This window comes from Streptomyces sp. NPDC026206 (assembly GCF_040638465.1).
Classification (GTDB): Bacteria; Actinomycetota; Actinomycetes; order Streptomycetales; family Streptomycetaceae; genus Streptomyces.
In genome coordinates, this window is record NZ_JBEZYL010000026.1 from 1 (window position 1) to 54,359 (window position 54,359).

A 54,359-nucleotide genomic window follows, 5' to 3' on the forward strand; every position below is an offset into this window, starting at 1 on the left:
ACGCCGGACGGGCTGGAAATCCAGCCCGTCCGGGGGCACCTCCCAGCGGTAGCTGGGGGAGCTTGAGGACCGGGGTCCGGGGCGGAGCCCCGGTTCGGGGGCGGGTGGGGAAAGCCGATCAGCTGACCCTGTCCGCCAGAGCCTCCAGCAGCCCCACCGTGCCGGCGGGCCCGTCCACGACGAGGTCCGCCCGCTCGGCAAGCACCGCGACCTCGGCGCTGCCGCTGCACACGAGCGTGCCGGGCACCCCCTCGGCGCGCAGCTTCTCGACCGCCGCGAAGGCTGCGAGGTCACCGAGGTCGTCACCGGCGTAGAGGACGCAGGACGCGCCGGCCTCGCGTACGTACTCGGCGAGGGCGACGCCTTTGTCCATGCCGGGCGGGCGCAGCTCCAGCACCAGCCGGCCCGGTTCGACGATCAGGCCGTGGCGCTCGGCGAGCTCGGTGAGCGGGACGCGCAGGGCGTCGAAGGCGGCCTGCGGGTCGGCGGCGCGCCGGGTGTGGACGGCGATGGCACGGCCCTTGTCCTCGACCCAGGTGCCCCGCCAGGCGCCCGACTTGTCCAGTACGCCCGGAAGTTCCGCCTGGACGGCGGTCACGCCGGGATGCGGCGCGGGAGTGTGCACGGTGCCGGTCACGGCGTCCCAGCGCTCGGCGCCGTAGTGGCCGAGCACCACGAGATGTTCCAGGCCCAGGACCCCGGCGAAGCCGCCGTAGCGCACCGCCACGCCGGCCGCCCGGCCGGTGATCACCGCGATGGAGCCCAGGCGCGGGGCGAGCCGGGCGAGGGCGGGCACGGCACCGGGGTGGGCGCGGGCCTGCTCGGGGTCCGGCACGATCTCGGCGAGAGTGCCGTCGAAGTCGAGGGCGACAACCGCGCGTTCGGGCCGCGCGAGGAGTGCGGCCAGGCCGTCGCGGCCGGCGGCGGTCACAGGTTCCGGGAGGGAGTGGCTGCCCATGCCGGCGACCCTACCCGGGCGGCAACCGGTGAAGCGGCCACTTGCACGGAGACGGCGGGAACGCCGGACGGACGCCGGGCGGACGCCGGATGTACGCCGCACGCCCCGGGGTCAGCGGCGCTCGCGCCGCGCGTCGCGCAGCCGCCGCAGCCGGTTGACCGTGACGGGGTCGTGGGCGAGGGCCCGCGGGTCGTCGAGGAGGGCGTTGAGCAGCTGGTAGTAACGGGCCGGGGTGATGCCGAGCCGCTCGCGCACGGCCCGCTCCTTGGCGCCGGGCCCGGGCCAGGACTGCCGTTCCAGGGCGAGCACGGCCACATCGCGCTCCGACAGCTCGCCCCGGTCCTCGCCCACGTCACTCAACCTAGCGGTCCGCGAGCTCCGTGGCCTCCGCCTCGCGCTGGATCTCGCCGAGGACGGCGGACGGGTCGCCGCCCTTCTGCACGGCCGAGCCGATCTTCTCCTTGATCGCCACGCTGACCTTCGCCCAGGACGTCTTGTCGGCGGGGTAGAACTCGGCGTTCTCCAGCTGCTCCAGGAAGGGCCACAGGTCGCTGTGCGCCCGGCTCTCGCGCATCGCGGTGGAGGCGGTGGTGGTCACGGGCAGCAGCCTGTACTCGGTCGTGAAGGACATGACGTTGTCCTTGTTGTAGACGAAGTCGAGGAACGTGCCGATCTGCTCGCTGTGACCGTTCTTCTTGAAGGCCATCATCCAGTCGGCGACGCCCATGGTGGACTTGGCCCTGCCCTTGATGCCGGGCAGCGGCGCCATCTCGAATTCGACCTTCTCCGCCTTGGCCTGCTGCATCAGCGTCGGGTGGCCGTGGAGCATGCCGACCTCGCCCTTGGTGAACGCGTCGAAGACGTCCTGGCGGTTGGTGCGGGCCGGGTTCCCGGAGCCGGTGAGGCCCTTGCCGACGAGCTCGTCGCGCAGCCAGGTGAAGGTCTTGACGTTCTCGGGCGAGCCGATGGTGTACGCACCGGTGTTGTCGGTGTAGCCACCGCCGCCGCCGAGCAGCCACAGCATGGTCTCGGCCGGTGCCTCCTCGGGACCGAGCGGCAGGCCGAAGGGTATCGGCACCCGGGCTGCCTGGAGCTTCGCGGCGGCGGCCTGGAGCTCGTCCCAGCTCTCGGGGGCCTTGGCGATGCCGGCCTTCCTGAAGAGCGCCTTGTTGAAGAAGAGCAGGCGGGTGCTGCCGACGAAGGGCAGGCCGTACTGCACGCGGTGCACCTCGCCCGCCTTGGCGATCGAGGAGATGAACTCCGCCTGGGTGGGTATGGAGATCATCTGTTCGGCGCTGTAGAGCTTGCCGGCCGCGGCGAAGTCGGCGTACGCGCCGATCTGCGCGAGGTCGGGGGCCTTGCCCGCGGCGACCATGTCGGCGACCTTCTTGTCGACCTCGGTCCAGCTGTAGACCTCGACGTCGACCTTGATGCCGCCGTGCTGCTTCTCGAACTGCCGGACCAGCGCGTCCCAGTACTTCTTGGAGGAGTTGCCCGGTTTGTCGCCGTAGTCGGCCGCGACGAGCTTCAACTTCTTGTCGCCGCCGGGGCCCTCGCTCCCGCACGCCGTCAGCGCGGGCGCCAACGCCGCCGCTGCGGCACCCGCCGCCGTCATGCCCAAGAACCGCCGCCGCTGCACTACTGCTACCCACCTTGTGGTTCGTGTTCGCTCAATGGAGACCGTGAATCTCCCCCCTGGAGATCGTGAGTCCCGTGGAGACCGTGAGTTTCTCCCGCGCGCCACCTTACGGTCTACGCCCCGGGGGTTGCGCTTCGGTATCGCCGTAGCGCTCTTCCCCCAGGTCACACGGGACTGCTATCCACGGGATGACCGCTTACCGCACCCCGCAAGGAGCAGCAGCGCATGAAGCCGTCCCCTTCCCTCAGCTCCCTCACCGGTCGTGAACTCGCCACCCAGCCCGACTGCTGGCGGCGCGCCGCCGAGGCCGCGGCGAGCGCGGCGGCCCTGCCGCGGCCCGGCGAGCGGGTGGCGGTGACCGGCTGCGGCACTTCGTGGTTCATGGCCCAGTCGTACGCGGCCCTGCGCGAGGCCTCCGGGCAGGGCGAGACGGACGCCTTCGCCGCGTCGGAGTTCCCCCTCGCGCGACCGTACGACCGTGTCGTGGCGATAACCCGGTCCGGTACGACGACGGAGGTGCTGCGGCTGCTGGAGGCGTTGCGGGTGCCCACGCTGGCGATCACCGCCGACCCGCGGACGCCGGTGCGGGACGCGGCGGACGAGGTGGCGGTGCTGGACTGGGCGGACGAGGAGTCGGTGGTCCAGACCCGCTTCGCGACGACGGCCCTTGCGTACTTGAGGGCGGGGCTGCAGGGCACAGCGGCGGTCACCGGCGCCGCGGAGGACGCGGAGCGGGCGCTCGCCGACCCGCTGCCGCCGGAGGCGCTGGGCGCGGAGCAGTGGACGTTTCTCGGCCGCGGCTGGACGTACGGCCTGGCGCAGGAGGCGGCCCTGAAGATGCGCGAGGCGGCGGGCGCGTGGACGGAGTCGTACCCGGCCATGGAGTACCGGCACGGCCCGGTCTCGGTCACGGCCCCGGGCCGGGTGGCGTGGGTGTTCGGCCCCGTCCCGGAGGGCCTGGCGGCGGACGTGACCCGCACGGGCGGCACGCTCGTCCTCGCGGACGGCGACCGCGATCCGATGGCGGAACTCGTCCGCGCCCAGCGCCTGGCGGTGGCGGTGGCCCAATCGCGGGGCCTCGACCCGGACGCCCCGCGCAACCTGACGCGGAGCGTGATCCTGGGCGGATAACGATTCCGGGGGGCGTGCGGGCGTGCGGCTGAACGGTTCTCGCCCCCGCCCCGCCCTTTCACCGTTTCTTGTCCTCAATCGCCGGACGGGCTGGCAAATCCAGCCCGTCCGGGGGCACCTCCCAGCGGTAGCTGGGGGAGATTGAGCCCCGGTCCGGGCAACAAATCAGCCCGTCTGGGGGCACCTCCCAGCGGTAGCTGGGGGAGTTTGAGGACCGGGGGCCGGGGCGGAGCCCCGAAGTCCCGCCGGAGGCGGGAAACGGTGCCGCACCGCCCCACCCCCGGCGAGTGGACTAGACCTTTCGCACCCGGACGCGCAAAACTACATGCGTGAAACACGTCATCGCCCTAGACGTAGGCGGCACCGCCATCAAGGCCGCGCTGGTCAGCGCGGACCACACGCTGCTCTACGAGACCAGGCGCCCCACCGGCCGCGACAAGGGCCCCGAAGCCGTCGTCGCCGGCATCCTCGGCCTCGCCGCCGAGCTGCGCGAGCACGGCGTCCGTACGTACGGCGAACCGGCAGCCGCGGCAGGCGTGGCCGTCCCCGGCATCGTGGACACCGCACAGGGCGTCGCGGTGTACGCCGCCAACCTCGGCTGGCGGGACGTCCCCCTCCGGGACCTGCTGAGCCGCCGCCTCAGCGGCGAGCGCGGCGAGCGCGGCGAGCGCGCCGGTACCCCCGTCGCCGTCGGCCACGACGTCCGCACCGGCGGCCTCGCCGAGGGCCGCATCGGCGCCGGCCGGGGCGCCGACCGCTTCCTCTTCGTCCCCCTCGGCACCGGCATAGCCGGCGCCATCGGCATCGACGGCCGCATCGAGGAGGGCGCCCACGGCTGCGCGGGCGAGATCGGCCACATCGCCGTACGCCCCGGCCCCGACGGCGCGGAGTGCGGCTGCGGCGGCCGCGGCTGCCTGGAGACGGTCGCCTCCGCCTCCGCGGTCGGCCGCGCCTGGGCCGCCGCGAGCGGCGAGGCGGCTGCCGACGCAGCCGACTGCGCCCGGGCCGTCGCGGCGGGCGACCCGCGCGCCCGCGCCGTGTGGCAGCACGCCGTCGACGCCCTCGCCGACGGCCTGGTCATGGGCCTCACCCTGCTCGACCCCCGCACGCTGATCATCGGCGGCGGGCTGGCGGAGGCGGGCGACACCCTCTTCACGCCGCTCCGCGCGGCGGTCGCGCAACGCATCACGTTCCAGAAACTCCCCCTCATCGTCCCCGCGGCCCTCGGGGACACCGCCGGCTGCCTGGGCGCGGGTCTGCTCGCCTGGGACCTGCTCGCCGAGCACGCCACGCAACCCACGGAGGTATCCGCCTGATGGTCGATCGAACGGTTCTTGCCGGTGCCCACGTGGTGCTGCCGACCGGGGTGGCGGAGGGGGGCCGCGTCACGGTCGAGGGCGGACGCATCGCACACAACGCGCCGCAGGAGGAGATCACCTTCGATCTCACCGGGCACTGGATCGTCCCCGGCTTCGTGGACCTGCACGTCCACGGCGGCGGCGGCGCGTCCTTCTCCGCCGGCACGGCCGAGGAGGCGCTCACCGCGATCCGCACGCACCGCGCGCACGGCACCACGACGATGGTCGCCTCCACGGTCACCGGCGACCTGGACGACCTCGCCCGGCAGGCCGCGGTCCTCTCCGAGCTCACCGAGCAGGGCGACCTGGCGGGCATCCACTTCGAGGGCCCCTTCATCTCCCCGCACCGCTGCGGCGCCCACCAGCCGGAGCTGCTGCGCGACCCGCACCCGGCGGACGTCCGCAAGCTCGTCGACGCCGCGCGCGGGGCGGCCCGCATGATGACGCTGGCGCCGGAGCTCGACGGTGGCCTGGAGTCCGTACGCCTGCTCGCCGACAGCGGCGTCATCGCAGCCGTAGGCCACACGGACTCGACGTACGAGTCCACCCTCGAAGCCATCGACGCGGGCGCGACCGTCGCCACCCACCTCTTCAACGCGATGCCGTCGCTGCTGCACCGCGCACCCGGCCCGATCGCGGCGCTGCTGGAGGACGAACGCGTCACCGTCGAGCTGATCAACGACGGCACGCACCTGCACCCGGCCGTCCTGGAGCTGGCGTTCGCCCGGGCCGGCGCGGACCGCGTCGCGTTCATCACCGACGCGATGGGCGCGGCCGGCATGAACGACGGCATGTACCCGCTCGGCCCGATGCGCGTCGAGGTCAAGGACGGTGTGGCCCGTATCGCCGACGGCCCGACGGCGGGCTCGATCGCGGGCTCGACGCTGACGCTCGACACCGCCTTCAAGCGCGCGGTGACGGTCGACGGGCTGCCCGTCGAGGACGCCGTACGGGCCCTCTCCGCGAACCCGGCGCGCCTGCTGGGCGTTGCCGGCCGGGTCGGCTCCCTGGAGCCGGGCAAGGACGCGGACCTGGTCGTGCTCGACGGTTCGTACGACCTGGCCGGCGTCATGCGCAAGGGCGAATGGCTGGTCCGTCCCGAAGTGGGCTGATTCTCCCGGCATTTGAACAGCGGCGGCAGGTCCGAGGTCTGGGCCTGCCGCCGCTGTTTTGGCATGATCGCTCGCGCATCCGTCATGGGAGTCACGCAGTCGCGAGAGAGAGGCGCCGATGATCCTCACGGTCACGCTCAACGCCGCGCTCGACCTGACCTACCGTGTTCCGCGCCTGCTCCCGCACGCCTCGCACCGCGTCGCCCGGGCCGCCGAACGCCCCGGCGGCAAGGGCCTCAACGTCGCGCGGGTCCTGGCCGCGCTGGGCCACGAGACGGTGGTCACGGGCTTCGTGGGCGGCCCGACGGGCGACACCCTGCGCCGGCTCCTCGCGGAGTGCCCCGGTCCGCTCACCGACGCGCTCGCGCCCATCACCGGCGACACCCGCCGCACGGTCGGCGTCACCGACGACTTCACCGGCGACACCACCCAGCTCAACGAGGCCGGCCCGCACGTCACCCCCGACGAGTGGGCCGCCTTCGACGACCGCTACGTACGCCTCCTGCGCGACGCCCGGGCGGTGGCCCTGTGCGGCAGCCTGCCGCCCGGCGTGCCGGTCGGCGCGTACGCGCACCTCGTGCGCGAGGCCCGCACCCGGCACGTGCCGGTGCTGCTCGACACCAGCGGCGAGCCGCTGCGCCGGGGCGTCGCCGCCCGCCCTGACGTCGTCAAGCCGAACGCCGCCGAACTCGCCGCCCTGACCGGCTCCACCGAACCGCTGCGCGCCGCCCTCGCCACCCGCCGCCGCGGCGCCCACGCCGTCGCCGCCTCGCTGGGCCCCGACGGCATCCTCGCCGTCACCCCCGACGGCACCTGGCACGCCACCCCGCCCAAGTCCCTGCCGGGCAACCCCACCGGCGCCGGCGACTCCGCCGTGGCCGGCCTCCTCTCCGCCTGGTCCGAAGGCCTCCCCTGGCCCGACCGCCTGACCCGCGCTGTGGCCCTGTCCGCCGCGACGGTCCGCGCCCCGGCGGCGGGCGAGTTCGACCGCGCGGTGTACGAGGAGACGCTGGGGCACGTACGGGTGAGGGAACTGTGAGGGCAGGCGACCCGGGGTCCGGGGCGAAGCCCCGGTTACGGGAAGGGGCGGGACCGGGGAAGAACTCCCCGCCGCGACGGCGCGCGACCACGACGCACACGCCCGGCGGTGCCGAGCGCACCGCAGCAACCGTCACCGGCAGGAGGCCCCATGCCCCTCGTCAGCACGAGCGAACTGATCATCACGGCGCGAGCCCGGAACACGGCCGTCATGGCGTTCAACGTCATCACCGTCGAGCACGCCGAAGCCATCGCCGCCGGCGCCGAGGCCGCAGGCACCCCGGCCGTCCTGCAGATCTCCGAGAACGCCGTGAAGTTCCACGGTGGCCGCCTGGCCCCCATCGCCGCCGCCACGGCGTCGGTGGCCCGTGCCTCCCCCGCCCGCCTCGCGCTCCACCTCGACCACGTGGAGAGCGTGGACCTCCTGCACGCCGCGTCCGCGCATGACTTCACGTCAGTGATGTTCGACGCCTCGAAGCTCCCCTACGGAGACAACGTCAAGGCCACGGCGAAGGCTGCGCATTGGGCTCACGAGCGCGGCCTGTGGCTGGAGGCGGAACTGGGCCGCGTCGGCGGAAAGGCGGGCGACGCCCACACACCGGGCGTACGGACGGACCCCGCCGAGGCGGCGGCCTACGTCGCCGGCACCGGCGTGGACGCCCTGGCCGTGGCCGTAGGCAGCACCCACGCGATGACCGAACGCACGGCCACCTTGGACCACGCCCTCATCGCCGCGCTCCGCGCCGCAGTCCCGGTCCCGCTCGTCCTGCACGGCTCCTCGGGCGTCCCGGACGCCGAACTCCGTGGCGCGGTGGCAGCCGGCATGACCAAAATCAACGTCGGCACGGCCCTGAACACGGCCTTCACCGGCGCGGTACGAGCCTTCCTGGAGGCCCACCCATCGACGGTGGACCCGCGCAAGTACCTCGTCCCTGCGCGGGAGGCGATGGCGGGGACGGTGGCGAGGTTTCTGCAGAACGTCAGGACCCGCTGAGCCAGGTCTGATCGAGATGCGAGTCGCACTTGTTGCCGGCCTCGCAGGAGAGCTTGATGACGTTCGTCCCCTTGTTGAGGCTGATCTCGGACCAGGTGCTCATCCAGTTGCTCGACCACTCGCCCGGCTTGGTGTGGATGTGGTCCCTCATGTCGATCGCCCTGCTCTCACGCTTGCCGTTGGCGGTGATGGTGAGATTCGCGTCCTGACCGGGGACACCGTAGGAGAGGTTCAGCCGGTAACGGCCGGCACTCTCGACCTCCACCGTCCACTCGATGCCGGCGCCCTGCTGGTTCATGCCGGTGACGTAAGCGCCGTCGTTCGCCTTCGCGCCCGAGACCGACTTCTCAGTCGTGGCGCCACCGACAAGCCGCAGGCTCGCCGCATCGCGCTTCTGCTGACCGTTGGCCGAGGGGTTCTTGGGCCCCTCGTCCTTCTTGTCCTTCTCCTTCTTCTTCGAAGAAGAGTCGGAATCACCCGATCCGCCGCCCGAGCTATCCTCACCGCTCGCGCTGTTCTGCTTGTCGCCCTTGCCGGACGAGTCGTTGTTCATGATCGCCACGCCGATGCCGCCCGCGACCACCAGGACCACCGCTATGGCAGCTATGAGCAGCCCGCGCCGGTTCGGCCGGGCGCTGCCGCCCTGGGCCGCGTGGCCGGACTGCTGCGGGCCGCCGCCCTGGGCAGTGGGCGGCATGCCGCCCGGCAGGGTCTCGGGGGCGGCGTAGTGCGGGTTCGGTGCGGGGCGCTGGGCGGCGGCGCCCTGCTGGCCGCCGTAGGTGCGCGAGCCGACCGGGCGTACCTGGTGGTGCGACGTTCGGGGGACGCCCGGCTGATGGGTGGCGGAACCGCCACCCTCGGTGGACCCCTCGCCGCCTCGGTACAGATATCCGAACGGGTCGTCGTTCTCCGGCGTACCGGTGCCGTTGTTACCGGCCGTCATCCCCTGTCACTCCCCACATGGTGTGCCCATCGGCGCCCACGCCCGTACGCGCCAGAACCGCGGCTGTCGAGGCCGGGGCGGCCACCACGGTCGGCGGCGGTGCCGCATCGGCGCAGCCTACCCCGACAGGGCGGTTTCACGCCGCGCACCGCACCCCCGGAGGGGGGCGGAAAGGGGCTCAGCCGGCTCGTCGGCCGGCCTTGGCGCGGGAGCGTTTTTCGATGTACATGCGCTGGTCAGCGGAGTGCAGCACCTCGTCCGCGGACATCCCGCAGCCCGCCCAGCCGATTCCGAAACTCGCCCCTACCCGCACCGCCCGCCCATCCACCTTTATGGGCGGAATGATGGCATTGCGCAGGCGTATCGCAAGGTCTTCGGCGTCGGCCGGGCCCAGCCCGTCGGCGAGGACGACGAACTCGTCGCCGCCCAGCCGGGCGACCGTGTCGCCGTCGCGGACGCCGTTGCTGAGCCGCCGGGCGACCTCGATGAGGACGGCGTCGCCGGTGTGGTGACCGAAGCGGTCGTTGATCGACTTGAAGCCGTCGAGGTCGCAGAAGAGGACGGCCAGGCCCTTGGTGCCGTCGTCGACACTCTCGTCGGGGGCTATGGCGTGCTCGTGGTGGTGTTCGTGGTGGCCGTACGGGCTCTCGGGCACGCCGCCGAAGTCGTCGGGCGTGAAGTCCGGCGCGTAGTCGGGCGCGGCGTCGGAGCCGAAGCCGTGCGCGGCGCTCACCACTCCTGCCGCGCCTCCGGCGCCCGGACCGGCAAGGGTGCTCACCGTGCCGCACGCCGCCCCCACCGCCGCACTCGCGGTGCTCTCGACCTCCGCGAAGCCCTCCAGGGAGCCGTACGGCCCCACGGCCGCCGCCGCGTGCGACTCGCTGCCGGGCGGGCGGCCGCAGAGCCGGCTGCTGAGGCGGGCGCGCAGCTCGGCGCTGTTGGGCAGGCCGGTCAGCGAGTCGTGGCTGGCGCGGTGGGCGAGCTGGAGCTCGTGGCGCTTGCGCTCCTCGATGTCCTCGACGTGGGTGAGCAGGAAGCGCGGCCCGTCGGCGGCGTCGGCCACGACGGAGTTGCGCAGCGACACCCAGATGAACGTGCCGTCGCGCCGGGCCAGGCGCAGCTCGGCGCGGCCGCCCTCGGCGGAGGTGCGCAGGAGGGTACCGATGTCGTCGGGATGGACGAGGTCGGAGAAGGAGTAGCGGCGCATCTGGGACGCGGAGCGGCCCAGCAGCCGGCACAGGGCGTCGTTGGTGCGGTGCAGCCGGCCGTGCTGGTCGCCGCCCATCTCGGCGATGGCCATGCCGCTGGGGGCGTACTCGAAGGCCTGGCGGAAGCTTTCCTCACTGGCGCGCAGGGCTTGCTGCTCGCGTTCGAGCCGGACCAGGGCACGCTGCATATTTGCGCGTAGACGAGCGTTACTGATCGCAATCGCGGCCTGTGACGCGTACATGTGGAGCGCCTCACGGCCCCAGGGCCCCGGTCGCCGCCCGTTGCGCGGTTTGTCCACGGAGATGACGCCGAGCAGTTCCCCGCCGGAGGGCCCGGCGGTGTACATGGGGGCGAAGAGCCGGTCCATCGGGTGCCACTCGTCGGCGAAGCGCGGCGCCGGTCCGCCGGTGTGCCACTGCGGGACGTCGTCCTCGTCGAGCACCCAGCCCTCGGTGTACGGAATGAAGCGCAGCCCGCCCCAGTGGTCGCCCATCGACAGCCGCCGCTCCCACGACACGCGGGAGCCGACGCGGCCCGCCATGAGCGCCTCGGCGCTGGCGCTCCCGGCCACCGCGGCCACGACGAGATCCCCGTCCGGGCGTACGAGATTGACGGCCGAGAGCTCATAGCCGAGCCCGGCGACGATGCCGTCGGCGACGGTCTGCAAGGTGTCCGCGAGGCTGCGCGCGGTGTTCAGTTCCGCGATGGCCTGATGGACCTGCCTCAAGGTGGCCAGGCGGACATACGGCTCCGACTCGGTCTCCATAGCTCGCTCTCCCCCGAGACCTCGACAGCAACTCCAGGCTTCTTGTTCGTCCGTTTACCCGGCCACTGAATCACAGCGAGCTGAACACCCGGTACACAGGGTCAACAATAACTCGCCTCTGTGACTCAAGTCACAAAGCGTGATGAAGTCCTCCTACTGGCGTTCGAGTGCGCTCTTATGCTTCGTGAACGCAAATTCGATGACATCGAGATGACATCGAAAGGTCGCCTTCGGGGCACCTCCGACCTAGGACCTGTCTCGTCCGGAAGCCCGATGCGTCCCGTCCCCCGGGACGGCTAGCGTGCAGAGCGTGTTGCAGACGACTTCGCCCCCAGAGACCGGCATAGCTCATCCTGAAGAGGTGACCGCCGACGAATTCCGCGCAGCCCTCGCCCGCCTCGCCGCGGGCGTCGTGCTGGTGACCGCGCACGACCCGGAGGACGGTCCGCGCGGCGAGGACGTCGGGATGACGGCCACGGCATTCATGTCCGTCTCGCTCGAACCACCCCTGGTGATGGTGAGCGTTCGCAACGGCTCCCGGATGGACGATCTCCTGGAGCACCAACCCGTGTGGGGTGTCTCCGTCCTCTCGGAGAGCCAGCGGCACATCGCCGGCCGCTTCGCGATGAAGGGCCGCATCAGCGACCGGCTCCTCTTCGAGGACATCGCGTACGAGCGCGGCGGGACCAGCGGCGCCCCGCTCGTGCGGGGGGCCCTGTCGGTACTGGAGTGCCGCACCGAGCAGCGCGTGGTGGCGGGGGACCACACGCTCGTCATCGGCCGGGTCCTACGAGCCGACACCCCGAGCTCGGAGAGCGGCCCGCTGACGTACTTCCGTGGGCGGTACCGCTTCCTGACGTAGCACGGCGGGGTGGCCCGGCCCCGTAGTCGCGTCGGCGGGCGGGCCCAGTGGTCCCGTCGGCGGCCCGGCCCAGTGGTCGCGTCGGCGGTCTAGCCCCAGCCGCGGCCCGAACGGCCGCGCTTGGTGTCGGCGCGCTGCTTCTTCTCCCGCAGCCGCCGCTCATTGATGCCGCGTGGGATCTTCGTGGGCCGCCGCGGCTTGGGCGGCGGCGCCGTCGCCTCCGCCAGCAGCGACGCCAGCCGCACGGCCGCGGTCTCGCGGTTGCGCCACTGGGAACGGTGCTCGGAGGCCCGTACGGTCACGACCCCGTCGGCCAGCCGGCCGGCGAGGCGCTCCAGCGCCCGTTCCTTCCACACCGGCGGCAGCGCTTCGGTCGCCGCGATGTCGAACCGCAGCTCGACCTGGCTGTCGCTGGTGTTGACGTGCTGTCCACCCGGGCCGGACGACCGCGAGAAACGCCACATGAGCTCGGCCTCCGGAAGGGAGACGGAGCCGCGGATGACGTGGGGACCGGACATGCGTCCCATGTTCCCCTGCCGCGAGCGGCTCCGTCACCTCGTTTTGCTGTCGGCACTGTCGGCAGGAACGGCGGCGGCCGGCGGCATCAGGAATTGGCAAAGAAAGTAAAGAAGGCTGGAACCCTGCGTCCCCTGGTCGGCGTTAACTGGGATGACGGTAGCTTCGGGCGCGAGCTTCGTGGCACTACCCCATCAGAAAGGGACATTCCCATGGCTGTAAGCCTGTCCAAGGGCGGCAACGTCTCCCTCACCAAGGAGGCCCCGGGCCTGGCGGCCGTCACGGTCGGCCTCGGCTGGGACGTCCGCACCACCACTGGCACGGACTTCGACCTCGACGCGAGCGCCATCGCCGTGAACGCGGGCGGCCGGGTCTACTCCGACTCCCACTTCGTCTTCTTCAACAACAAGTCCACCCCGGACCAGTCGATCGTCCACACCGGTGACAACGTCACCGGCGCGGGCGAGGGCGACGACGAGCAGATCAATGTCAACCTGGCCGCCCTCCCCGGCGACATCGACAAGATCGTCTTCCCGGTCTCCATCTACGACGCCACCACGCGCTCGCAGAACTTCGGCCAGGTCCGCAACGCCTACATCCGCATCATCAACCAGTCCGGCGGCGCCGAGCTCGCCCGCTACGACCTGAGCGAGGACGCCGCCACCGAGACCGCCATGGTCTTCGGCGAGCTCTACCGCAACGGCGCCGAGTGGAAGTTCCGCGCGGTCGGCCAGGGCTACGCGTCGGGCCTCGCCGGCATCGCGCAGGACTTCGGCGTCAACGTCTGACGGTCGTCGCCGTAGGCAGTAGCCGTAGACGGTAGGCAGCACAGTCGTAGTGCGAGAGAGGGTCACCCCCGCGTGGGCGTGACCCTCTCTGCCCACACGGTCACCGCACCTCGTTCCGACGGCTCCTCCGCAGGTCTGAGCCGGGCCCATCCCTGCGGCTGTTACGACCCTCCCCGCGGGTGACGACCCGCCGCCGCGTCGCGAAAAGACTGGCCGTGTGACAACGATCAGTCGACTCCGCCCCACCCCGGCACCGAGCGGTACGGAACACCCCGTCCCGAGATGGGCGGTCGTCACCGCCCGTGCGATCCCCCTCGTCCTCCTGCCCCAGTGCCTGTGGCGGCTGCCGTTCGCCTTCCATTTCGAGATGGGCAGCGTGCAGTCGGTCGGCATGCCGACGATGTGGATCTCCATCCCCTACGTCTTCGGCCTCAGCCTCGTCTCGGAGGCCCTGGCCCTGCTCTCCTTCGGCCTGGTACGCGGCTGGGGCGAGACCGCCCCCGCCTGGCTCCCCTTCATCGGCGGCAAAGCCATTCCGCCCTTCGCGGCCATCGTCCCCGCCGCCCTCGGCGGCCTCGGCGCCACGGCTTTCTGGATGCCCACGCTGCTGGGCTGGCTGGGCCTCATCAGCCCCGGCATCGGGTTCGAGAGCGCCGGGTGGGAAGTACTGGCGAAGGTGTGCGTCGCCCCCGGGATGCTGTGGGGGCCCATGCTGCTGGCGCTGACCTACGCCTACTACGTACGGCGCTGCCGGAAACCGGAGGGCGGCCGGTCGGCGCCGTGACCCTGCCACCAGCCCGCTCATCGCCACACCGGTCACCGACAGCGTCAGTGAACGGTCCCTCACATCCGCTGCTCCGATGGGGTGGTCCGGCAGGAGGCAGCTATGTCCACGCTTCGGCCGGGCGGCGGCCGGAGGACCATCGGGGCCATGCCCGGCGGCCGTTTCCTCGGGAGCCGCCCGGGTGGAGTGGGCCGGAGAAGGTCAGGAGTCGAGCAGGGAGATCTGCACGTGATCATCACTGTGGTCGTGGCCGCGTGTGCGCTGATCGTCGGGGTGGTCGGCCGCCGGCTGCTGCGTGATGAGCTGGCGGCTCTGGAGACCCCCACGCTCACGGTCCGCGATTTCGTGCTGCCTCTGCAGGCCCTGACCGTTTTCGTGCTCGCCTACGTCCTGGTCATGGCCTCGGGCTCCAACGGCAGAGCCGAAGAAGCGGTCCGGCAGGAAACCGAAGTGCTGGACCACATGTACAAGGCTGCCGACTTCGCACCGGCCGCCCCGCGACAGCGGTTGCAGGCCGACCTCATCTGCTACGTACGCGCCGTACGGTCGGCGGAATGGGCCGCCATGGCACACGGCCAGGGCTCACCCGTCCCCGACGTGTGGAGCAGCGACTTCCACGCCACGTTCAAGACGATGGATACCAAGGCAGCGCCGTTCAGCATGCTGGTCTCCGCCGACAGGGACCGCGATCAGGCCCGGCAGACCCGGGTGGCCGAGTCCACACCGGCCATCCCCGGTGCCGTGTACTGGCTGTTGCTGGCCGCGCTCGCCATCCTCGTCATCACACTGGGCCTGTGCCTGCCGCCCGCCAACAACGCGACCGTCACCGCCGCACTGGTGGTCCTGACCGCTCTGCTCGCCTGTGTCCTGCTCACCATCCGGGACGTCGAGCGGCCCTTCAGCGGTGTGATCCAGATCAAACCCAGCGCCATGACGGCACTCGAGGACAACATGACCAAGGACTTTACGGCCGCCTATGGAAACAACCACCTGCCCTGCGACGAAAACGGCAGCAAGCACACCACGCAGTGACCTGACCTGCATCGTGATCCTTTGCCATTCGGTCGACCAGCCGCCGGTGCGGGCCGCATAGCCTCTGAGACATCGCATCCACCGACGCCGACCGGCAGGAGAAGTGTGTTGTCGTGAGCTCGATCAACCTGGCGGACACCGCCGCGTATCTCCCACAGGGGTGGCATTCGCTCGTTCTGGGACGGGTGGGTCCCGCGTGCCTGAAGGTACTGAGAATGGACGAAATGCCGGTCGAGGAGGAAAGCCACGCCACTCCCGAGGCCCTGCTCGTCCTCGACGGACGCCTCGAACTCGAAGTCGGCGGCCACCCGGTGTCGGTGAACAGCGGCGACCTCTACATCGTCCCCGCCGGGACATCCCACGCGGTCCGGCCCGGCAGCCACGGCACGCTCGTCATCGTGGACCTCGGGGAACCCGCCGCCCCCGCCGCCCCGGCCGCCCCCGCCGCCTGAGCGGCAGCTCCGCCTGCCGGGCCGGTTCGCCCGGTCAGTGGTGGGCGTGGACGACGGCGTGGCCCTTGCCGCGGCCGATCATCCACCGGTTGACCGGCACCGTGAGCACGAAGGCCAGGACGAGGGACCCGGCCAGGGAGCCCCAGAACAGGACGTCGGTCAGCCCCGCGTCCATCGCGCCGGGAACGCCGACCATGACGGTGTTGTCGATGATCTCCATGACCAGGATGGAAACGGTGTCGGCAGCCAGGGCGACCTTCAGGGCCTGGCGCACGGCCACCCCGGCGCGCAGGACGCCGCGCATGGTCAGGGCGTAGCCGAAGACGAAGGCCAGGACGACGGAAACGGCAACGGTGGCGCCGTTGTGCAGTCCGGCCGCGGTGCCGATGATCATTCCGGCGACCTCGCCGACGGCACAGCCGGTCAGGCAGTGCAGCGTGGCCTGCGCGGCCATGCCCCAGCTGGTGCCGCCGCCGCCCTCACCGGGGTGACCGCGGGTGATGTGCTCGTGTGCGTGGTGGTCCATGGCGCCCTCCGGTGGACGTGCCGCCGATGTACTGCCTTCCGCGCGTGCTGCCTTCGGCGCTTGCGGCGGGGTGGGGGGCCGGGCCGTGGACGTGGCCCGGCCCGGCCCCCCACCCACACCGTGTCTCCTACTTCTTGAGGAGCTTGTTCATCTGCTCGATCTCCGCGCTCTGGGAACGGATGATGGCATCGGCCATGGTCCTGGCGGGCCGGTAGGAACCCTTGGAGTTCTCTGTCCTGGCCATCTCCACGGCCCCCTGGTGGTGCTTGACCATCATGTCGAGGAACGCGGTGTCGAACTCCTTGCCGGACATCTTCTCCAGCTCGGCCATGTCACCGGCGCCCATCATTCCGGGCATGTTGTGGCCGGAGTGGTCCATGCCGGGCATGTCCTCGGGGACCTGCTCACCCCACGAGGTCAGCCACCCGGACATGGTCCTGATCTCGGGGTCCTGGGCCTTCTTGATGTCCGCCGCCAGGGACTTCACCTCGGGCGAGGACGCGCGGGACTCGGCGAGAGCGGCCATCTGCACCGCCTGACGGTGGTGCGGGATCATGCCCTTGGCGAAGGCAACATCCTGCGTGTTGTGCGCTCCGGCCGAGGCCGGTGCGGACGCGGACGCGGACGTGGACGGCGAGGAACCCGCGTCGTGGCTGTCATGGCTGTCGTCGCTGCCACAGGCGGCCAGCACCACGGAAGCGGTGACGACAGCGGTGACGACAGCGGCGACGGAGACGGCCCGGCGGGCCAGGGAACGGTGAGCGGTCATGGTTGGCTGCAACTCCTGTGCACTGCGATGTGAGAAACGGGCATGCCGAACGCGGCAGCCGCTCACCGGAAACCGGCGGCGGACACCACGGGCGCGCCTATATGCGCAGGAGTTGAAGCTCGGAGAGGGACGGAGGCGCCCGGCCCCCGGAAGCCGGAACGCCCCACCAGGCGGCGGGCCTGAACACCGGTGCCTCATCGATCACCGTCGCGGCGGGAGCGGGCAGCTCCGGGCCGCCACTGATTCCGACCGCCGCGCATGTGGCGTCGGCGTGATCAATGTGACCGCCGCGGCTGCCGTCCGGGGTGACGTGGTGGCATCCGCCCGCGGCATCATGGGCGGTGACGCCCCCAGCAACGGTCCCGTGCGCGGGCATCGCCCCGCCGGGCCCCAGGCCATGCATGGCCACGATCCCGGCCAGGACGGCCAGCACCAGCAGCACGAAGCGCGCCCCGAGGGGGCGGGCCGACTGCCGGGTACTGGTCATGGGCCCATCGTACGGACACGCCGCCCGCGAGCCGCGTCTCAGTACCTCGCCGCTACCGCAGCCGGGCTACGAATGCGGCCCAGGCCGGGGCCGGGAAGACCAGGGCGGGGCTGTGGGGGTACTTACTGTCCCGGACGGGGACTAAGCCGGGTATGTGGTCGGCAACTTCGAGGCAGTTGTCGCCGCCCGTGCCGTTACCCGGCCCGCTGTAACTGCTCTTGCGCCATGCCGCAGTCCTCAGATCACGCCTCGCGCTCATCCATGTACTCCTCTGCCACCGACTGGATCAGGGACACGGACGCCTCCAGGGAAAGCGCAGATGCCCTGGCAAGGGCGTATGCGCACTCGGACTCGCTCACCAGCGCTGGATCGTCCATCAAATTGCCGACCTTGGGCCCCTCCGTATAGGCCACCGGAGGGGCGTCGTCAAAGGCCATCAGGCTGAGTGCTCCGCCCAGCGCCGGGGCGCCTGCTTCGAAGGGCAGCACCTGCACACCAACCCGGCGCTTCCGCACCAGAGCCACCAGGTGCATCAACTGTTCGCCCATCACGAGACCACCACCGGTCCTGCGTCGAATGACGCACTCATCCAGGATGACCCACAACAACGGCCTTGTTGGATGTTCGAGAATGCGGGCGCGCTCCAGGCGGGCATCCACCCAGGACTGGATCTTCTCTTCCGGGGCGAAGGGGAACCCGCCAAGAAAGACAGCGCGGGCGTAGGCCGCGGTCTGGAGCACGCCGGGCACGAATGTTGGGGCGTACTCCCGAATGCACGCCGCCAGGCCTTGAAGATATGCCGCTTCCGCGAAGTAATCAGCAAACGGCGAACTGTCGATCAACCTCTTGCACATCCGAGCGAAGAACCCGTCCGACTTCAGCTCCGCGTCGATCCGCTGTGCGACATCCAGCTGCGGCTTACGCGTACCCGTCTCGAACTGGCCGATGTACGAACCGGAGCAGATCACGCGTCTGCCCAGCTCCTGCTGCGTAAGCCCCGCGGCCTCCCGGTGCCGCTTCAGCTCGGAGCCGAAGAACTCCCAGCCGACCTTCTGCTGGCCGTACCGCCACGGCCCCGCCGGATCATTGGCCACAGGCTAACTCCCCTTCGCTACAGAGCCCTTGTAGAGCTCACCCCCCTGTTGAGCGTAGCCCCGAACCGCAACTCTGAAAGGGCACACAGCACGCACAACCCGAAGGGGAAATTCCGTGACTTACCGCGAAGGCGCATACGTGGTGGACACGCGTAGCGCAACGCTCGCGCAAGTGATGGGCAACGTGGGGCCGCGCGTCCAGGTGAGGAGGCCCGGGGGCGGCCAGGAGTGGGAGGTTCCGGAGCAGGCGTTGCGGCTGGCGACGCGGCGGGAGCGCGAGGCGGCCGGCATCCGGGGCGGCCCGGCCGCGTCCCCGGTGGGGTGCAGGGACTGCGCCGAGCTGGAGGCGGCACGGCGGGCGGCCGTGGCGGGCGGCGACGAGGCGACGGTCGTGGACGCCACGGTCGCCGTGCGCGGGCACTTCCGCTCGGCCCATCTGCTGCCGGAGGTGAAGATCTCATGACCCGGCGCACCGCCTACGCCGCAGGGCGCCTGGTCGACAACTGCCCGCATCGGTCGGGCTGGACGCACTCGGGAGGGGAGTCGCGCTGCGCGCAATGCGGCACGCGACGTTTCTCGGACTACGGTGCGCTGCGGCCCCCGGGGCTGGCCAGTGCGGTCACCCCCTCCGACCGGGTCCGCCGCGCGGCGGACCGGCGGGCGGCCCGGAACGTGGCGGAGGCCGTGCGCCGGAGCGTCCTGCGGACCCGGACCCGGGCCTTCCCGGGCCCCTGACCACAAGCGCATCCGGCCGCACGGCCTCCGCACGAACCAGCCGGACCTGCCGGACCCGCAGGGGAGTTACAGCGTGACGGACTTCTCGGACCCGAGGATGGCGCCGTCCTTCAGCGGGTAACCCGCGGAGACCCACACGCGGTCGCCCTTGGCGAACGCCTTGCCCGTCAGGGAGCGCAGCTTCAGGTGTGTGGTGTGCGGGGTGTAGTCGCAGGTGAGGTCCTTGTTGAGGACCGTGGCGGCCGCGACGGCCGGGGCACTGCCCGTGCGGGCGGGGCCCGTCACGGTGACCTGCAGGTCGAGACCCGAGCCCGTGTCACAGGTGTAGGTGAGGTCGGCCTCGACGGGCGTCGGGCCCGGCGTGCCGAGGGTGACCTTGTCGATGACCACGTTGTGGGACTTCGCAGCGGCGGGAGACGCCACGGCCACCGCGCCCGCGGTGACCACGAGGGCGGCCACCGCGGCACCGGTCAGACGGGTGGTGCGGGGCAGCTTCATCGCGTTCATTGAGGTCTCTTCCTGGGATGACGATGCATGAGCGCATGTGCACACAGGTCACACGCCATCACAGGGCGCCGATCTTGGTCTACGTATTTTCCGGCCGCCCCGGCCCGGACGACGAGGACCTGCCGGTGGTGGCCTTCCGCCGAATGCACGAGGGGGGACGCTTCGGCGCCACGCCGTGGGGTGACGGCCCGGATGGCGAACGACGAGGACGCGCCGCGGTACGTCAGGATCGGGTGCGCCAGATTGACCGACCACCGTGCGAAGAGGAACTCGCCCATGCTCCGCATCGCCGCCGCAGTGCTCGCAGGCGTCGTCGCCGCGCCTGTCCCGGCCGTCTCCGCACCAGACCGGCGGAGTGAGGCCGGGTGGTGACGTCCGACGCTGTGGAGAGGTGGCGGCGGGCGGTGCCCGCTCTCGCAGGTGACCTGCGCAAGGACGGTGCAGCGCTCGAATCGCACACGACCGCCGCGGAGGGCCTGCTCGCCCGCCTGCCCGCGCCGGCCGGGCGGGAGCCCGGGCAGCGGCAGGCGGCCCGTGCGATCCATCAGGCGTGTCACTCGCTGCGCGCGCGGTTCCTGGAACTGCACGTCGACCAGGTGTACGAGGACCTCACGGAGGACCGGCGGGTACACCACCGGCTGGACGATGTCGCGTACGCCGCCGCAGCGCTCTTCCCCGGCCTGGTGCCCAGCCGCCGGCAGGTCGCCGCCGAACATGCCCTGGCACAGGCGGACAGAGAAGGCCGCGAGATCGCGCAGGGCGTCTTCTTCCACGCGCTGCTGCGCTCCCACCGCTGCGGGCCGCACCTGTTGGACGCGATGCTGCGCCCCACACCCCGCGCGAAGGAACTGCTGCCCGAATTCCAGCGGTGCGGACATCTCGACCTGGGCGCGGTGACCGTCGAACGACACGGGTCCGCCGCGCACCTGACGCTCTGCCGGCCGCACAGCCTGAACGCCGAGAACGACGCCTCCGTGGAGGCCATGGAGACGGCCGTCGATCTCGCTCTGCTGGACGACGGCGTACAGGTGGTGGCCCTGCGCGGCGGTCCCATGACGCATCCCCGGTACTCGGGGCGGCGCGTGTTCAGCTCCGGGATCGACCTCAAGGATCTCCGCCGGGGGCGCATCTCCTTCCTCGCCTTCTTCCTGCGCAGGGAACTCGGCTACGTGCACAAGCTGATGCGGGGCATCGTGCTCGACGACGAGGCGGAGGCATGGCCGGACCGCACGGTCACCAAGCCCGCGCTGGCCGTTGTGGACACGTTCGCCATCGGCGGGGGCGCACAGCTGCTCCCGCTGTTCGATCACGTGCTGGCCGGGACGGACAGCTATGTGAGTCTGCCCGCGGCGCAGGAGGGCATCGTGCCGGGCGCCGCCAACCTACGGCTGGGCCGGAAGGTGGGCGGCCGCCTGGCACGCCAGCTGATTCTGGGCGGCCGCCGGATCTGGGCGGGCGAGGACGACGCCCGGGTGTTCTTCGACGAGGTGGTGGAGCCGCAGAGCATGGACGCGGCGGTCGGACGCGCCCTGGACCGGCTCGACGATCGCGCCGTACCGGCGAACCGGCGCATGCTCTGCCTGGCCGAGGAACCGCCGCACGCGTTCCAGGCGTACATGGCGGAGTACGCCCTGCAGCAGGTGGTGCGTGTCCACAGTGAGGACGTCGCCGGCCGCCTCGCCCGCTTCGGCGAACGTGGCGACGGCGGCGAGCATGACAGCCACGACGGGCATGACGGTCGCGGCGGACATGACGGTCGCGGCAGACACGACAGTCACGCTCACCACGACAGTCACGGCGGACATGACAGTCATGGCGGGCATGACAGTCACGCCGAGCACGCCAGCCACAGCGACCACGACAGCCGCACCGGGCGCGCCACCCTCACGGGGCATCCGTGACCGGGCGCGGCACCCCATGGCTCATCCTCGCCAACCGGATCAACGAGACGATAGCGGACACCCTGCCGCCGACCCTCGCAGCGGAAGCGGTACTGCAGTCACCACGGAAGGTCTGGCTCACGGAGCCCGGCGACGTCGTGCTCTCCGCAGTCACCGTGCCGGCCGCCTTTCTGGCCTATGCCTGTGAGGTGCTCGGCTTCGCACCGGCCGATGTCGTGACGCTGACCGTGCCGGACGCGACGGAACGCACCCTCGCCGAAGGCATCCGGCGAGCCGGGCTCACGGACCGCCTCCGGGCGCTCGCGGCCGAGCGCCCCGGGATGCGGATGCTGCCCTACGCGCTGGACCGGCCGACTGTCCGCCTCGCCACCGAGCTCGGCGTCCCCCTGCATCCGTACGGACCGGGCGGGGTGAGCGAGCAGACGCTGGAGGCGGCCTACCGGCTGAACACCAAGAGCGGATTCCGCGACACCGCGGCCGCTCTGGGCATCCGCGTTCCCGACGGCCACGTCTGCGGCGACGAGGACGAGCTGTACGCGGCCGTCCGCGAACTGTCGGCGCCTCGTCACGACCTGATCGTCAAGCCGGCCCGGTCGGCCAACGGCTACGGAGTGCTGCGGCTGCCCCGCGGCCCGTGGCACCAGGTGAGGCACACACTCGCCGGCCATCTGGCGGCGGTGTTGCACCAGTCCAGCGGCTGGGTGGTCGAGGAGTGCATCGCCCCGGCCCGTGATGTCAGCGTGCAGGCGGCGGTCGAGCCGCACGGCACACAGGTGCTCTACGACGGGCAGATGCGTACCTCGAACGCGCAGTTCCACGGCTACCGCTCACCGCTGCACGCCCCGGCAGGCGTGCGCGAGGAACTGACGGGTATGGCCCGGCGGCTGGGAGACCACCTGGCTGCGCGCGGCTACCTCGGCCCGTTCTCCATCGACGCCCGGCTCACCCCGCCAGGGAAGCTGTACGCCATCGAGTGCAACCTGCGCCGCACCGGCACCACTACGCTCCACCACCTGGCCCGTCGCCTGGACCCGGCCGCCCGTCCCGGCGACACCGTCTGGATCGCCGACACGCGAACCGCCACCCCCGCGGCTCCCCGCGACCTTGCCGAAGGCCTGGCCCGACTGCGGCAGAGCGGCCTGCTCCACGACCCCGGCCGGGGCCGGGGGGCCGTCCTGGCCGGTGACCCGGCCGTGAGCGGCGCATGGAGTTATCTGGTCACCGCCGGGGACGAGGCGGAAGCGGAACTGCTGGAACAACGGCTCCGAGCCGTCCTGGCTCTCGACTGATCAGCAACGTTCCCCGCCGCGGGCGGTCCGGCCGTACGCCCCCCGAGGGCCTCCGAGCGCCTCCACCCCCTGGGATGCGGCCGGGCCGAAACACAGCGATCCTGAGGAGGTCAGGCGTTCCATAAGGAGGACAGTCATGTCCATGCTCGACAAGCTCAAGGGTCTGCTCAAGGGCCACCCGGACCAGGCCCGGCAAGGCGTGGAGAAGGCCGGCGACGCGTTGGACGCCCGGACGGGCAACAAGTACCAGAGCCAGGTCGACACCGCTCAGCAGAAGCTCAACGAGCAGCTCGGCACCGACCGCGAGCGCCCGCCGACCGACGACCGCTGATCCGTTCGTCCCGTCGTCCCGTCGTCCCGTCGTCCCGCACACTGGCCCAGGAAGAGACTGCCTGGGCCGGTCACGCCACGACGCCCGGCGCGATGCCGACGAAGGCGTTCGTTCGTGAGCGATCCGGGCGTCGGCTCGTGAGTTGATACGGGCGACGCCGTCGGCCGTGCCGACGGCACGAGCCGGGAACGCCCGGCCGCACTGCCCGTGCGCACCGCCCGGGGGCACTGCCCTTGCCCGTGCGCACCGCCCGGCCGCACCGCCCCGCCGCACCGCCCGGCCGCACCGCCCTCCCCTTGCGCACCGCCCGTGTGCCGCATCCGCGCGCGGTGACGAGGGCCAGGCGCCCCGCGCCTTCACCACAACCGGTCGATCTCGCCCGAGTACAGCCCTATCCGGCTGTACCGGAACGCATCCGCGCCCCGCAGAGCCCTCTCCGTGAAGAAACCGGCCATGGTGACCTTGTCGAATCCCGGCCGGTCGCTGGGGAAGGGCTCCTGCGGTGTACCGCCGACCAGGACGGCGCCCTTCAGTACCGACCAGCCCGCGCTCTCGTAGAACGCCCGCAGCGGTCGGTCGCAGGTGAAGAGGCCCACGTCCGCACCGCTTTCCGCGATGAACCGACGGGCGGCAGCCACGAGCTGCCGCCCGTGTCCTCTGCCCCGGTGCGCCCCGGCGGTGGCGACCGCGCTCAGACCGGCGGCGCGGTAGGCGTGTCCCCCGTGCCGGATGTCCTTGGACAGGACGTCGAGCGCCGACGTCACCTCGCCCTGCGGGGATACGAGCAGCATGGTGACCGGGTGCAGTGCGGAGTCGTGGGGGCTGTCACCCATGCCGGGCCACGCCTCTTCACGCAGCGCGGCGGCCCGGGCCCGCAGTTCTGACGGAATCTCGGATTCCATGTACGTCACGACCTCCACGCCCGTATCCTCCCTCGTCATCCGCCACACCGTCCGCTTCCTCAACCACCTGCCCGATGCACCCAGTTGCGATCGCATCCGGGCACTCCTGAAGCGTCTCGATCGTTTCCGCATGCCCACATTTACACGGCAGACAGTTGAACGCATCCTCGATAGCGCTCAACTCACCGCATAGCGGACGCAATCCACCGCTCATCGTTTACCAATAGATCAAATCCTTGTTGCGCCCCTGTCAAACACGCTCATTTGATGGCACGCTCTCCTCACTTCACTCCTGCACCACTCCTGCACCAGCGGTCCGCCTCACACCTGGCGGACCGTAACCCCCCTCATAGGAGCCAGAGTTGAGCAGCATCACCTCCACCTCCCGCAAGAACTCCCTGCGCGCCGCCGCCCTCGTCGCCTCGGCCACGATGGTCGTCATCGGTGTGCAGACCGGTTCGGCGAACGCCTCGGCGGAGAAGAGCAACGGCGGGCAGCAGCTCGCGCTCTCCACCGAGCAGCGGGCCTCCGCGATCAGAGACGCGCAGGGCGGGGCCTCCTCGACCGCGTCGAAGATCGGCCTGGACGGCAAGGAGAAGCTGGTCGTCCGCGACGTCGTCAAGGACGCGGACGGAACGGTGCACACGCGCTACGAGCGCACCTACGACGGTCTGCCGGTGCTCGGCGGCGACCTGGTCGTGCACCAGAAGAAGAACGGTGACCGCGACGTCACCAAGGCGACCGACGCCGACATAGCCGTGCCCAGCACGACCCCGTCCCTCGCGCCCTCCGCCGCGAAGAAGAGCGCGCTCAGCGCCGCCGCCGAGGAGAAGACCGCCAAGGCCGACACCGGCCAGGCGCCGCGCAAGGTGATCTGGGCCGCGCAGGGCAAGCCGGTCCTGGCGTACGAGACGACCGTCACCGGCGTCCAGAAGGACGGCACGCCGAGCAAGCTGAAGGTCATCACCGACGCGAACACCGGCGAGAAGCTCTTCCAGAACGAGACCGTCCACACCGGCTCGGGCACCAGCACCTACAGCGGCACCGTCCCGCTGACCACCACGCAGTCGGGTTCGGGCTACACGCTCACCGACGGTGCGCGCGGCGGCCACAAGACGTACGACCTGAACCAGGGCACCTCCGGCACCGGCGCGCTCTTCACCAACTCCAGCGACGTCTGGGGCGCGGGTCGGCAGAAGGCGGGCGTCGACGCGCACTACGGCGCGGCCGTCACCTGGGACTTCTACAAGAACGTGCTCGGCCGCAGCGGCATCAAGGGCGACGGCCAGGGCGCCTACTCCCGCGTCCACTACGGCAACGGCTACGTCAACGCCTTCTGGGACGACGACTGCTTCTGCATGACGTACGGCGACGGCGAGAACAACGCCAACCCGCTGACCTCGCTCGACGTGGCCGCCCACGAGATGAGCCACGGCGTCACCTCCGCCACCGCGAACCTGAAGTACAGCGGTGAGTCCGGCGGCCTGAACGAGGCGACGTCCGACATCTTCGGCACCGCCGCCGAGTTCTACGCCAACAACTCGACCGACCCGGGCGACTACCTCATCGGCGAGAAGATCAACATCAACGGCGACGGCACCCCGCTGCGCTACATGGACAAGCCGAGCAAGGACGGCGGGTCCAAGGACTACTGGTCCTCCTCCCTCGGCAACCTGGACGTCCACTACTCGTCCGGCCCCGCCAACCACTTCTACTACCTGCTCTCCGAGGGCAGCGGTAGCAAGGTCATCGGCGGCGTGAGCTACAACAGCCCGACCTACAACAACAGCACGGTCGCGGGCATCGGCCGGGACAAGGCCACCAAGATCTGGTACAAGGCCCTGACCACGTACTTCACCTCCACCACCAACTACAAGGCCGCCCGCACCGCCACCCTCAAGGCCACCGCGGACCTCTACGGCTCCACCGGCACCGAGTACAAGGCGGTCTCCGCCGCCTGGGCCGCGATCAACGTGAGGTAACCCTCCCTCCGCCCCCGGACCCTTCCGGCGGCCTCCCGGAGACCTACGGCGCCCGTGTCCCCACCGCCCACCCGGCGGCGGGGACGCGGGCCCCGCCATTCGTACCCGTCCGCACCCGTGCGGTCCCGTACCCGTGCGATCCGTACCCGTGCGATCCGTACCCGTACGTTCCGTACCATCGAAGCGTGATCGACCTCGGCTACTCCCTCTCCCGCCGCTTCCCGGACCCGCCCCAGACGGACTACCGCACCGCGGATGCCCACGCCCTGCGGCACGACCTGTTCTGCGGCGACGTCTACCTCGCCGACGTGAAGGCGGACCGGGAGCTGTCCACAGCCTGGGGATGGGTGCCGGTGCTCGACTTCGCCTGGGCCCTGTGCGACGTCATCGAGCAGATCGACCGCGACCCCCGGGGCAACCGCTCGTCGGCCACCCAGTTCGCCGAGCTGGACTTCACGGAGTCCACCGACTGCATGGTCTTCGAGCGCCGCTTCGGCTGGGTGGACGTCACCGCCGACTGGGCACCCGACGAGCCGCCGCTGACCTTCAACCACCGTGCGCTGCGCCGCGAGGCCCGGGACTTCCTGCACGACCTGATCGCCGATCTCTCCGACATGCACGAGGGCCTCGCCGACAACCCGGTCGTCTGGGACCTGCAGGGCCGCTTCCCGCGTATGTGAGCCCCGGGGTGCCGTACGGCTGACGGGCGGCGGCCGACTCACGGGCAGCGGCCGACTGGCGTCAGTCACCCACCGGCGCCTCCACGCGCAGACCTATGGCAGCCGCGAAGGCCGGGGCCAGTTCGAGCAGTTGGGCCGGGCTGATGATCGCGCCCGACAGCCGCTCGATGCCGGCGGTGATACCCAGCTCCACGACCTCCCGCAGGTCGACGTCCTTCATCCGCACCCCGCTGAAGTCCGCACCGCGCAGGACGCAGTCGCGGAAGACGACCCGTTCCAGCCGCGCCCCGGCGAAGTCGGCGTCGGACAGCACACAGCCGTCGAACGTCACGTCCTTGAACACGGCCTTCCGTGCGTTCAGATAGTCGATCTTGCCGCCCTTGAAGAGCACCCGCTCCAAGGTCGCGCCGTGCACCTGCAGCCCGCCGAACCGTGCGTCGCGCACCTCCACGTCGCGCAGCGACGCCTCCGCCAGGTCCGTGCCCACCCCTCGCACGCCGTCGAGCACGCAGTCCACGAACCGCGACCGGCTCAGCCGGGTCCCGTCCAGCGCGCAGCGGTTGAACCCGCAGTCCCCGAAGTACGCGCTGCGGCTGTCCTGCCCCACGAAGTCGGCATCGGCGAACTCCAGGCCGTCGTTGTCCCCCTCGGGCGCCAGCTCTCCGCCGTCGTACGGGCACAGCTCCGGCAGCCGCACCTCGGGCAGCCGGGCGAGCGGCAGCCCCGCCTTGCGCGCCCCGGCCCCCCTGCCCCGAGCCGTCACACCGCCCCCGCCACGACTGCCGCTGCCACTACCGCCGCTCATGCCCGCCTCCTTCGCCATCTCCCCCGTCTCCTTCGCCATCCCCGTCTCCTTCGCCATCCCAGCCGCCCCCGTCACCCTCCGTGCGCATCCCGCCCCGTACGCGACCCACCGTGGCACACGGCACTGACAACGCCTTGACCTCGACCATGGTTGAGGTTGAAGACTCGTGGACGTCCCCGCGACGATCTTCGAGGAGAGCCCCATGAGTCCCATGCACGCCGTCCGGCTGCACGCCTTCGGTCCCGCCGAGAACCTCGTCTACGAGCGGACCGACGCGCCCGTCCCCGGCCCCGGCCAGGTCCGGATCTCCGTCTCCGCCGCCGGCGTCCACCTCGTCGACACCGCCCTGCGCTCCGGCGACCCCAACGGCCCGTACCCCCTCCCCGAGCTGCCCGCCGTTCCCGGCCGCGAGGTCGCCGGAACCGTCGACGCGCTCGGCGAGGGCACCGACGCGCGGTGGCTCGGGCGCCGCGTGGTCGCCCATCTGGGCGCCGACGCGCCGGGCGGCGGCTACGCGGAGCGTGCCGTCACCGACGCCGCCAGGCTGCACGAGATACCGCAGGGGCTGGGCGAGGACCACGCCATCGCCATGATCGGCACCGGCCGTACCGCGCTGGGCATCCTCGGCTTCACCGAGCTCACCCGGGATGACGTCGTGATCGTCACCGCGGCGGCCGGGGGCATCGGCTCGCTGCTCGTGCAGTACGCCCGGAACGCGGGCGCCACGGTCGTCGGACTGGCCGGCGGGCCGGCCAAGGTCCGGCACGTCAGCGCGCTCGGCGCGGACCACGCCCTGGACTACGACGACTCCGAGTGGGCCGACCGGGCCCGCACCGCCCTGTGGGGAAAGGCCGCCACGGTCGTCTTCGACGGCGTCGGCGGGCCCGCCGCCCGCGCGGCCGTCGACCTGCTCGGGCCCGGCGGACAGCACCTCGTATTCGGCTGGTCCGCGCGGGGCATCACCGGCGGCGGCCCGCTGGAGCTCGACCCCGGCTGGCTCGCCGAGCGCTCGATCACCTCGCGGTCCGTACTCGGCCCGGCCATGCTGGAACGATTCGGCGGCGGCCCGACAGGCCTGCGGCGGCTGGAGGAGGAGTCCCTGGCCCAGGCCGCCGCCGGCAAGGTCGTACCGGTCGTGCAGCACTTCCCGCTCGCCGAAGCCGCCGCCGCGCACAGGGCACTGGAGACACGCGGAACGATGGGCAAGGTCGTCCTGATCCCCTGATTGCCCTGATCCCAACCAGACCAGGTGACCAGGACCAGGACCGGGCCCCCCGTCGAAGTCCCCCGCCCGGCCGCCGAACGCCGCACGCCGACGAGCGGGCATCACCCGGCAGGCCTACGCTGGACTGCGAGCTTCTGCACGCCATCGGCTGCCTCCCGCAGCCGGCCGCGAGAGCAGGTACTTCATGAGCTCGACGAGCCCACCCCCCATACCCCCACCCCCCATACCCTCCACCACCCGTTCCCCCCAGCCGGAAGCCGATCCGCGCCGCTGGTGGGGACTGGTGGTCATCGCCCTCGCACAACTCATGGTCGTACTCGACGCGACCATCGTGAACATCGCGCTCCCCTCCGCGCAGCGCGAGCTCCACATGTCCGACAGCAACCGGCAATGGGTCATCACCGCCTACACCCTCGCCTTCGGCGGGCTCCTGTTGCTCGGGGGCAGGATCGCCGATCTGATCGGACGCAAACGCACCTTCGTCCTCGGCCTCATCGGCTTCGCCGGCGCCTCCGCCCTGGGCGGCGCGGCGCACACCTCGGGCCTGCTGTTCTTCGCCCGCGCCCTGCAGGGTGTCTTCGGCGCCGTCCTGGCCCCCTCCGCGCTGTCGCTGCTGACGACGACGTTCACCGATCTCAAGGAGCGCAGCAAGGCGTTCGGCATCTACGGCGCCATCGCGGGCGGCGGCGCGGCCATCGGACTCATCATGGGCGGGCTGCTGACCGAGTACCTGGACTGGCGCTGGTGTCTTTACGTCAACGTGCCGATCGCCCTGGTCGCGCTGGCCGGGGCCGTCTGGCTGCTGCACGACCACCGCCCGGACCGTGCCGGGCGGCCGAGCCTCGACATCCCCGGCGTGGTGCTGGGCTGCGGCGGGCTGGTGGCCGTCGTGTACGGGTGCAGCGAGGCCCAGCCGCGCGGCTGGAGCGACCCGCTCGTGCTCGGCCTGCTGTGCGGCGGCGCCGCGCTGCTCGCCGTGTTCGCCTGGTGGCAGACGCGGGCCCGCAGCCCCCTGCTGCCCCTGCACATCATCCGTGACCGCAACCGGGGCGGTGCCCTGCTGACGATGGCGCTGGCCGTCATGGCGATGTTCGGGATGTTCCTGTTCATGACCTACTACCTGCAGGCCGTGCTGGGTTATTCACCGCTGAGGACCGGGCTGGCCTTCCTGCCGATGACCGCCTCGATCATCTTCTCCTCCACCCAGATCTCCGCGCGCCTGATGAACCACCTGCCGCCGCGCCTGCTGATGGCCCCCGGTGCCGTCCTCGCCGCCGGCGGGCTGTTCCTGCTGACGTTCCTGCCCGTCGAGGCCGCCTTCGCCTCGCACGTCCTGCCCGCCGAGATCCTCGTCGGCCTCGGCATGGGACTGATCTTCATGCCCGTCATGGACGTCGCCACGTCCGGGGTGGCCGTCCGCGACTCGGGCGTCACCTCCGCCACCGTCAACACCTCGCAGCAAGTGGGCGGTTCGATCGGCACCGCACTGCTCAACACCATCGCCACCTCCACGAGCGCCACCTTCATCGCCGCGCACATGAAGACCGCGGCCGTCACCGGTGGCATCACCCCGGCCGTGCGGGACCGCGTCGTCAAGGAAGGCGTCGTCCACGGCTTCAACGTCGCCATCGCCTGGGGCTCGGGCATCATGCTGCTCGCCTCGGTGGTCGCGTGGTCGATGATCCGCGCACGGGCGCCCAAGCACGCGCCGGTGGCGGACGAGTACGGGCCCGACTACGACCCGCACCGCATGCGGGCCGTCTGAGCGCGCCGCGCGCGGCGCACGGACCGAACCGCGCCGAACGCAGCGCCGAACGCAGCGCCGAACAGAGCGCCGAACAGAACGCCGGCCGGAGCCGCGAGCCCGCCGCGCCGGCGAAAACCGGTGGCAGCTCCCGCGCGCGGCCGTCATTGTGGCGGCCATGCAGATCAGAGAAGCCGAGGCCGCCGACTGGGACGCCATCTGGCCGTTCTTCCGGTCCATCACCGCCGCCGGGGACACCTACACCTACCCCCGCGACCTGACGTCCGGCCAGGCACGCGCGTGGTGGATGCTCACGGCCCCGGGCCGTACGGTCGTGGCGGTGGACGAGGACGGGACGGTTCTCGGCAGCGCCAAGATGAACCCCAACCAGATGGGCGGGGGCTCACACATCGCCAGCGCCAGCTTCATGGTGGCCCCGGAGCACACCGGTCGCGGCGTCGGCCGGGCCCTCGGAGAGCACACCGTCGCGTGGGCGCGCGCCGAGGGCTATCGCGGCATGCAGTTCAACGCGGTCGTCGAGGCCAACACCCGGGCGGTCGGCCTGTGGCGGTCCCTCGGCTTCACGGTCATCGGCACCGTGCCCGAAGGCTTCCGGCTCCCCGACGGCTCGTACACAGGGCTGCACATCATGCACCGGCCCCTGTAGCGGAGCCCGTCAGGCCACGATCCGCAGCTCCCGCGCCGTGTTGTTCAGCCGCCGGGCGCCCGCCTCCGTACAGACCACGATGTCCTCGATGCGGACGCCGAAGCGGCCCGGCAGATAGATCCCCGGCTCGATCGAGAAGCACATCCCCGGCACCAGGGGCAGGTGTTCGCCCTCCACCATGTAGGGCGGCTCATGCGTGGTGACGCCGATGCCGTGGCCGGTGCGGTGGATGAAGTACTCGCCGTACCCGGCCCGGCGGATGATCTGCCGGGCCACCCGGTCGATCTCCTGGCACGCGATGCCCGGCCGTACCGCCTCGAACGCCGCCTGCTGCGCCTCACGCACCAGGTCGTGGACCTTGCGCTCCTCCGACGACGGCTCACCCACGTGCACGGTACGTGTCGTGTCGGAGCCGTAGCCGTCCTTCAGACCGCCGAAGTCGAGAACGACCATGTCACCGTCCTCGATGACGCGCTCGCCCGCCTCATGGTGCGGGTTGGCGCCGTTGGGGCCCGAGCCGACGATCGTGAAGTCCACCTGGCTGTGGCCGTTCTCCCGCAGCAGCCGCGCCAGGTCCGCCGCCACCTCGCGCTCCCGCCGGCCCGCGAACCGCAGGTCGATGATCTCCTCGTACGTGGCGTCCGCGGCTGCTCCCGCGGCAGCCAGGCGCTCCACCTCGTAGGCGTCCTTGACGGCCCGCAGCATGGGCAGCGCCTCGGTGAGCGAGCCGTACGCCGTCCCGGGGCAGGTCCGCTGGAGAGCGAGCAGGTGCAGCGCCCAGGCGTTGTCCGAGACGCCGTAACGGCCCTGGCCCTCCAGGAACTTGGCGACCGCCGCGTACGGGTCCTCACCGTCGGTCCATCCGGTGACCGCCAAGGCGCCCGCACCCGGGGCGCGTTCGGCGTCGGGCCGCTCCAGCTGGGGCACCACGAGCTGCGGACGGCGGCCCGGTACGAGCAGCAGGGCGGTCAGCCGCTCGGTGACGGCCGGCGGCTCGTAGCCGCACAGCCATACGAGGTCGGGTCCCGGTGTGACGATCAGCCCGGCGAGCCCCTCCTGCGTGGCCGCGCGGGCGGCGCGGTCCAGGCGTGCGGCGTAGAAGTCGACATCGCTCATGGGGGCAGAGTAATCCCCACGAAGGCGGTCGGCAGGGCGGTCTCTACCTCACGAGTGAGAGGCCCTCATCCTCAGGGCCGATTTCCCCACGGTTCCCCCGGAAATCATTGTGCGCGCGGAACTCGGTTCCCTAGCGTGTTCATGCCGCACTGCACGCCCGTACGAACACCCCCGCACCCGGATCCCTGTCGACGAAGCACGGACGCACGGACTCAGCAGCACAGAGACCTCGAACGTAAAAACGTTGAAGGAGCACCATGTTCCGACGAGTCGGGCGGTTCGCCGTCCACCGGCCCTGGCTCACGATCGCGGGCTGGATCATCGCTGCCGTGGCACTGGCCATGCTGGCGCCCGGCCTCAAGTCCACCACGGACGAAACGGAGTTCCTGCCCTCCCACTACGAATCCGTGCGGGTCGGCAACCTTCAGGAGAAGGCCTTCCCGAAGACCGAACAGCCCGCCGCCATAGCCGTCTTCCAGCGAACCGACGGCGGCAGGCTGACCGCCGACGACCGGCGTGACGTCATCAAGGTGGCCGGGGGCCTCGACGGCAGGCACCGGGAGAAGATCGCCAAGGTCGTCACCGGCCCGCAGGCCGTGTCCCCCAACGGGGAGATAGCCCTCGCCAACATCATCGCCACCACCAAGAACTCCTACGACGATAAGCTGCCCGAATCGGTCAAGCAGCTGCGCCAGGACGCCAAGGAGCTGCTCGGCGGCACCCAATTGAAGATGGGAATCACCGGTCAGGCGGCGACGACCCTCGATTCGCAGGAGTCCTCGGGCGACACCGACGCCATGATCATGGCGGCCACCTTCCTGCTGATCATCGTGCTGCTGCTGGTGATTTTCCGCAGCCCGCTCATCGCGGTCCTGCCGGTCGTGATCATCGGCGTCGTCTTCGCGGTCGCCCAGGGCCTCATCGGCACGGCGGCCGAACTCGGTGGCCTGAAGGCCGACAACTCCATATCCGCAATCCTCATCGTCGTCCTCTTCGGCGTCGGCACCGACTACATCCTCTTCCTCCTCTTCCGCTACCGCGAACACCTGCGGGCCGGACAGGAACCCAAGCAGGCCCTCGTCGACGCGGTCGCCAGGGTCGGCGAGACCATCGCCTCGGCCGCCGGCGCCGTGATCGTGGCCTTCCTCGCGCTGCTGCTGTCCACCATGGGCATGATGCGCGCGATGGGCCCCGCCCTGGCCATCTCCGTCGCCGTCACGCTCGTCGCCGCGCTCACGCTCGTCCCCGCCGTCTTCTCACTGCTCGGCACCAAGGCCTTCTGGCCGTCCAAGGCGTGGAAGAAGCAGCCGAGGAATCGTTTCGCGAACGGTGTCGGCGGCCTCGTGTCCCACCGCCCGGGCCTCATGGCGGCACTGTCCGCCGCCGTGCTCGCCGTCCTGGCCGTCGGGGCGTTCAGCTTCAAGGCCGAGTTCGACACCTCCAGCCAGATGTCGCAGAAGCTGGAGTCCGTCCAGGCCATGAAGGACATGCAGCGCGGCTTCTCCGCCGGCCAGTCCGACCCGGCCATGGTCTACCTCAAGTCCAAGGACGGCTCACCGCTCGACAAGGCCGGCCTGGAGACCTTCCGCTCCACGCTCACCGGCATCGAAGGCGTCGCCCCGGTCCCGCCCCCCGTCATCAACCCCGACGGGTCCGTCGCCCAGTACAGCGTCGTCCTCAAGTACGCGCCCACCGCCGACAAGGCCATCACCCTGGCCGGCGGCACCCTGCGCCAGGACGCCCACAAGGCGGCACCCGACGGCAGCGAGGCCCTCGTCGGCGGCACCTCCGCCGTCCTCTACGACATCAAGGACGCCGTCGGCCACGACTACCGGGTCGTCTTCCCCGTGGCGGGCCTGGCCATCATGGTCATCCTGGGACTGCTGCTGCGCAGCCTCGTCGCCCCCTGGTACCTGATGATCTCCGTGGCCCTCGGCTTCGGCGCCACCCTGGGCGCGACGGTCTGGCTCTTCCAGGACCTGCAGGACAAGAACGGCCTGCTGTTCATGCTGCCCGTCATCGTCTACTTGTTCGTCGTCGCCATCGGCACCGACTACAACATCCTCATGGTCGCCCGCCTGCGCGAAGAGGTCCGCCGCGGCGTCCCGGCCCGGGAGGCCATCCGCACCGCGGTCACCCAGTCCGCCCCGACCATCGGCTCGGCCGCGATCATCCTCGCCGGCACCTTCGGCGTACTGATGCTGGCCGACAACTCCATGCTCCAGCAGATGGGCTTCGCCGTGGCCTTCGGCATCCTGCTCACGGCCTTCATCATGGCCATGCTGCTGGTGCCCACCATCACGGCCCTGCTGGGCCACAAGGCCTGGTGGCCCGGCCACCAGGACTCCCCCCGGGCAGACCCCATGGCCGGCCCGCAGGGCGCGTCCCCGACCCTCACCAAAAGCGAGCAGATACCGCGCTAGCCACGCCGCCCGCACACCCGCCACAAGCACAGAACCGCAGGTCCCCGAGGGGGCCTGCGGTTCTGTCGTGGAGCCGACTGTCGGATTCGAACCGACGACCTTCGCTTTACAAGAGCGGTGCTCTACCAGCTGAGCTAAGTCGGCTTGCGAGAGGCAGTCTAACCGGACTCCGGCCGTGCCAAGGCCATGGATTTTGTCACTCTTGACCTGCTGACAACCGCCCCCCGCCCCGGTAGCGTCACCGGCGACCCGGTCCGATTGGACTGGACCACTCCCTCTACTCGGATCGTCCGGCACGTTCCTGCCGGTGAAGGGACCGCATCACCATGGCCACAGTCACGTTCGACAAGGCGACCCGCATCTACCCGGGCTCCGACAAGCCGGCCGTCGACCAGCTCGACATCGCCATCGAGGACGGGGAATTCCTGGTTCTCGTAGGCCCTTCCGGCTGCGGCAAGTCCACCTCGCTGCGCATGCTGGCGGGGCTGGAGGACGTCAACGGCGGATCGATCCGCATCGGCGACCGGGATGTCACGCATCTGCCGCCCAAGGACCGGGACATCGCGATGGTGTTCCAGAACTACGCGCTGTACCCGCACATGACCGTGGCCGACAACATGGGCTTCGCCCTGAAGATCGCGGGCGTGCCGAAGGCCGAGATCCGGCAGAAGGTCGAGGACGCGGCCCGCATCCTGGACCTCACCGAGTACCTGGGGCGCAAGCCCAAGGCGCTCTCCGGCGGCCAGCGCCAGCGCGTGGCCATGGGCCGCGCCATCGTCCGGGAGCCGCAGGTCTTCCTCATGGACGAGCCGCTGTCCAACCTCGACGCGAAGCTGCGCGTCCAGACCCGCACCCAGATCGCGGGGCTGCAGCGGCGGCTGGGGATCACCACCGTGTACGTCACCCACGACCAGGTCGAGGCCATGACCATGGGCGACCGCGTGGCGGTGCTCAAGGACGGCCTGCTGCAGCAGATCGACACGCCGCGCAACATGTACGACCGGCCGGCCAACCTCTTCGTGGCGGGTTTCATCGGCTCGCCCGCGATGAACCTGGTCGAGGTGCCGATCACCGACGGCGGCGTGAAGTTCGGCAACAGCGTCGTGCCCGTCTCGCGGGAGGCCCTGACGACCGCCGGCGACAAGGGCGACCGCACCGTCACGGTGGGCGTGCGCCCCGAGCACTTCGACGTGGTCGAGCAGGACGGCGGGACCGTCGCCTCGCTCAGCAAGGACGCCCCCGCCGGGCTCGCCGTCACGGTGAACGTCGTCGAGGAGCTCGGCGCCGACGGGTACGTGTACGGGACCGCCGAGGTCGGCGGCGAGCAGAAGGACCTCGTGGTGCGCGTCCACGGCCGCCGGGTGCCGGAGAAGGGCTCCGTCCTGCACGTGGTGCCCCGCCCGGACGAGCTCCACGTCTTCTCCACCTCCTCCGGCGAGCGGCTCAGCGACTGAGCCACTGAGCGACTGAGCGACTGAGCGACTGAGCGACTGAGCCACCGCGACACCGACGCCCCGGGTCCGTACAGGGACCCGGGGCGCCGCCTTGCCCAAAAACCCCGGCATAAGCCTCATTTCGAGCACCAGCGGTCAACTTCATAACCGCACCTGTGCGCAGTCGTGTCGCTCGACCGGGTGACTAAATGTCGCTGCATCATCACCCGTCGCTACCATCTCCGGCATGAACCAGGCCGCCCGCCGCATCGGCAGAACCCTCGCTCTCGTCCTCCCGGTCGTTCTTGTGCTCTCGGGAACTCTCGCGGTAACGCGTGTCCCGTGGGCGGCACCGAACGCCGAGTCGCAGGTCCTCACCGCCTCCTCCGACAACGCCTCCACCGTCGCGCAGGTCCGCGCGCCGCACGAGGTGCTGCGCGACCGGGTGCTGCGCGACCTCCAGGAGAAGAACCCCGGCGTCGCCCTCACGCACCTGCAGGAGGCGACCAACGGCCGCCCCTCGCTGGCCCGGCACTGCGCGGACATCGCCCGCGCGCTGGGGCGTGCGGCGGTCGCCAAGTACCACTCGGTCAAGCAGGCCCAGGCCTATTCACGACCCGTCTGTGACACGGCCTTCGCCTCAGGCGTCGCCCAGGGCCACTGACAGCCCCCGCGCAGGACCGAACGGCCGGGGAACCCCGGCAGAGCCCCAGCAGGGCTCCTGACGGCCCGCAGGCCGTCGTACGGGCCGGGGCAGCCCCACCGGCGGTGTCTCCGCTCGCGGCACCGCATATCGTGCGGAGCATGACCGGCACGCAGCCCCACCCGTACCCCGCGCAAGCCGTGATCCTGGCCGGAGGCCAGGGTTCACGGCTGCGCCCGTATACCGACGACCGCCCCAAGCCGATGGTCGAGATTCCCGGCACGGGAGTCCCGATCATCGGCCATCAGCTCGCCTGGCTGGCTGCCGAGGGCGTCACCGATGCCGTGATCTCGTGCGGCCATCTGGCCGAAGTGCTGCAGGACTGGCTCGTGTCGGCCGATCTTCCGCTCCGGGTGACCACCGTGGTCGAGAAGGAGCCGCTCGGCCGGGGCGGCGGGCTCAAGCACGCGGCCGCGTCCCTGCCCCGCCCCGACGAGCCCTGGTATGCCACGAACGGCGACATCTGGACGCGCTTCTCGCTGCGCGAGATGGCCGCCTTCCACCATGAGCGCGACGCCACGGCCACCCTGGCGCTGGCCCGGCCGCGCATCCCGTGGGGCGCCGTGAAGACCGACGAGTTCGGGCACGTCCTGGACTTCATCGAGTCGCCGCCCTCGCCCTTCCAGATCAATGCCGGCGTGTACGTCTTCTCCCCCGCCTTCACGGGCCTGCTGCCCGAGCGCGGAGACCACGAGCGGACGACGTTCCCCCGGCTGGCGCGCGAGCGCAGGCTGGCCGGCTACCCGCTGCCGCACGGGGCGTACTGGCGGGCCATCGACACCGCCAAGGACCTGACGGAGGCCGCGAAGGAGCTCGCGCGGTAGGACGGCGCGACGGCGGCCCCGCACCCTCCGGGGGTGCGGGGCCGCCGTCGTGCGGGGTGTCAGCCGAGGAGGCCGCCGAGGGCGCCGCCGCCGGACGAACCGCCCGAGCCGCCCGAGCCGCCGCCCGTGCCGCCACCGGTGGAGCTGCCCGTCGAGGAGCCCGAGGAGCTGTGGGGCGGGGCGGCCGGGGCCGGAGCCTGGCGCGGGGTCTGCGGGGCCGGGCGGACGCTGCCCGTGCTGCCGGGCTGACCGGCGCTGCCCGCCGAGCTCGCGGGCGTCCGTGCCGCACCGGGCGCGGGCGGGGTGGCGGCGGGGGTCGGCGCCTTCCGGTTGGAGGCGCTGGGCTTCGGCGTGCCCGCGACGGCGGGGCCGTGCGAGCCGCGCGGGGTGGAGGAGGAGGGCCGCTGCGGGAGCGGGGAGCCGGGGAGGCTGTTGGCGGGCGGGGCCGGCGTGCCGGGCGCCTCGGCGACCCGGGAGGAGCGGACGGCTCCGCCGAGCATCGAGCCGGCGAGCAGGGCGATGCCGACGAGGACCGTGGCCATGACGGTGCTGCGGCGCAGCACGCGCCGGCGCAGGTCCCACAGCGTGGCGCGCGGCCCGAGCCGGCGCCAGGCCTCGCCCGCCAGGCGTCCGTCGAGGGAGTAGAAGGGCGCCCCGGCGATGACGAGGGGGCTCCAGGCGGCGAGGTAGATGATGTCGGGGGCGTCGTAGGCGGGGGCGCTCTGCCAGCTGACCGTGACGAGCAGGACGGCGGACAGCAGGGCCCCGATGGAGGCGGCGAGCCGCTGCCAGAGGCCGAAGATGGTGAGGATGCCGACGACGACCTGGAGGAAGGCGACGGTGAGCCCGGCGCCGACGGGGTGGCTCAGGGCGAGGTCGCGCAGGGGGGAGGCGAGGGGCCAGGGGTGGAGCTGGGTGAGCCAGCCGACCATGGAGCCGCGCTTGCCGCCGTCGAAGTAGACGGGGTCGCACAGCTTGCCCATGCCGGCGTAGACCGAGATGAGGCCGAGGAAGATGCGCAGCGGCAGGAGGACGACGCCGAGGTTCATCCGGCGCCCGGGGTAGTAGGCGTGGCGGACGGAGTCGGCGCGGCTCTGTCCGAGCTCGTCGTACTCGTCGGGGTCCTGCTCGTCGAACTCGGGGTAGTCGTACTGCTCTTCGTCGTACGCGCTGTGGGTGGGGCGCACGCCGTGCAGGAGCGGGGTGCCGGTGGCCTCGGCGGGGCCGCGGGGGCCGATGACGGTGGTCGGGGGACCGTCGTCGACGCTGATGCGCGGCAGCACCTGGGTGGCGCCGGCGTCCCCGGCGGCAGGGTGCCCGGCACCGGAGTCCCGGACGGCCTGTAGGAGTTGGGTGGAGGCCGAGTCGCCCGGCGCGGTCCGCCCGCTCCACACCAGGGGGGCGCGGCGCTTGGCGCCGCTGCTCTTGACGGAGGGCAGCCGCGCCGTGTCCACTCCTCCGGCGTACCGGACGGCGCGTGGGGGCCGGGCGAGCTGCACCCGGAAGCTCAGGTGATTGACGATGACCTGCGCGGGGTCGGACGGGACCTTCACCATGTTCAGCGCGGGCTGGTCGTCGTGACCCGAAGAGCTTCCCCCCGTAGGTGTGCGGGGTGTTCTGGTGTCCACACTCATCTAACCGAGTGACCGGAGGTTAGGACACTGCCTTGACCGGTTAGATGTGTCCGAGACCCGTCAAGATCATCAAGAAAGCGCCCGGCGGCCGGGGAAGATCATCCCCGGCCGCCGGATACGACGGTTCCGCTCACGCGCGGCGGCGCGCCGCCTCGTAGAGCACGACACCGGCCGCGACACCGGCGTTGAGCGACTCGGCGCCGCCCGGCATCGGGATCCGCACCCGGAAGTCGCAGGTCTCGCCGACCAGGCGGGACAGGCCCTTGCCCTCGCTGCCGACGACGATGACGACGGGGCCCTCCAGGGCCTCCAGCTCGTGGAGCTCGACGTCGCCGTCCGCCGCGAGGCCGACGACCATCAGGCCCTCCTTCTGGTACGCCTCCAGGGTGCGCGTCATGTTCGTGGCGCGCGCCACGGGCGTACGGGCCGCGGTGCCGGCCGAGGTCTTCCAGGCGCTGGCGGTCATGCCGGCCGCGCGGCGCTCGGGGACGACCACGCCGTGGCCGCCGAAGGCGGAGACGGAGCGGACGACGGCACCGAGGTTGCGCGGGTCCGTGATGCCGTCGAGGGCGACGATCAGCGGGTCCTGGCCGCCGTCGTACGCGGCCGCGGTGAGGTCCTCGGGGTGCGCGTAGTCGTACGGCGGCACCGAGAGCACGAGGCCCTGGTGGTTGAGGCCGTTGGTCATGCGGTCGAGCTCGGGACGCGGGGCCTCCATGAGGTTGAGGCCCTTTTCCGTGGCGAGCTGGAGGGCCTCGCGGACGCGCTCGTCGTTGTCCAGGAACTGCTGGACGTAGAGCGTGTTCGCGGGGACGCCCTCGCGCAGCGCCTCGACGACCGAGTTACGGCCGACGACGAGCTCGTTGGTGCCCTTGGGGCCGCCGCGGCGCGGGGCGGGCCGCCGGGCGGCGGCCCGCTTGGCCACCGCGCCGGCGAGGCGGTTCTTCTTGTGCCCCTTGCGCTCCGACGCGGGCGGGGTCGGGCCCTTGCCCTCCAGGCCTCGGCGCCGCTGGCCGCCGCTGCCGACCGTCGCGCCCTTCTTGTTGGACGTGCGGCGGTTCCTGCGCTGGCTGTTGCCGGCCATGGGGGTCACCTGTTTCTTTACTGCTCAGAGCCGCCGGTACAGAGGCTCAGTAAACGTACGTACGAAAAGTGTCTCTCAGGAGAGGGACCAGCGCGGCCCGGCCGGGGTGTCCTCGATCGCGAGACCCGACTGCTGCAGCTGATCACGGATGGCGTCAGCGGTGGCGTAGTCCTTGCGCCCCCGGGCCGCCTCACGCTGCTCCAGCACCAGCCTGACCAGCGAATCCACCACCCCGTGCAAGTCCTCGCCACGGCCGGCGCCCGAGCCGGCCCACTGCTCGTCCAACGGATCCAGGCCCAGCACGCCGAGCATGGCACGGACCTCCGCCAGCCGGGCGACAGCCGAATCCTTGTCATCGGCGGTCAGCGCGGAGTTCCCCTGCCGGACCGTGGTGTGCACGATCGCCAGCGCCTGCGGGACGCCCAGGTCGTCGTCCATCGCCTCGGCGAACGCCGGCGGCACCTCGGCAGCGGGCTCGATCTCCTTGCCCGCCATCTCGCACACCCGCTGGATGAAGCCCTCGATCCGCGCGAACGCCGACTCGGCCTCGCGCAGTGCCTCCTCGCTGTACTCGATCATCGACCGGTAGTGCGGGGTGCCCAGGTAGTACCGCAGGACGACCGGGCGCCAGTGCTTGACCATCTCCGAGACCAGCACGGAGTTGCCCAGCGACTTCGACATCTTCTCGCCGCTCATGGTCACCCAGGCGTTGTGCGCCCAGTACGCGGCGAAGTCGTCACCGAAGGCCTTGGCCTGGGCGATCTCGTTCTCATGGTGCGGGAAGATCAGGTCGAGGCCGCCGCCGTGGATGTCGAAGGCCTCACCGAGGTACTTGTGGGCCATCGCCGAGCACTCCAGGTGCCAGCCCGGACGGCCGCGGCCCCAAGGCGTCTCCCAGGAGGGCTCGCCCTCCTTCGCGGCCTTCCACATGGCGAAGTCACGCGGGTCACGCTTACCCGTCTCGCCCTCGCCGGAGGGCTGCAGGAGATTGTCCAGCTCCTGGTTGGACAGCTGCAGGTAGCCGGGGAAGGAGCGGACGTCGAAGTAGACGTTGCCGTCGGCGGCGTAGGCGTGGCCCCGCTCGATCAGGCCCCGCATCATCTCGATCATCTCGGGCACGTGCCCGGTCGCCCGCGGCTCGGCGGTCGGCCGCAGGCAGCCCAGCGCGTCGTAGGCCGCGTTGAAGGCGCACTCGTTCTCGTAGCCGATCGACCACCAGGGGCGGCCCTGCTCGGCCGCCTTCGCGATGATCTTGTCGTCGATGTCGGTGACGTTGCGTACGAACGTGACGTCGTAGCCGCGGTGGGTGAACCAGCGGCGCATGATGTCGAAGTTCAGACCGGAGCGGATATGCCCGATGTGCGGGGCGGCCTGCACGGTCGCGCCACACAGGTAGATCGAGACGCAGCCCGGCGTGAGCGGGGAGAAGTCACGGATCTGCCGGGCGCTGGTGTCGTACAGGCGAATGGTCACGGGACCAGGGTAGTGGGCCGGGCGGGGTGCCCCGGGCATGGCCCGGTCTTCAACGAACCGGGGAAGGGTCCGGGCGGGGTCCCGGAGGGATCCGGGGGGCGTCCGCATGCGGGTCACGCGCGCCCTGCGGCACGCTTTGCCCATTATCAGCTTTATGCACCATAAATACGATTGTTTCTGGTAGCTTCCCCGGCACACCGAGACGCCGCGGACCCAGGAGGGGCGTTGCACTCCACTCTGCCGGTACAGCAGGAGCATCCGGAACGACCCCCTCCGCCGGCCCCCGCGCCGCACCGGGCCGGGGGTGCGGAACGGAGCGGCAGGCTGGCGGCGCTGGACGGGCTCCGGCTGTGCGCGGCACTGATGGTGGTGGCCTACCACTACCTCGCCTTCGACAGCGGCGCCTGGCCGGGGCCCGCACGGACGCTCTTCCCGGTGGCGCACCTGCCCGCCTCGTACGGCTGGCTCGGCGTCCAGCTGTTCTTCCTGATCAGCGGCTTCGTGATCTGCATGAGCTGCTGGGGCAAGAGCGCCGGCGACTTCGCGCTCTCGCGCGTCACCCGGCTCTACCCGGCCTACTGGTTCGCCGTGCTGGCCGTCTCGCTCGTCGCCTGCCTGTGGCCGTCCCCACTGAACGGAACGCCGGCCCTGCGCGACGTCGCCGTCAACCTGACGATGCTCCAGGATCCCTTGGGGGTGGAGCCGGTCGACGGGGTCTACTGGACGCTCTGGGTCGAGATGCGCTTCTACCTCCTGTTCGCGCTCCTGCTCCGCAAGGGGCTGACCTACCGGCGCGCGGTGGGCTTCTGCGCCGTCTGGGCCTTCGCCGCGGTGGTCGCGAAGGCGGCCGGCGACCGCACGCTCGCCCTGGTCCTGATGCCGCGCGACTGCTGGTATTTCATCGCGGGCATCGCCTTCTACCTGATGCACCGCTTCCGCCCCGACCCGGTGCTCTGGCTGATCGTCGCCGGCTGCCTCGTGATCGCCCAGCACGATCTGGTCGGCGCCCAGGCGCGGGCGGAGGGGCACATGGGGCACCACGTCCCGTACTGGCCGACGGCGGTACTGCTGACGCTGTTCTTCCTCGTCCTGACGGCGATCGCCCTCGGCTGGACCCGTCGCGCGGACTGGCGGTGGCTGTCGGCGGCCGGGGCCCTGACCTACCCCCTCTATCTGATCCACGAGCGCATCGGCTGGACGGTCATCCGACGGGCCGACGGCCATGTGCCGCGCCACGTGCTGCTGCCCGCTCTGCTGGCGGCCATGCTGCTGGCCGCCTGGCTGGTGCACCGTCACATCGAGCGCCCGCTCGCCCGCCGGCTCGGACGCGGCCTCCAACGGGCGACGGCACAGGCCCGGACGGCCGACAGGGAGGTACGGACCGGGTAGCGGCGCGGGAAGGGTACCCGCAGCAGGGCATCCGGAGGAGAGAACCGTCACGGCCCGCGCGGACGCATTCTGTGTCAGCATGCCAGCGCGACGGCCCCACGTAGGATGAGCCGACCAGTCAACGGGAGAGGACGACATGCTTTTCGCCAGACGAGGTCAACTCGATGGCGGCCGGACAGCCGTCCGACAGCAGTCCACCCCCAGGCCCAGGTTGTACGTCCTGGACGGATTCCGCCTTCTGGCGGCCGTCATGGTCGTGGCCTTCCACTACACCGCCCTGCGCGGCGGCTGGGGCCGGCCCGCTCACGAAGTCTTCCCCCACCTGGAGATCGTCACCCGCTACGGGTGGACGGGTGTGGAGGTCTTCTTCCTCATCAGCGGCTTCGTCATCTGCATGAGCACATGGGGAAGAACGCTGGGCGACTTCGTGGTCTCCCGGGCCTGCCGGATCTACCCCGCCTACTGGGTCGCGGTCCTCCTGACCGCCGGCGTCGTCGCCCTGTGGCCACAGGTCCGCAGCGTGAAGAACTGGGACGCCGTCCTGACCAACCTCACGATGCTCCAGCAGGGCATGGGCGTCTGGGACGTCGACGGCGTCTACTGGACGCTGTTCGCCGAGCTCAAGTTCTACGTGCTCTTCGCGATCGTCGTGGCGAGCGGCGTGACCTACCGCAAGTGTGTTCTCTTCTGCGGCGTGTGGACGGTGGCGTCGGTCATCGCGCCCTCCGCCCACATCAAGCTCCTCGACATCTGGGCGATGCCGCTGTTCTCGCCCTACTTCGTCGCCGGCATCGCCTTCTATCTGATGCACCGGTTCAAACCCACCGCACTGCTGTGGGGCATCGTGGGGCTGTCCCTGCTGCTCGCCCTGCACGGGGTGCCCAAGCGGGTCTCCGACAACGCCGACGGGGTCGTCCCGACCTGGCCGGCCACCCTGATCATCGTCCTCGCCTTCGCGATGATGGCCCTGATCGCGGTCGGCGCCCTGGACCGCGTGCAGTGGCGCTGGCTGGCCACGGCGGGCGCGCTCACCTACCCGCTGTACCTGCTGCACCAGTACATCGGCATGACGATCATCTACGGGCTGCGCAGCCACGTCCCGGCGGCGCCGCTCGTCGCCGCCCTGATGGTCGTGATGCTGGGTGCCGCCTGGCTCATGCACCGCTGCGTCGAGCGACCGCTCGGCAAGAGACTGCGCACGGCGCTCAACAGGGGCATGGAGGAGATGCGCCGCGAGTCCGCCGCGCCCGCCGGCAGCGGCAGGAAGCCCGCCGCGCTGCGCGAGAGCCTGCCGCTGCTGAAGGAGCCCCGCCTGTACGACCAGGCCGAGCCGGACCGCGTCGGCGCCGCCCAGTCCGACGGCGCCTGAGGCGGAACGCGACCGCCGAGACCGCTGGACCGCGCGGACCGCGCGGTCTGCGGGTACCGGCCTACAGGGAGCCGACGACCTTGCGCGGCGTGATGCGCACGACGACGCGCTCGGCGTCCTCGGCGGCGGCCGGGTTGAAGTCGGCGTAGTCCTTGCCCGTGTACTTGCGCGCCAGATCGTTGATGAGGGCGTCGCCGCCCTCGAAGGTGATGTCGGCCGTGCCGCGGATCTCGGCGTAGTTGTAGGGCGCGTTCGGCGGGTTGATCAGGACGGTCACGCGGGGGTCGCGGCGGAGGTTCTTCTCCTTGCGGCGCCCCACCGTCGTGGAGACCAGCAGGTCGCCGCCCTCGCGCTTGATCCAGGTGACGGACAGCTGGGGGCTCCCGTCGGGCTGGATGGTCGCCACGGAGGCGAAGACGGGGTTGTCGTCGATGTACTTCTTCAGGTCGTCGGAGAGCTCGGCTGGCACGGTCGGTCCTTCCCTCGCTGACATCGCGTCCTTCCGCACCGTATTCCCGGCAGGGGGAATACGGTGCGCGGACGCGCTGCGCGGTGCCTCAAGCGGCGCCGGAGGGAAGGACGAGGGCCGTGGCGATGGCCGCGAGCCCTTCGGCGCGGCCCGTCAGGCCCAGGCCGTCGGTCGTGGTGCCGGAGACGGACACCGGGGCGCCGACGGCCGCCGAAAGGGCCTCCTGGGCCTCCTCACGGCGCGTGCCGATCTTCGGCCGTACGCCGATCACCTGGATGGCGACGTTGCCGATCTCGAAGCCGGCGGCACGGACGATCCGGGCGGCTTCCGCGAGCAGGGTGACGCCGGCCGCGCCCGACCACTCGGGGCGGTCCGTGCCGAAGTGCGCGCCGAGGTCGCCGACGCCGGCCGCGGAGAACAGCGCGTCACAGGCGGCGTGCGCGGCGACGTCGCCGTCGGAGTGGCCGGCGAGGCCGTGGCTCGCGCCTTCCCAGAGCAGGCCGGCGCACCACAGCTCGCGGCCCTCCTCGAAGGCGTGGACGTCCGTGCCGATGCCCACCAGGGGCAGCACCGGCCGCGTGGGCTCAGAAGCCATCGTTGGCCCTCCTGCGGGCGAGTACGGCCTCGGCCAGGACCAGGTCCAGCGGCCGGGTCACCTTGAACGCCTCCTCGTGGCCGGGGACGACCACGACCCGCACCCCGAGCCGCTCGACCATGCCGGCGTCGTCGGTGGCGCCCTCGCCCTCCAGGGCGACCTTCTCGTGCGCCTCGGCGAGCGTGGCGCGGTCGAAGCCCTGCGGGGTCTGCACGGCGCGCAGCAGCGCCCGGTCGGGCGTGGCCACCACGGGCTCGGGCTCGCCGGCGTGCTCGCCGGTGCGGGGCTCGACCTGCTTGACGGTGTCGGCGAGCGGCAGCGCCGGTACGACGGCGGGCGCGCCGTCGCGTACGGCCGCGGCGACGGCGTCGACGGTGTCGACGGGCACCAGCGGGCGGGCGGCGTCGTGGACGAGGACGGCGGAGATGCCGGCGGGCAGGGCGGCGAGGCCCAGGCGCACGGACTCCTGGCGCGTCGGGCCGCCGGGGACGACCACGACGTGGGTGCGGGTGCTGTCGCGATCGGTGAGCGGGTACTCGTCGAGGAGGTTGCGGACCTCGGCGGCACCGTCCGGCGGGGCGACCACGACGACGAGCGAGACCGCTCGGGAGGCCGCCATGGCCCGGACCGCGTGGACGAGCATGGGCGTGCCGTTGAGGGCGCGCAGGGCCTTGGGGGCGCCCGGGCCGAGCCGTACGCCCCGGCCTGCGGCCGGAATGACGGCGGCGATGCGCACAGGGCTCCCCTGCGGGACGTGGGTGCCCGCTGCGGCGGCTCGTTCGGACATTGCGTTCGCGTTCAGGTTTGCTTCCTCGGCCGAATTGGGTATGGCCTCAGCGTGCCGGGCACGATGCCCCGACCAGCCCCTTCCGTGACGACTGGCCGGGACGGCTGCCCGGGCCCGGCACGCCAAGTACGGCGATACGGACGGGTAGAAGAGAGCAGAGATGCCGCAGCGCCCGGCGGATGACTGACGTCATCACGCGGGCACCGCGGCACTTCTATACGTCCGGTTGTGTCGGCGTCCGGCGGCCGAAGACGTCACCGTCCCGGCCGGCCCAGCCGGCACCTGTTACATCAGGACGCGAGAACCTCGTCGAGCAGGGCCTCGGCCTTGTCCTCGTTGGTGTTCTCCGCGAGGGCGAGCTCGCTCACCAGGATCTGGCGCGCCTTGGCGAGCATGCGCTTCTCACCTGCGGAGAGACCGCGCTCACGCTCACGCCGCCACAGGTCGCGGACGACCTCGGCGACCTTGATCACGTCGCCGGACGCGAGCTTCTCGAGATTTGCCTTGTAGCGACGGGACCAGTTCGTCGGCTCTTCCGCATACGGTGCGCGCAGCACCTCGAAGACCCGGTCAAGCCCGTCCTGGCCGACCACATCGCGAACACCGACGAACTCCGCATTGTCCGCCGGCACCCGAACCGTCAGGTCACCCTGGGCGACCTTCAGCACCAAGTAGGTCTTGTCCACGCCTTTGATCTGGCGAGTTTCGATGGCCTCGATCAGCGCGGCCCCGTGATGGGGATAGACCACGGTGTCGCCAACCTTGAACGTCATGTGACAGGTACCCCTTCCGTGGCTATCCAGTCTAACACGGGAAGAGCCGGTTCTGAATGGCGTTTCCGCAGGTCAGGGCATATCTCGGGGCTTGACAACAGCAACCGGAACGTGCTGCGGGAGCCTTCCGGAAGCGGGTATTCGCAGGTCGGAGCACGTGTCCGGGCAAGGCGAAACGCACACGTTACACGTGTCGGACAGGCCCCGCGAGCGGCCGAACGTCCCGTTTTGCCAGGGTCCGGTCGGCGGACTTCCGGTACTCCGTTCGGGGCGCACCGGCCTTCCGTGTGCGTAATCAGGAATTGATCAAGTCGAACTTGATCAATTCCGGAACTCCTTCCCGGCGCTCCTCGCATTCATTGCCGGATAATCCGCGCGACGGCCCGCGGCGGCTTCCCGGAGGCTCAAGACCGGCCGATGGTTCCTATTCCGGCGGCACGACCGCGGACGAGCGAGTTGACCATGGGGGCGGGTCGGGTGCGGCGGCCGCACGGCGGCTCGGTAACCTAAGCCCGCTGACACAGACCCTTATCTCGTACGTACCCGTACGGGTACCTCGTCCAAGGAGATGCCGCCGCCGTGAGCAGCAGCCTTCGACGCGGCGCTCTCGCCGCTACCGCCCTCGTGCTCTCGATCGCCTCGCTCTCCGCCTGTGCGGCGGGCAACAGCGCGCAGACGCTGGAGGTCAAGCCGGACAATGCCGCCACCTCGGTGGGCGACATCAAGCTCCAGAACGTCAACGTGATCACCCAGCCGAAGCAGGACACCGCCGGCCCCGCCGTGATCACCGGCCAGGTCTTCAACAACGGCCGCAAGGACCAGACACTGCGCTCGGTCAAGCTTCCGGGCAAGAACGTCACCGTGAAGCTCACGCCTGCCAAGGGCAAGTCCGGCGACATCGTCGTGCCGGCGGGCGGCTCAGTGCTCCTGGGTGGCAAGGACAACGCGTCCGCCGTGCTGCCCAAGGGCCGTGAGGGGCTCAAGGACGGCGAGTCGCAGCCGCTGACCTTCGAGCTCAGCTCCACGGGCGAGGTGAAGATCTCCGCGTTCGTCGTGCCCGCGACGAGCTACTTCAAGGAGTGGGGCCCGGAGGAGATGCCGGCGCAGGGCAAGCCGGGCGGCACCAAGCCGGGCAAGCCCGCCGGCAGCGCCTCCGCGAGCCCGTCCGGCGCGGTGGACGGCCAGCAGGGCCAGCAGGCACCGCAGAACGGCGCCGTCCAGAACGGTGCCGGGCAGACCGGTGCCACGCCGAGCGCGGGCCAGCCCTCGGCGCCGCAGGGCGGCCAGCAGCATCCCGCCGGCCACTGAGGCCGGTCACTGAGGTCCGCCTCTGAGGTCCGCCACTGAGGTCCACCACTGAGACTGGTCACCGAGGCCGGTCTATGAGGCCGGTCGCCGGGAGAACGTGCGAGGGGCCCGGAAGCTGAGCTTCCGGGCCCCTCCGCATACGGGCCGCCCACGGGCCGCCCAGGGCTCACCGCCCGCGGCCTACGGCTCGAACTTGTACCCGAGCCCGCGCACCGTGACCAGGTAGCGCGGCGCGCCCGGGTCGGGCTCGATCTTGGCGCGCAGGCGCTTGACGTGGACGTCCAGCGTCTTGGTGTCGCCGACGTAGTCGGCGCCCCAGACGCGGTCGATCAACTGCATGCGGGTCAGCACGCGCCCCGCGTTGCGCAGCAGCATCTCCAGGAGGTCGAACTCCTTCAGCGGCAGGTCGACCTTGGCGCCGGAGACGGTGACGACGTGCCGGTCGACGTCCATGCGGACCGGGCCCGCCTCCAGGGCGGCCGGGGAGACCTCCTCCGGCTCGCCGCGGCGGCGCAGGACGGCGCGGATGCGGGCCACCAGTTCCCGGGAGGAGAAGGGCTTGGTGACGTAGTCGTCGGCTCCTATCTCCAGGCCGACGACCTTGTCGATCTCACTGTCCTTGGCCGTCACCATGATCACGGGGACGTTGGAGCGGCCGCGCAGCTGCCGGCAGACCTCCGTGCCGGGCAGGCCCGGCAGCATCAGGTCGAGCAGGACCAGGTCGGCGCCGTTGCGTTCGAACTCATCCAGCCCGTCGGGCCCGGTGGTCGCGACGGCGACCTCGAAGCCTTCCTTGCGGAGCATGTAGGACAACGCGTCGCTGAAGGATTCTTCGTCCTCGACGACGAGCACTCGGGTCACGGGATGACCTCCGGTCGGGTCTTTGGGGTACACAGCGCGGTGGGAATACGGGCGGCGGTCTCGTCCACGGCGACGAGGGTCACGGATGGGCCTGCCGGGAAGGGCGGGCGGAAGGGGTGGAGCTGTCGGGCAGGGGCTCGTCGGTGAACGTCTCGTCCTCGCTGCCTCCGACCGCGGGGTCGTCCGGCCCGAGCAGCGGGCCGTTGCTGCCGCGGCCGTCGCGCTCGCGGTCGCGGACGGTGCCGGCCTCCGGCAGGCGCAGGGTGAAGGTGGAGCCCTGGCCCTCGGCGCTCCAGACGTTGACCTCCCCGCCGTGCGAGGCGACCACGTGCTTGACGATGGACAGGCCCAGGCCCGTACCGCCGGTGGCACGGGAGCGCGCCGGGTCGACGCGGTAGAAGCGCTCGAAGACGCGCTCGCGGTCCCGCTGGGAGATGCCGATGCCCTGGTCGGTGACGGCTATCTCGATCAGGTCGCCGCCGGGTGCGGCGACGCGGCGGGCAGCGATGCCGACGCGCGTACGGGCGGGGCTGTAGTTGACCGCGTTCTCCACGAGGTTGCCGAGGGCGGCCGCGAGCTGGCCGCGGTTGCCCCACACGCGCAGGTCGGCGGTGCCTCCGGCGGCCATGGTGATCTGCTTGGTGGATGCCTGGTGGCGGCAGCGGTCGACGGCCTCGGCGACGAGCTCGCCGACCGGGACGGGCTCGGCGTCCTCCAGCGGATGGTCGTTCTGCACCCGGGAGAGGTCGATGAGCTCCTGGACCAGGTTGGTCAGCCGGGTCGCCTCGATCTGCATCCGGCCCGCGAAGCGGGTGACCGCCTCCGGGTCCTGGGAGGCGTCCATGACGGCCTCGGAGAGCAGGGACAGGGCGCCGACCGGCGTCTTGAGCTCATGGCTGACGTTGGCGACGAAATCGCGGCGCACGGCCTCGATGCGGCGGGCCTCGGTGAGGTCCTCCACCAGCAGCAGGACGAGCCGGGAGCCGAGCGGGGCGACCCGGGCCGATACCGCGAGCGCGTCACCGCGCCCGGTGCCCCGGCGGGGCAGGTCCAGCTCGACCTGGCGTATCTCGCCGTCGCGGCGGGTGTCGTGGGCCATCTGCAGCATGGGCTCGACGGCGAGCTTGCCGCCCCGCACCAGCCCGAGGGCGTACGCGGCGGAGCTGGCCTTGACGACGGCGTCGGCCTCGTCGAGGACGACGGCGGAGGAGCGCAGTACGGAGAGCACGGTGTCCACGCCGGGCGGCAGCACGGCGTCGGTGTGCAGGGAACTGCGGGTGGGCCGGGCCTGGTCGCGCTCGCTCCAGCGGAACGCCAGCATGGCGATCACGCCGGTGCACACTCCGGCGATCGCTGCCGCTGCGGCGACGGCCGCGTCCACGTTCATGACTCCAGGTTATGCGGGGGCACCGACACAGCCACAGCCACATGGGGGCCGTCTCGAACATACGTTGCCGAGAGTTCACCTTGGCGTCGGTGGTGGTTCACTCCGGCGGTCGGCGGCCGTCGCGTTCCGGCCGGAACGTGGCAGTGTGAGCGGGCGGAGAACCCCCCGGCCACCGGTAGCACTCGAGGCGAGAGAAGGTCAGGCATGCGGGACGCGTACCACGAGGAGCTGGATTCGATCGGTGAGGGCCTGGTCGAGATGGCCCGGCTCGTCGGCTCCGCGATCGGGCGCGCCACCACGGCGATCCTGGACGCGGATCTCAAGCTGGCGGAGTCCGTGATCGCGGCGGACGCCAAGGTCGACGATCTGCAGCGGGACCTGGAGGCGCGGGCGATCGCCCTGTTGGCCCGGCAGCAGCCGGTGGCCACCGATCTGCGGATCGTCGTCACGTCGCTGCGCATGAGCGCGGACCTGGAGCGCTCCGGTGACCTCGCCCAGCACGTGGCCAAGCTGGCCCGGCTGCGCTTCCCGGAGACGGCGGTGCCGCGCGATCTGCACGCCACGATCCTGGAGATGGGGCAGCTGGCGCAGCGGCTGATGGCGAAGGCCGCCGAGGTGATCATCACCAAGGACGTGGACCTCGCGCTGCAGCTGGAGCAGGACGACGACGCGATGGACCTGCTGCACCGGGCGCTGTTCCAGCACCTGATGGACGACCGCTGGCAGCACGGCATCGAGACGGCCGTCGACGTGACGCTGCTGGGCCGGTACTACGAGCGCTTCGCCGACCACGCGGTCTCCGTGGCCAAGCGCGTGGTCTACCTGGTCACCGGCGAGCACGCGGACGAGCTGAACCAGTCCGAGGCGCGGCAGGGCGCGGTGGAGGCTCCGTAGCACCCGGAGGCTTCTGTTCCGGGCCTGAATGCTCCCATGCGCCGTCGTGCGCCCGGACATACGTGCGCGAGAGGCATTGACGGTCGGGCCGGGCGGTCCTTGACTGGATGGGAAGGCAGACACCCTTCGAGGAGGAAACCGAATGAGCGGCTGTCAGTGTGGTCCCGGGTGCTCGTGCGGCTGCCAGAGCGGTGGCTCCTGCCAGTGCGGAGGCAGCTGCAGCTGACGCTGACGCGACACGCATGTCACTCACACGTATGGAGTCGGCCCCCGTCCGGTAGTCCCGGACGGGGGCCGACTCCATGGGTATGGGTGCCTACTTCTTCTTGCCCTGGTTCTTCACGGCCTCGATGGCGGCCTTCGCGGCCTCCGGGTCGAGGTACGTGCCGCCGGCCTTGACCGGGCGGAAGTCGGCGTCCAGCTCGTAGGCGAGCGGGATGCCGGTGGGGATGTTCAGGCCCGCGATGTCGGCGTCGGAGATGCCGTCGAGGTGCTTGACCAGGGCGCGCAGTGAGTTGCCGTGGGCGGCGACCAGGACCGTGCGGCCGGCGAGCAGGTCCGGGACGATGCCGTCGTACCAGTACGGCAGCATGCGGACGACGACGTCCTTGAGGCACTCGGTGCGCGGGCGCAGCTCCGGCGGGATCGTCGCGTAGCGCGGGTCGTCGCTCTGCGAGAACTCGGTGCCGTCCTCGAGCGCCGGCGGCGGGGTGTCGTACGAACGGCGCCAGAGCATGAACTGCTCCTCGCCGTACTGGCTCAGGGTCTGGGCCTTGTCCTTGCCCTGGAGGGCGCCGTAGTGGCGCTCGTTCAGCCGCCAGGAGCGGTGGACGGGGATCCAGTGGCGGTCGGCGGCCTCAAGTGCGAGCTGCGCGGTGCGGATCGCGCGCTTCTGCAGGGAGGTGTGGACCACGTCCGGGAGCAGGCCGGCGTCCGCGAGCAGCTCACCGCCCCGGACTGCCTCCTTCTCGCCCTTCTCGTTCAGGTTGACGTCCACCCAGCCGGTGAACAGGTTCTTCGCGTTCCACTCGCTCTCGCCGTGGCGGAGGAGGATCAGCTTGTACGGTGCGTCGGCCATGCCCTGAGCGTAATCGACCGCACGAGCGCCTCGCGCCCCGGACGTTTGACGCGGACCGTCAATTGAATGGCGTGCACACGTCGAAGTATGTAAGTTGCCGATGGCAGGAGAGCCACTTACAGCAGCAGGTAACGCGGGGGGTCGCCCAATGTCCATAGCGAGTATCAGACAGGCCGCGAGGCAGAGCGTCTCAGGACTGCCCCGGGAGTTCTGGTGGTTGTGGACGTCGACCCTCATCAACCGGCTGGGCGCGTTCGTCGCGACCTTCCTGGCGCTGTACCTCACCCTCGACCGCGGCTACTCGGCCTCGTACGCGGGTCTGGTCGCGGCCCTGCACGGGCTCGGCGGCGTGGTCTCCTCCCTCGGCGCCGGCGTCATGGCCGACCGGCTCGGGCGGCGGCCCACCCTGCTCATGGCCCAGGTCTCCACGGCCTTCTCGGTGGCCCTGCTGGGCTTCATGGAGCACCCCGCGGCCATTGCGGCCGTCGCCTTCGTCGTGGGCATGACCAGCACCGCCTCGCGCCCGGCCGTCCAGGCGATGATGGCGGACATCGTCGCCCCCGAGGACCGGGTCCGGGCCTTCGCGCTGAACTACTGGGCCATCAACCTCGGCTTCGCCTTCTCCACCCTCGTCGCCGGCCTGATCGCCGAGCACAGCTATCTCATCGGCTTCCTGGGTGAGGGCGCGCTGACGTTCGTCTGCGCCGTCCTCGTTTTCCGCAAGCTGCCCGAGACCCGGCCCGAGCCGGCGGCCGGGAGCGCGGCCGCCGGGGCGGCGGGCGAACCGGCCGTCGGGCTGGGCACCGTGCTGCGCGACCGGCGCTTCATGGGCGTGGTCGGCCTGTCCTTCCTGATGGCCTTCATCTTCATGCAGAGCTCGGTCGCCCTGCCGGTGGCCATGGGCGCCGACGGCTTCTCCAGCGGCGACTACGGCATGGCCATCGCCATCAACGGCGTACTGATCGTGGCCCTGCAGATCCCGGTGACCCGCTTCATCGAACACCGCGACCCGCAGAAGCTGCTGATGATCTCCGCGCTCCTCGCGGGCTACGGCTTCGGGCTCACCGCCTTCGCCGGGTCGCTCGGCGTCTACATGCTGACCATCTGCGTGTGGACCCTCGCGGAGATCCTCAACTCCCCCATCCAGATGGGGCTCGTGGCCCGGCTCTCCCCCGCGCAGGGGCGGGGGCGCTACCAGGGGATGCACACGCTGTCGTGGCCGGCGGCGGCGCTGACCGCGCCGCTGGTGGGGGGCGCCCTCATCGACAGCTTCGGCGCGGAAGCGCTGTGGGGGTTGTGCGCGGTGGTCGGCACGGTGGCGGCGGGCGGGTACTGGGGGTTGATGCGCAACCTCCCTCCGGCGGAGGGCGCGGTGCAAGCGGCTGCGCCCGCTTCGGTGGCCCCGGTGGCCCCGCGGGAAGTCGAGCCGGCGTCGGCGTGACATCCCGGGGCTCCGCCCCGGACCCCGGTCCTCAATCGCCGGACGGGCCGGCGATTGAGGACCGGGGGGGTGTGTGGTGCAAAAAAACCGGG

At 71.2% G+C, this 54,359-nt stretch carries 54 protein-coding genes and 1 tRNA gene; 29 read left to right on the top strand and 26 right to left on the bottom strand.

Annotated features, from left to right (window positions below):
• Window positions 1–118: 118 nt before the first annotated feature.
• The 3 genes from otsB to AB0F13_RS25900 all read right to left on the bottom strand — a co-directional run bounded on the left by otsB (window position 119) and on the right by AB0F13_RS25900 (window position 2,573).
• Window positions 119–958: a trehalose-phosphatase gene (gene otsB, locus AB0F13_RS25890; RefSeq protein ID WP_362086940.1), complete on the bottom strand. Its 840-nt coding sequence runs from the start codon at window positions 956–958 to the stop codon at window positions 119–121.
• Between the two features lie 111 nt (window positions 959–1,069).
• Window positions 1,070–1,309, bottom strand: coding sequence for a DUF3263 domain-containing protein (locus tag AB0F13_RS25895; RefSeq protein ID WP_362086943.1), 240 nt, complete (start codon window positions 1,307–1,309; stop codon window positions 1,070–1,072).
• A 10-nt stretch (window positions 1,310–1,319) separates the two neighbouring features.
• Entirely contained in the window at window positions 1,320–2,573 is a 1,254-nt protein-coding gene (locus tag AB0F13_RS25900) for an extracellular solute-binding protein (protein WP_362086945.1), read from the bottom strand.
• A gap of 249 nt (window positions 2,574–2,822) precedes the next feature.
• Here AB0F13_RS25900 and AB0F13_RS25905 point away from each other — a divergent pair, with 249 nt between their 5' ends.
• The 5 genes from AB0F13_RS25905 to AB0F13_RS25925 all read left to right on the top strand — a co-directional run bounded on the left by AB0F13_RS25905 (window position 2,823) and on the right by AB0F13_RS25925 (window position 8,230).
• Window positions 2,823–3,728, top strand: a complete 906-nt coding sequence (locus AB0F13_RS25905; protein WP_362086948.1) for an SIS domain-containing protein — start codon at window positions 2,823–2,825, stop codon at window positions 3,726–3,728.
• A 329-nt stretch (window positions 3,729–4,057) separates the two neighbouring features.
• Window positions 4,058–5,044, top strand: coding sequence for an ROK family protein (locus tag AB0F13_RS25910; protein WP_362086951.1), 987 nt, complete (start codon window positions 4,058–4,060; stop codon window positions 5,042–5,044).
• Complete coding sequence (gene nagA / locus AB0F13_RS25915; protein WP_362086954.1) at window positions 5,044–6,198, top strand: N-acetylglucosamine-6-phosphate deacetylase; 1,155 nt, start codon at window positions 5,044–5,046, stop codon at window positions 6,196–6,198. Before AB0F13_RS25910 ends, nagA begins: the two co-directional genes overlap by 1 nt.
• A gap of 118 nt (window positions 6,199–6,316) precedes the next feature.
• Window positions 6,317–7,237 (top strand): 1-phosphofructokinase family hexose kinase, encoded by a 921-nt coding sequence (locus tag AB0F13_RS25920; RefSeq protein WP_362086957.1) that lies wholly within the window; start codon window positions 6,317–6,319, stop codon window positions 7,235–7,237.
• Window positions 7,238–7,387: 150 nt separating this feature from the next.
• The gene (locus AB0F13_RS25925; protein ID WP_362086959.1) at window positions 7,388–8,230 is read left to right on the top strand and encodes a class II fructose-bisphosphate aldolase; all 843 of its coding nucleotides are present in this window, start codon (window positions 7,388–7,390) and stop codon (window positions 8,228–8,230) included.
• Here the strand turns inward: AB0F13_RS25925 and AB0F13_RS25930 are convergent.
• Together AB0F13_RS25930 and cdgB are read right to left on the bottom strand one after the other, a co-directional pair.
• Complete coding sequence (locus AB0F13_RS25930; RefSeq protein WP_362086962.1) at window positions 8,217–9,173, bottom strand: carbohydrate-binding protein; 957 nt, start codon at window positions 9,171–9,173, stop codon at window positions 8,217–8,219. The genes AB0F13_RS25925 and AB0F13_RS25930 overlap by 14 nt on opposite strands.
• Before the next feature lie 178 nt (window positions 9,174–9,351).
• Complete coding sequence (gene cdgB, locus AB0F13_RS25935; RefSeq protein WP_362086965.1) at window positions 9,352–11,148, bottom strand: diguanylate cyclase CdgB; 1,797 nt, start codon at window positions 11,146–11,148, stop codon at window positions 9,352–9,354.
• A gap of 361 nt (window positions 11,149–11,509) precedes the next feature.
• Between cdgB and AB0F13_RS25940 the strand changes: the two genes are divergently transcribed.
• Window positions 11,510–12,010: a flavin reductase family protein gene (locus AB0F13_RS25940; protein ID WP_362086968.1), complete on the top strand. Its 501-nt coding sequence runs from the start codon at window positions 11,510–11,512 to the stop codon at window positions 12,008–12,010.
• Window positions 12,011–12,099: 89 nt separating this feature from the next.
• Here the strand turns inward: AB0F13_RS25940 and arfB are convergent, their stop codons facing one another.
• A complete protein-coding gene (arfB, locus tag AB0F13_RS25945) occupies window positions 12,100–12,528 on the bottom strand; it encodes an alternative ribosome rescue aminoacyl-tRNA hydrolase ArfB (RefSeq protein ID WP_362086971.1) in 429 nt (142 codons plus the stop codon).
• Window positions 12,529–12,738: 210 nt separating this feature from the next.
• Between arfB and AB0F13_RS25950 the strand changes: the two genes are divergently transcribed.
• The 4 genes from AB0F13_RS25950 to AB0F13_RS25965 all read left to right on the top strand — a co-directional run bounded on the left by AB0F13_RS25950 (window position 12,739) and on the right by AB0F13_RS25965 (window position 15,582).
• On the top strand, window positions 12,739–13,314 hold the full coding sequence (locus AB0F13_RS25950; protein WP_362086974.1) for a TerD family protein: 576 nt from the start codon (window positions 12,739–12,741) through the stop codon (window positions 13,312–13,314).
• 217 nt (window positions 13,315–13,531) lie between these two features.
• Window positions 13,532–14,098 (top strand): hypothetical protein, encoded by a 567-nt coding sequence (locus AB0F13_RS25955; RefSeq protein WP_362086977.1) that lies wholly within the window; start codon window positions 13,532–13,534, stop codon window positions 14,096–14,098.
• A 228-nt stretch (window positions 14,099–14,326) separates the two neighbouring features.
• Complete coding sequence (locus tag AB0F13_RS25960) at window positions 14,327–15,130, top strand: DUF4239 domain-containing protein (RefSeq protein WP_362086980.1); 804 nt, start codon at window positions 14,327–14,329, stop codon at window positions 15,128–15,130.
• 215 nt (window positions 15,131–15,345) lie between these two features.
• On the top strand, window positions 15,346–15,582 hold the full coding sequence (locus tag AB0F13_RS25965) for a cupin domain-containing protein (RefSeq protein ID WP_362086983.1): 237 nt from the start codon (window positions 15,346–15,348) through the stop codon (window positions 15,580–15,582).
• 34 nt (window positions 15,583–15,616) lie between these two features.
• On the opposite strand, the gene AB0F13_RS25970 is transcribed toward AB0F13_RS25965, so the two are convergent.
• The 5 genes from AB0F13_RS25970 to AB0F13_RS25990 all read right to left on the bottom strand — a co-directional run bounded on the left by AB0F13_RS25970 (window position 15,617) and on the right by AB0F13_RS25990 (window position 18,458).
• Window positions 15,617–16,036: a DUF4396 domain-containing protein gene (locus AB0F13_RS25970; protein ID WP_362087087.1), complete on the bottom strand. Its 420-nt coding sequence runs from the start codon at window positions 16,034–16,036 to the stop codon at window positions 15,617–15,619.
• A gap of 199 nt (window positions 16,037–16,235) precedes the next feature.
• Window positions 16,236–16,877, bottom strand: coding sequence for a DUF305 domain-containing protein (locus AB0F13_RS25975; protein ID WP_362086986.1), 642 nt, complete (start codon window positions 16,875–16,877; stop codon window positions 16,236–16,238).
• A 97-nt stretch (window positions 16,878–16,974) separates the two neighbouring features.
• Complete coding sequence (locus AB0F13_RS25980) at window positions 16,975–17,364, bottom strand: DUF6153 family protein (RefSeq protein ID WP_362086989.1); 390 nt, start codon at window positions 17,362–17,364, stop codon at window positions 16,975–16,977.
• A gap of 52 nt (window positions 17,365–17,416) precedes the next feature.
• Window positions 17,417–17,623: a DUF397 domain-containing protein gene (locus AB0F13_RS25985; RefSeq protein WP_362086992.1), complete on the bottom strand. Its 207-nt coding sequence runs from the start codon at window positions 17,621–17,623 to the stop codon at window positions 17,417–17,419.
• Window positions 17,607–18,458, bottom strand: coding sequence for a helix-turn-helix transcriptional regulator (locus AB0F13_RS25990; protein ID WP_362086995.1), 852 nt, complete (start codon window positions 18,456–18,458; stop codon window positions 17,607–17,609). Before AB0F13_RS25990 ends, AB0F13_RS25985 begins: the two co-directional genes overlap by 17 nt.
• A gap of 115 nt (window positions 18,459–18,573) precedes the next feature.
• Between AB0F13_RS25990 and AB0F13_RS25995 the strand changes: the two genes are divergently transcribed.
• Together AB0F13_RS25995 and AB0F13_RS26000 are read left to right on the top strand one after the other, a co-directional pair.
• Window positions 18,574–18,921: a hypothetical protein gene (locus AB0F13_RS25995; RefSeq protein WP_362086998.1), complete on the top strand. Its 348-nt coding sequence runs from the start codon at window positions 18,574–18,576 to the stop codon at window positions 18,919–18,921.
• Window positions 18,918–19,193: a DUF6255 family natural product biosynthesis protein gene (locus AB0F13_RS26000; RefSeq protein ID WP_362087001.1), complete on the top strand. Its 276-nt coding sequence runs from the start codon at window positions 18,918–18,920 to the stop codon at window positions 19,191–19,193. Before AB0F13_RS25995 ends, AB0F13_RS26000 begins: the two co-directional genes overlap by 4 nt.
• Before the next feature lie 66 nt (window positions 19,194–19,259).
• Here the strand turns inward: AB0F13_RS26000 and AB0F13_RS26005 are convergent, their stop codons facing one another.
• Complete coding sequence (locus AB0F13_RS26005) at window positions 19,260–19,700, bottom strand: hypothetical protein (protein WP_362087004.1); 441 nt, start codon at window positions 19,698–19,700, stop codon at window positions 19,260–19,262.
• Between the two features lie 404 nt (window positions 19,701–20,104).
• Here AB0F13_RS26005 and dpgC point away from each other — a divergent pair, with 404 nt between their 5' ends.
• The 3 genes from dpgC (at window position 20,105) to AB0F13_RS26020 (ending at window position 23,221) form a co-directional block, all read left to right on the top strand.
• Window positions 20,105–21,601 (top strand): (3,5-dihydroxyphenyl)acetyl-CoA 1,2-dioxygenase DpgC, encoded by a 1,497-nt coding sequence (dpgC, locus tag AB0F13_RS26010; RefSeq protein WP_362087007.1) that lies wholly within the window; start codon window positions 20,105–20,107, stop codon window positions 21,599–21,601.
• Window positions 21,598–22,890: a peptide ligase PGM1-related protein gene (locus AB0F13_RS26015; RefSeq protein WP_362087010.1), complete on the top strand. Its 1,293-nt coding sequence runs from the start codon at window positions 21,598–21,600 to the stop codon at window positions 22,888–22,890. The genes dpgC and AB0F13_RS26015 overlap by 4 nt, the downstream gene beginning before the upstream one ends.
• Before the next feature lie 136 nt (window positions 22,891–23,026).
• A complete protein-coding gene (locus AB0F13_RS26020; protein WP_362087013.1) occupies window positions 23,027–23,221 on the top strand; it encodes an antitoxin in 195 nt (64 codons plus the stop codon).
• A 356-nt stretch (window positions 23,222–23,577) separates the two neighbouring features.
• On the opposite strand, the gene AB0F13_RS26025 is transcribed toward AB0F13_RS26020, so the two are convergent.
• Entirely contained in the window at window positions 23,578–24,162 is a 585-nt protein-coding gene (locus AB0F13_RS26025; RefSeq protein ID WP_362087016.1) for a GNAT family N-acetyltransferase, read from the bottom strand.
• Between the two features lie 323 nt (window positions 24,163–24,485).
• On the opposite strand from AB0F13_RS26025, the gene AB0F13_RS26030 reads away from it, so the two are divergent.
• Window positions 24,486–26,105 carry a M4 family metallopeptidase gene (locus AB0F13_RS26030; RefSeq protein WP_362087019.1) on the top strand — a complete coding sequence of 540 codons (1,620 nt, stop codon included), beginning with the start codon at window positions 24,486–24,488 and terminating at the stop codon, window positions 26,103–26,105.
• A gap of 185 nt (window positions 26,106–26,290) precedes the next feature.
• The gene (locus AB0F13_RS26035) at window positions 26,291–26,785 is read left to right on the top strand and encodes a hypothetical protein (RefSeq protein ID WP_362087022.1); all 495 of its coding nucleotides are present in this window, start codon (window positions 26,291–26,293) and stop codon (window positions 26,783–26,785) included.
• 61 nt (window positions 26,786–26,846) lie between these two features.
• Here the strand turns inward: AB0F13_RS26035 and AB0F13_RS26040 are convergent, their stop codons facing one another.
• On the bottom strand, window positions 26,847–27,506 hold the full coding sequence (locus AB0F13_RS26040) for a pentapeptide repeat-containing protein (RefSeq protein ID WP_362087089.1): 660 nt from the start codon (window positions 27,504–27,506) through the stop codon (window positions 26,847–26,849).
• A gap of 295 nt (window positions 27,507–27,801) precedes the next feature.
• On the opposite strand from AB0F13_RS26040, the gene AB0F13_RS26045 reads away from it, so the two are divergent.
• From AB0F13_RS26045 to AB0F13_RS26055, 3 genes are all read left to right on the top strand, one after another.
• Window positions 27,802–28,815 (top strand): zinc-binding dehydrogenase, encoded by a 1,014-nt coding sequence (locus AB0F13_RS26045; RefSeq protein WP_362087092.1) that lies wholly within the window; start codon window positions 27,802–27,804, stop codon window positions 28,813–28,815.
• A 184-nt stretch (window positions 28,816–28,999) separates the two neighbouring features.
• The gene (locus AB0F13_RS26050; protein WP_362087025.1) at window positions 29,000–30,580 is read left to right on the top strand and encodes an MFS transporter; all 1,581 of its coding nucleotides are present in this window, start codon (window positions 29,000–29,002) and stop codon (window positions 30,578–30,580) included.
• Window positions 30,581–30,737: 157 nt separating this feature from the next.
• On the top strand, window positions 30,738–31,226 hold the full coding sequence (locus AB0F13_RS26055) for a GNAT family N-acetyltransferase (protein ID WP_362087028.1): 489 nt from the start codon (window positions 30,738–30,740) through the stop codon (window positions 31,224–31,226).
• Window positions 31,227–31,235: 9 nt separating this feature from the next.
• Here the strand turns inward: AB0F13_RS26055 and AB0F13_RS26060 are convergent, their stop codons facing one another.
• On the bottom strand, window positions 31,236–32,342 hold the full coding sequence (locus AB0F13_RS26060; protein ID WP_362087031.1) for an aminopeptidase P family protein: 1,107 nt from the start codon (window positions 32,340–32,342) through the stop codon (window positions 31,236–31,238).
• A 257-nt stretch (window positions 32,343–32,599) separates the two neighbouring features.
• Between AB0F13_RS26060 and AB0F13_RS26065 the strand changes: the two genes are divergently transcribed.
• Window positions 32,600–34,765 carry an MMPL family transporter gene (locus AB0F13_RS26065; protein ID WP_362087034.1) on the top strand — a complete coding sequence of 722 codons (2,166 nt, stop codon included), beginning with the start codon at window positions 32,600–32,602 and terminating at the stop codon, window positions 34,763–34,765.
• 68 nt (window positions 34,766–34,833) lie between these two features.
• Here AB0F13_RS26065 and AB0F13_RS26070 read toward each other — a convergent pair.
• Window positions 34,834–34,909, bottom strand: a tRNA-Thr gene (locus AB0F13_RS26070).
• A 182-nt stretch (window positions 34,910–35,091) separates the two neighbouring features.
• On the opposite strand from AB0F13_RS26070, the gene ugpC reads away from it, so the two are divergent.
• The 3 genes from ugpC to AB0F13_RS26085 all read left to right on the top strand — a co-directional run bounded on the left by ugpC (window position 35,092) and on the right by AB0F13_RS26085 (window position 37,725).
• Window positions 35,092–36,219 (top strand): sn-glycerol-3-phosphate ABC transporter ATP-binding protein UgpC, encoded by a 1,128-nt coding sequence (gene ugpC, locus AB0F13_RS26075; protein ID WP_362087037.1) that lies wholly within the window; start codon window positions 35,092–35,094, stop codon window positions 36,217–36,219.
• A 226-nt stretch (window positions 36,220–36,445) separates the two neighbouring features.
• The gene (locus tag AB0F13_RS26080; protein ID WP_362087040.1) at window positions 36,446–36,862 is read left to right on the top strand and encodes a hypothetical protein; all 417 of its coding nucleotides are present in this window, start codon (window positions 36,446–36,448) and stop codon (window positions 36,860–36,862) included.
• A 140-nt stretch (window positions 36,863–37,002) separates the two neighbouring features.
• A complete protein-coding gene (locus AB0F13_RS26085) occupies window positions 37,003–37,725 on the top strand; it encodes a nucleotidyltransferase family protein (protein ID WP_362087043.1) in 723 nt (240 codons plus the stop codon).
• Window positions 37,726–37,784: 59 nt separating this feature from the next.
• Here AB0F13_RS26085 and AB0F13_RS26090 read toward each other — a convergent pair whose 3' ends face one another.
• The 3 genes from AB0F13_RS26090 to cysS all read right to left on the bottom strand — a co-directional run bounded on the left by AB0F13_RS26090 (window position 37,785) and on the right by cysS (window position 41,916).
• On the bottom strand, window positions 37,785–39,359 hold the full coding sequence (locus tag AB0F13_RS26090; protein WP_362087046.1) for a DoxX family protein: 1,575 nt from the start codon (window positions 39,357–39,359) through the stop codon (window positions 37,785–37,787).
• 130 nt (window positions 39,360–39,489) lie between these two features.
• Entirely contained in the window at window positions 39,490–40,443 is a 954-nt protein-coding gene (rlmB, locus tag AB0F13_RS26095) for a 23S rRNA (guanosine(2251)-2'-O)-methyltransferase RlmB (protein WP_362087049.1), read from the bottom strand.
• A 75-nt stretch (window positions 40,444–40,518) separates the two neighbouring features.
• Window positions 40,519–41,916 carry a cysteine--tRNA ligase gene (cysS, locus tag AB0F13_RS26100; RefSeq protein ID WP_362087052.1) on the bottom strand — a complete coding sequence of 466 codons (1,398 nt, stop codon included), beginning with the start codon at window positions 41,914–41,916 and terminating at the stop codon, window positions 40,519–40,521.
• 225 nt (window positions 41,917–42,141) lie between these two features.
• Here cysS and AB0F13_RS26105 point away from each other — a divergent pair, with 225 nt between their 5' ends.
• Both AB0F13_RS26105 and AB0F13_RS26110 read left to right on the top strand, forming a co-directional pair.
• Window positions 42,142–43,305: an acyltransferase gene (locus AB0F13_RS26105; RefSeq protein ID WP_362087055.1), complete on the top strand. Its 1,164-nt coding sequence runs from the start codon at window positions 42,142–42,144 to the stop codon at window positions 43,303–43,305.
• A gap of 136 nt (window positions 43,306–43,441) precedes the next feature.
• The gene (locus AB0F13_RS26110; RefSeq protein WP_362087058.1) at window positions 43,442–44,674 is read left to right on the top strand and encodes an acyltransferase; all 1,233 of its coding nucleotides are present in this window, start codon (window positions 43,442–43,444) and stop codon (window positions 44,672–44,674) included.
• A gap of 61 nt (window positions 44,675–44,735) precedes the next feature.
• Here AB0F13_RS26110 and AB0F13_RS26115 read toward each other — a convergent pair whose 3' ends face one another.
• From AB0F13_RS26115 to AB0F13_RS26130, 4 genes are all read right to left on the bottom strand, one after another.
• Window positions 44,736–45,143, bottom strand: a complete 408-nt coding sequence (locus AB0F13_RS26115) for a PPOX class F420-dependent oxidoreductase (RefSeq protein ID WP_362087061.1) — start codon at window positions 45,141–45,143, stop codon at window positions 44,736–44,738.
• An 88-nt stretch (window positions 45,144–45,231) separates the two neighbouring features.
• The gene (gene ispF / locus AB0F13_RS26120) at window positions 45,232–45,738 is read right to left on the bottom strand and encodes a 2-C-methyl-D-erythritol 2,4-cyclodiphosphate synthase (protein ID WP_362087064.1); all 507 of its coding nucleotides are present in this window, start codon (window positions 45,736–45,738) and stop codon (window positions 45,232–45,234) included.
• Window positions 45,728–46,525: a 2-C-methyl-D-erythritol 4-phosphate cytidylyltransferase gene (gene ispD, locus AB0F13_RS26125; protein ID WP_362087067.1), complete on the bottom strand. Its 798-nt coding sequence runs from the start codon at window positions 46,523–46,525 to the stop codon at window positions 45,728–45,730. Before ispD ends, ispF begins: the two co-directional genes overlap by 11 nt.
• A gap of 290 nt (window positions 46,526–46,815) precedes the next feature.
• Entirely contained in the window at window positions 46,816–47,298 is a 483-nt protein-coding gene (locus AB0F13_RS26130; protein ID WP_003953493.1) for a CarD family transcriptional regulator, read from the bottom strand.
• 579 nt (window positions 47,299–47,877) lie between these two features.
• On the opposite strand from AB0F13_RS26130, the gene AB0F13_RS26135 reads away from it, so the two are divergent.
• Window positions 47,878–48,606: a DUF461 domain-containing protein gene (locus AB0F13_RS26135; protein WP_362087070.1), complete on the top strand. Its 729-nt coding sequence runs from the start codon at window positions 47,878–47,880 to the stop codon at window positions 48,604–48,606.
• A 180-nt stretch (window positions 48,607–48,786) separates the two neighbouring features.
• Here the strand turns inward: AB0F13_RS26135 and AB0F13_RS26140 are convergent, their stop codons facing one another.
• Both AB0F13_RS26140 and AB0F13_RS26145 read right to left on the bottom strand, forming a co-directional pair.
• Window positions 48,787–49,467 carry a response regulator transcription factor gene (locus AB0F13_RS26140; protein WP_362087073.1) on the bottom strand — a complete coding sequence of 227 codons (681 nt, stop codon included), beginning with the start codon at window positions 49,465–49,467 and terminating at the stop codon, window positions 48,787–48,789.
• Between the two features lie 79 nt (window positions 49,468–49,546).
• Entirely contained in the window at window positions 49,547–50,854 is a 1,308-nt protein-coding gene (locus AB0F13_RS26145; protein WP_362087075.1) for an ATP-binding protein, read from the bottom strand.
• A 204-nt stretch (window positions 50,855–51,058) separates the two neighbouring features.
• Here AB0F13_RS26145 and phoU point away from each other — a divergent pair, with 204 nt between their 5' ends.
• Window positions 51,059–51,748 (top strand): phosphate signaling complex protein PhoU, encoded by a 690-nt coding sequence (phoU, locus tag AB0F13_RS26150; protein ID WP_362087078.1) that lies wholly within the window; start codon window positions 51,059–51,061, stop codon window positions 51,746–51,748.
• Between the two features lie 316 nt (window positions 51,749–52,064).
• Here the strand turns inward: phoU and AB0F13_RS26155 are convergent, their stop codons facing one another.
• Window positions 52,065–52,826, bottom strand: coding sequence for a phosphoglyceromutase (locus AB0F13_RS26155; RefSeq protein ID WP_362087081.1), 762 nt, complete (start codon window positions 52,824–52,826; stop codon window positions 52,065–52,067).
• 148 nt (window positions 52,827–52,974) lie between these two features.
• Here AB0F13_RS26155 and AB0F13_RS26160 point away from each other — a divergent pair, with 148 nt between their 5' ends.
• A complete protein-coding gene (locus AB0F13_RS26160) occupies window positions 52,975–54,267 on the top strand; it encodes an MFS transporter (RefSeq protein WP_362087084.1) in 1,293 nt (430 codons plus the stop codon).
• Window positions 54,268–54,359 lie beyond the last annotated feature (92 nt).

Bases quoted from the DNA above. Each gene is read 5' to 3' on its own strand.
- otsB (WP_362086940.1), bottom strand. From the start codon at position 958: ATGGGCAGCCACTCCCTCCCGGAACCTGTGACCGCCGCCGGCCGCGAC.
- AB0F13_RS25900 (WP_362086945.1), bottom strand. From the start codon at position 2,573: ATGACGGCGGCGGGTGCCGCAGCGGCGGCGTTGGCGCCCGCGCTGACG.
- AB0F13_RS25905 (WP_362086948.1), top strand. From the start codon at position 2,823: ATGAAGCCGTCCCCTTCCCTCAGCTCCCTCACCGGTCGTGAACTCGCC.
- nagA (WP_362086954.1), top strand. From the start codon at position 5,044: ATGGTCGATCGAACGGTTCTTGCCGGTGCCCACGTGGTGCTGCCGACC.
- AB0F13_RS25920 (WP_362086957.1), top strand. From the start codon at position 6,317: ATGATCCTCACGGTCACGCTCAACGCCGCGCTCGACCTGACCTACCGT.
- AB0F13_RS25925 (WP_362086959.1), top strand. From the start codon at position 7,388: ATGCCCCTCGTCAGCACGAGCGAACTGATCATCACGGCGCGAGCCCGG.
- AB0F13_RS25930 (WP_362086962.1), bottom strand. From the start codon at position 9,173: ATGACGGCCGGTAACAACGGCACCGGTACGCCGGAGAACGACGACCCG.
- cdgB (WP_362086965.1), bottom strand. From the start codon at position 11,148: ATGGAGACCGAGTCGGAGCCGTATGTCCGCCTGGCCACCTTGAGGCAG.
- arfB (WP_362086971.1), bottom strand. From the start codon at position 12,528: ATGTCCGGTCCCCACGTCATCCGCGGCTCCGTCTCCCTTCCGGAGGCC.
- AB0F13_RS25950 (WP_362086974.1), top strand. From the start codon at position 12,739: ATGGCTGTAAGCCTGTCCAAGGGCGGCAACGTCTCCCTCACCAAGGAG.
- AB0F13_RS25965 (WP_362086983.1), top strand. From the start codon at position 15,346: ATGGACGAAATGCCGGTCGAGGAGGAAAGCCACGCCACTCCCGAGGCC.
- AB0F13_RS25970 (WP_362087087.1), bottom strand. From the start codon at position 16,036: ATGGCCGCGCAGGCCACGCTGCACTGCCTGACCGGCTGTGCCGTCGGC.
- AB0F13_RS25975 (WP_362086986.1), bottom strand. From the start codon at position 16,877: ATGACCGCTCACCGTTCCCTGGCCCGCCGGGCCGTCTCCGTCGCCGCT.
- AB0F13_RS25980 (WP_362086989.1), bottom strand. From the start codon at position 17,364: ATGACCAGTACCCGGCAGTCGGCCCGCCCCCTCGGGGCGCGCTTCGTG.
- AB0F13_RS25985 (WP_362086992.1), bottom strand. From the start codon at position 17,623: ATGAGCGCGAGGCGTGATCTGAGGACTGCGGCATGGCGCAAGAGCAGT.
- AB0F13_RS26000 (WP_362087001.1), top strand. From the start codon at position 18,918: ATGACCCGGCGCACCGCCTACGCCGCAGGGCGCCTGGTCGACAACTGC.
- AB0F13_RS26005 (WP_362087004.1), bottom strand. From the start codon at position 19,700: ATGAACGCGATGAAGCTGCCCCGCACCACCCGTCTGACCGGTGCCGCG.
- AB0F13_RS26020 (WP_362087013.1), top strand. From the start codon at position 23,027: ATGTCCATGCTCGACAAGCTCAAGGGTCTGCTCAAGGGCCACCCGGAC.
- AB0F13_RS26025 (WP_362087016.1), bottom strand. From the start codon at position 24,162: ATGACGAGGGAGGATACGGGCGTGGAGGTCGTGACGTACATGGAATCC.
- AB0F13_RS26045 (WP_362087092.1), top strand. From the start codon at position 27,802: ATGCACGCCGTCCGGCTGCACGCCTTCGGTCCCGCCGAGAACCTCGTC.
- AB0F13_RS26050 (WP_362087025.1), top strand. From the start codon at position 29,000: ATGAGCTCGACGAGCCCACCCCCCATACCCCCACCCCCCATACCCTCC.
- AB0F13_RS26055 (WP_362087028.1), top strand. From the start codon at position 30,738: ATGCAGATCAGAGAAGCCGAGGCCGCCGACTGGGACGCCATCTGGCCG.
- AB0F13_RS26060 (WP_362087031.1), bottom strand. From the start codon at position 32,342: ATGAGCGATGTCGACTTCTACGCCGCACGCCTGGACCGCGCCGCCCGC.
- AB0F13_RS26065 (WP_362087034.1), top strand. From the start codon at position 32,600: ATGTTCCGACGAGTCGGGCGGTTCGCCGTCCACCGGCCCTGGCTCACG.
- ugpC (WP_362087037.1), top strand. From the start codon at position 35,092: ATGGCCACAGTCACGTTCGACAAGGCGACCCGCATCTACCCGGGCTCC.
- AB0F13_RS26080 (WP_362087040.1), top strand. From the start codon at position 36,446: ATGAACCAGGCCGCCCGCCGCATCGGCAGAACCCTCGCTCTCGTCCTC.
- AB0F13_RS26085 (WP_362087043.1), top strand. From the start codon at position 37,003: ATGACCGGCACGCAGCCCCACCCGTACCCCGCGCAAGCCGTGATCCTG.
- AB0F13_RS26090 (WP_362087046.1), bottom strand. From the start codon at position 39,359: ATGAGTGTGGACACCAGAACACCCCGCACACCTACGGGGGGAAGCTCT.
- rlmB (WP_362087049.1), bottom strand. From the start codon at position 40,443: ATGGCCGGCAACAGCCAGCGCAGGAACCGCCGCACGTCCAACAAGAAG.
- AB0F13_RS26110 (WP_362087058.1), top strand. From the start codon at position 43,442: ATGCTTTTCGCCAGACGAGGTCAACTCGATGGCGGCCGGACAGCCGTC.
- ispF (WP_362087064.1), bottom strand. From the start codon at position 45,738: ATGGCTTCTGAGCCCACGCGGCCGGTGCTGCCCCTGGTGGGCATCGGC.
- ispD (WP_362087067.1), bottom strand. From the start codon at position 46,525: ATGTCCGAACGAGCCGCCGCAGCGGGCACCCACGTCCCGCAGGGGAGC.
- AB0F13_RS26130 (WP_003953493.1), bottom strand. From the start codon at position 47,298: ATGACGTTCAAGGTTGGCGACACCGTGGTCTATCCCCATCACGGGGCC.
- AB0F13_RS26145 (WP_362087075.1), bottom strand. From the start codon at position 50,854: ATGAACGTGGACGCGGCCGTCGCCGCAGCGGCAGCGATCGCCGGAGTG.
- phoU (WP_362087078.1), top strand. From the start codon at position 51,059: ATGCGGGACGCGTACCACGAGGAGCTGGATTCGATCGGTGAGGGCCTG.
- AB0F13_RS26155 (WP_362087081.1), bottom strand. From the start codon at position 52,826: ATGGCCGACGCACCGTACAAGCTGATCCTCCTCCGCCACGGCGAGAGC.
- AB0F13_RS26160 (WP_362087084.1), top strand. From the start codon at position 52,975: ATGTCCATAGCGAGTATCAGACAGGCCGCGAGGCAGAGCGTCTCAGGA.